This is a genomic window from Pseudoxanthomonas kaohsiungensis, assembly GCF_010211765.1.
GTDB classification, from domain to species: Bacteria; Pseudomonadota; Gammaproteobacteria; order Xanthomonadales; family Xanthomonadaceae; genus Pseudoxanthomonas; species Pseudoxanthomonas kaohsiungensis.
Genome location: NZ_PDWO01000020.1, coordinates 1 through 49,478 on the forward strand (window position 1 = coordinate 1; position 49,478 = coordinate 49,478).

General features: G+C 69.9%; 46 protein-coding genes and 2 tRNA genes. 24 read left to right on the forward strand and 24 right to left on the reverse strand.

Annotated elements, in window-relative coordinates; all coding sequences use genetic code 11:
- Window positions 1-185: 185 nt before the first annotated feature.
- Window positions 186-752 carry a hypothetical protein gene (locus CSC66_RS15890; RefSeq protein WP_162378398.1) on the reverse strand — a complete coding sequence of 189 codons (567 nt, stop codon included), beginning with the start codon at window positions 750-752 and terminating at the stop codon, window positions 186-188.
- A gap of 225 nt (window positions 753-977) precedes the next feature.
- Between CSC66_RS15890 and CSC66_RS15895 the strand changes: the two genes are divergently transcribed.
- Window positions 978-1,901: an IS110 family transposase gene (locus tag CSC66_RS15895; protein WP_162378399.1), complete on the forward strand. Its 924-nt coding sequence runs from the start codon at window positions 978-980 to the stop codon at window positions 1,899-1,901.
- Between the two features lie 592 nt (window positions 1,902-2,493).
- Here CSC66_RS15895 and CSC66_RS15900 read toward each other — a convergent pair.
- From CSC66_RS15900 to rsmD, 9 genes are all read right to left on the reverse strand, one after another.
- Window positions 2,494-2,808, reverse strand: a complete 315-nt coding sequence (locus CSC66_RS15900; protein WP_162378400.1) for a 3-deoxy-8-phosphooctulonate synthase — start codon at window positions 2,806-2,808, stop codon at window positions 2,494-2,496.
- Between the two features lie 1,216 nt (window positions 2,809-4,024).
- Window positions 4,025-5,761 carry a glycoside hydrolase family 9 protein gene (locus CSC66_RS15905; protein WP_162378401.1) on the reverse strand — a complete coding sequence of 579 codons (1,737 nt, stop codon included), beginning with the start codon at window positions 5,759-5,761 and terminating at the stop codon, window positions 4,025-4,027.
- A gap of 8 nt (window positions 5,762-5,769) precedes the next feature.
- Window positions 5,770-6,177 carry an MAPEG family protein gene (locus tag CSC66_RS15910; RefSeq protein ID WP_162378402.1) on the reverse strand — a complete coding sequence of 136 codons (408 nt, stop codon included), beginning with the start codon at window positions 6,175-6,177 and terminating at the stop codon, window positions 5,770-5,772.
- Between the two features lie 41 nt (window positions 6,178-6,218).
- Window positions 6,219-7,109 (reverse strand): MBL fold metallo-hydrolase, encoded by an 891-nt coding sequence (locus tag CSC66_RS15915; protein ID WP_162378403.1) that lies wholly within the window; start codon window positions 7,107-7,109, stop codon window positions 6,219-6,221.
- A gap of 49 nt (window positions 7,110-7,158) precedes the next feature.
- Entirely contained in the window at window positions 7,159-8,943 is a 1,785-nt protein-coding gene (gene ggt, locus CSC66_RS15920) for a gamma-glutamyltransferase (protein WP_162378404.1), read from the reverse strand.
- Window positions 8,940-9,218 (reverse strand): YfhL family 4Fe-4S dicluster ferredoxin, encoded by a 279-nt coding sequence (locus CSC66_RS15925; RefSeq protein WP_162378405.1) that lies wholly within the window; start codon window positions 9,216-9,218, stop codon window positions 8,940-8,942. Before CSC66_RS15925 ends, ggt begins: the two co-directional genes overlap by 4 nt.
- A gap of 54 nt (window positions 9,219-9,272) precedes the next feature.
- Complete coding sequence (locus tag CSC66_RS15930; protein ID WP_162378406.1) at window positions 9,273-9,776, reverse strand: hypothetical protein; 504 nt, start codon at window positions 9,774-9,776, stop codon at window positions 9,273-9,275.
- A 31-nt stretch (window positions 9,777-9,807) separates the two neighbouring features.
- Window positions 9,808-10,311 carry a pantetheine-phosphate adenylyltransferase gene (coaD, locus tag CSC66_RS15935; RefSeq protein WP_162378407.1) on the reverse strand — a complete coding sequence of 168 codons (504 nt, stop codon included), beginning with the start codon at window positions 10,309-10,311 and terminating at the stop codon, window positions 9,808-9,810.
- A gap of 15 nt (window positions 10,312-10,326) precedes the next feature.
- Window positions 10,327-11,013, reverse strand: coding sequence for a 16S rRNA (guanine(966)-N(2))-methyltransferase RsmD (gene rsmD / locus CSC66_RS15940; RefSeq protein WP_162378408.1), 687 nt, complete (start codon window positions 11,011-11,013; stop codon window positions 10,327-10,329).
- A gap of 57 nt (window positions 11,014-11,070) precedes the next feature.
- Here rsmD and ftsY point away from each other — a divergent pair, with 57 nt between their 5' ends.
- From ftsY to CSC66_RS15955, 3 genes are read left to right on the forward strand one after another with little or no spacing between them, the layout of a single operon-like run.
- Window positions 11,071-12,267 carry a signal recognition particle-docking protein FtsY gene (ftsY, locus tag CSC66_RS15945; protein ID WP_162378409.1) on the forward strand — a complete coding sequence of 399 codons (1,197 nt, stop codon included), beginning with the start codon at window positions 11,071-11,073 and terminating at the stop codon, window positions 12,265-12,267.
- Between the two features lie 44 nt (window positions 12,268-12,311).
- Window positions 12,312-13,397 (forward strand): A/G-specific adenine glycosylase, encoded by a 1,086-nt coding sequence (mutY, locus tag CSC66_RS15950; protein WP_379655824.1) that lies wholly within the window; start codon window positions 12,312-12,314, stop codon window positions 13,395-13,397.
- The gene (locus tag CSC66_RS15955; protein ID WP_162378411.1) at window positions 13,394-13,666 is read left to right on the forward strand and encodes an oxidative damage protection protein; all 273 of its coding nucleotides are present in this window, start codon (window positions 13,394-13,396) and stop codon (window positions 13,664-13,666) included. The genes mutY and CSC66_RS15955 overlap by 4 nt, the downstream gene beginning before the upstream one ends.
- 97 nt (window positions 13,667-13,763) lie before the next feature.
- On the opposite strand, the gene CSC66_RS15960 is transcribed toward CSC66_RS15955, so the two are convergent.
- The gene (locus CSC66_RS15960) at window positions 13,764-14,249 is read right to left on the reverse strand and encodes a DUF6491 family protein (RefSeq protein ID WP_338016032.1); all 486 of its coding nucleotides are present in this window, start codon (window positions 14,247-14,249) and stop codon (window positions 13,764-13,766) included.
- A gap of 152 nt (window positions 14,250-14,401) precedes the next feature.
- Between CSC66_RS15960 and CSC66_RS15965 the strand changes: the two genes are divergently transcribed.
- From CSC66_RS15965 to dxs, 6 genes are all read left to right on the forward strand, one after another.
- Window positions 14,402-14,477 (forward strand) — tRNA-Phe (locus tag CSC66_RS15965).
- 221 nt (window positions 14,478-14,698) lie between these two features.
- Complete coding sequence (locus tag CSC66_RS15970) at window positions 14,699-14,908, forward strand: hypothetical protein (RefSeq protein WP_162378412.1); 210 nt, start codon at window positions 14,699-14,701, stop codon at window positions 14,906-14,908.
- Window positions 14,909-15,007: 99 nt separating this feature from the next.
- Complete coding sequence (locus CSC66_RS15975) at window positions 15,008-15,553, forward strand: lipocalin family protein (protein ID WP_162378413.1); 546 nt, start codon at window positions 15,008-15,010, stop codon at window positions 15,551-15,553.
- 47 nt (window positions 15,554-15,600) lie between these two features.
- Window positions 15,601-16,077, forward strand: coding sequence for an LEA/WHy family protein (locus CSC66_RS15980; RefSeq protein ID WP_162378414.1), 477 nt, complete (start codon window positions 15,601-15,603; stop codon window positions 16,075-16,077).
- 55 nt (window positions 16,078-16,132) lie between these two features.
- Window positions 16,133-16,780: an HNH endonuclease gene (locus CSC66_RS15985; protein ID WP_162378415.1), complete on the forward strand. Its 648-nt coding sequence runs from the start codon at window positions 16,133-16,135 to the stop codon at window positions 16,778-16,780.
- A gap of 82 nt (window positions 16,781-16,862) precedes the next feature.
- Entirely contained in the window at window positions 16,863-18,782 is a 1,920-nt protein-coding gene (gene dxs / locus CSC66_RS15990; RefSeq protein ID WP_162378416.1) for a 1-deoxy-D-xylulose-5-phosphate synthase, read from the forward strand.
- A 119-nt stretch (window positions 18,783-18,901) separates the two neighbouring features.
- On the opposite strand, the gene CSC66_RS15995 is transcribed toward dxs, so the two are convergent.
- The 10 genes from CSC66_RS15995 to thrS all read right to left on the reverse strand — a co-directional run bounded on the left by CSC66_RS15995 (window position 18,902) and on the right by thrS (window position 28,152).
- Entirely contained in the window at window positions 18,902-19,993 is a 1,092-nt protein-coding gene (locus CSC66_RS15995) for a TraB/GumN family protein (RefSeq protein WP_162378438.1), read from the reverse strand.
- 173 nt (window positions 19,994-20,166) lie between these two features.
- A tRNA-Pro gene (locus CSC66_RS16000) sits at window positions 20,167-20,243 on the reverse strand.
- Between the two features lie 87 nt (window positions 20,244-20,330).
- Entirely contained in the window at window positions 20,331-20,687 is a 357-nt protein-coding gene (locus tag CSC66_RS16005) for a MerR family transcriptional regulator (protein ID WP_028916088.1), read from the reverse strand.
- Window positions 20,680-20,985: an integration host factor subunit alpha gene (locus tag CSC66_RS16010; protein ID WP_162378417.1), complete on the reverse strand. Its 306-nt coding sequence runs from the start codon at window positions 20,983-20,985 to the stop codon at window positions 20,680-20,682. Before CSC66_RS16010 ends, CSC66_RS16005 begins: the two co-directional genes overlap by 8 nt.
- 18 nt (window positions 20,986-21,003) lie before the next feature.
- Complete coding sequence (gene pheT / locus CSC66_RS16015; protein ID WP_162378418.1) at window positions 21,004-23,433, reverse strand: phenylalanine--tRNA ligase subunit beta; 2,430 nt, start codon at window positions 23,431-23,433, stop codon at window positions 21,004-21,006.
- Window positions 23,434-23,499: 66 nt separating this feature from the next.
- Complete coding sequence (gene pheS / locus CSC66_RS16020; protein ID WP_162378419.1) at window positions 23,500-24,510, reverse strand: phenylalanine--tRNA ligase subunit alpha; 1,011 nt, start codon at window positions 24,508-24,510, stop codon at window positions 23,500-23,502.
- A gap of 109 nt (window positions 24,511-24,619) precedes the next feature.
- Entirely contained in the window at window positions 24,620-24,979 is a 360-nt protein-coding gene (gene rplT, locus CSC66_RS16025) for a 50S ribosomal protein L20 (RefSeq protein ID WP_162378420.1), read from the reverse strand.
- A 13-nt stretch (window positions 24,980-24,992) separates the two neighbouring features.
- The gene (gene rpmI / locus CSC66_RS16030) at window positions 24,993-25,190 is read right to left on the reverse strand and encodes a 50S ribosomal protein L35 (RefSeq protein WP_024868243.1); all 198 of its coding nucleotides are present in this window, start codon (window positions 25,188-25,190) and stop codon (window positions 24,993-24,995) included.
- A gap of 472 nt (window positions 25,191-25,662) precedes the next feature.
- Window positions 25,663-26,184: a translation initiation factor IF-3 gene (gene infC, locus CSC66_RS16035; RefSeq protein ID WP_162378439.1), complete on the reverse strand. Its 522-nt coding sequence runs from the start codon at window positions 26,182-26,184 to the stop codon at window positions 25,663-25,665.
- Window positions 26,185-26,247: 63 nt separating this feature from the next.
- A complete protein-coding gene (thrS, locus tag CSC66_RS16040; RefSeq protein ID WP_162378421.1) occupies window positions 26,248-28,152 on the reverse strand; it encodes a threonine--tRNA ligase in 1,905 nt (634 codons plus the stop codon).
- Between the two features lie 352 nt (window positions 28,153-28,504).
- Between thrS and CSC66_RS16045 the strand changes: the two genes are divergently transcribed.
- Window positions 28,505-29,542, forward strand: a complete 1,038-nt coding sequence (locus CSC66_RS16045) for a LacI family DNA-binding transcriptional regulator (protein WP_162378422.1) — start codon at window positions 28,505-28,507, stop codon at window positions 29,540-29,542.
- A gap of 88 nt (window positions 29,543-29,630) precedes the next feature.
- Here the strand turns inward: CSC66_RS16045 and CSC66_RS16050 are convergent, their stop codons facing one another.
- Both CSC66_RS16050 and CSC66_RS16055 read right to left on the reverse strand, forming a co-directional pair.
- Window positions 29,631-31,280 (reverse strand): alpha-amylase family glycosyl hydrolase, encoded by a 1,650-nt coding sequence (locus tag CSC66_RS16050; RefSeq protein ID WP_162378423.1) that lies wholly within the window; start codon window positions 31,278-31,280, stop codon window positions 29,631-29,633.
- Window positions 31,277-32,764, reverse strand: coding sequence for an MFS transporter (locus tag CSC66_RS16055; RefSeq protein ID WP_162378424.1), 1,488 nt, complete (start codon window positions 32,762-32,764; stop codon window positions 31,277-31,279). The genes CSC66_RS16050 and CSC66_RS16055 overlap by 4 nt, the downstream gene beginning before the upstream one ends.
- Window positions 32,765-33,094: 330 nt before the next feature.
- Here CSC66_RS16055 and CSC66_RS16060 point away from each other — a divergent pair, with 330 nt between their 5' ends.
- The 11 genes from CSC66_RS16060 to CSC66_RS16110 all read left to right on the forward strand — a co-directional run bounded on the left by CSC66_RS16060 (window position 33,095) and on the right by CSC66_RS16110 (window position 47,695).
- Window positions 33,095-35,827 (forward strand): alpha-1,6-glucosidase domain-containing protein, encoded by a 2,733-nt coding sequence (locus CSC66_RS16060; RefSeq protein ID WP_238394429.1) that lies wholly within the window; start codon window positions 33,095-33,097, stop codon window positions 35,825-35,827.
- 8 nt (window positions 35,828-35,835) lie between these two features.
- Window positions 35,836-37,926 carry a glycoside hydrolase family 97 protein gene (locus CSC66_RS16065; protein WP_162378426.1) on the forward strand — a complete coding sequence of 697 codons (2,091 nt, stop codon included), beginning with the start codon at window positions 35,836-35,838 and terminating at the stop codon, window positions 37,924-37,926.
- A 275-nt stretch (window positions 37,927-38,201) separates the two neighbouring features.
- Window positions 38,202-40,940: a TonB-dependent receptor gene (locus tag CSC66_RS16070; protein ID WP_162378427.1), complete on the forward strand. Its 2,739-nt coding sequence runs from the start codon at window positions 38,202-38,204 to the stop codon at window positions 40,938-40,940.
- A 133-nt stretch (window positions 40,941-41,073) separates the two neighbouring features.
- Window positions 41,074-42,687 carry an alpha-glucosidase gene (locus CSC66_RS16075; RefSeq protein WP_162378428.1) on the forward strand — a complete coding sequence of 538 codons (1,614 nt, stop codon included), beginning with the start codon at window positions 41,074-41,076 and terminating at the stop codon, window positions 42,685-42,687.
- Between the two features lie 101 nt (window positions 42,688-42,788).
- Window positions 42,789-43,913, forward strand: a complete 1,125-nt coding sequence (locus tag CSC66_RS16080) for a DUF3182 family protein (protein ID WP_162378429.1) — start codon at window positions 42,789-42,791, stop codon at window positions 43,911-43,913.
- Entirely contained in the window at window positions 43,897-44,706 is an 810-nt protein-coding gene (locus tag CSC66_RS16085; protein ID WP_162378430.1) for an alpha/beta hydrolase family protein, read from the forward strand. Before CSC66_RS16080 ends, CSC66_RS16085 begins: the two co-directional genes overlap by 17 nt.
- A gap of 163 nt (window positions 44,707-44,869) precedes the next feature.
- On the forward strand, window positions 44,870-45,274 hold the full coding sequence (locus CSC66_RS16090; RefSeq protein ID WP_162378431.1) for an HU family DNA-binding protein: 405 nt from the start codon (window positions 44,870-44,872) through the stop codon (window positions 45,272-45,274).
- 174 nt (window positions 45,275-45,448) lie between these two features.
- A complete protein-coding gene (locus tag CSC66_RS16095) occupies window positions 45,449-46,024 on the forward strand; it encodes a M23 family metallopeptidase (protein ID WP_162378432.1) in 576 nt (191 codons plus the stop codon).
- A gap of 101 nt (window positions 46,025-46,125) precedes the next feature.
- On the forward strand, window positions 46,126-46,428 hold the full coding sequence (locus tag CSC66_RS16100; protein WP_162378433.1) for a DUF3861 family protein: 303 nt from the start codon (window positions 46,126-46,128) through the stop codon (window positions 46,426-46,428).
- 79 nt (window positions 46,429-46,507) lie between these two features.
- Entirely contained in the window at window positions 46,508-47,029 is a 522-nt protein-coding gene (locus CSC66_RS16105) for a hypothetical protein (RefSeq protein ID WP_238394430.1), read from the forward strand.
- A gap of 66 nt (window positions 47,030-47,095) precedes the next feature.
- On the forward strand, window positions 47,096-47,695 hold the full coding sequence (locus tag CSC66_RS16110) for a YceB family lipoprotein (protein WP_162378434.1): 600 nt from the start codon (window positions 47,096-47,098) through the stop codon (window positions 47,693-47,695).
- A 17-nt stretch (window positions 47,696-47,712) separates the two neighbouring features.
- Here the strand turns inward: CSC66_RS16110 and CSC66_RS16115 are convergent, their stop codons facing one another.
- Window positions 47,713-48,180, reverse strand: a complete 468-nt coding sequence (locus CSC66_RS16115; protein WP_162378435.1) for an SET domain-containing protein — start codon at window positions 48,178-48,180, stop codon at window positions 47,713-47,715.
- 212 nt (window positions 48,181-48,392) lie between these two features.
- On the opposite strand from CSC66_RS16115, the gene CSC66_RS16120 reads away from it, so the two are divergent.
- Window positions 48,393-48,980 (forward strand): hypothetical protein, encoded by a 588-nt coding sequence (locus CSC66_RS16120; protein WP_202935676.1) that lies wholly within the window; start codon window positions 48,393-48,395, stop codon window positions 48,978-48,980.
- A gap of 76 nt (window positions 48,981-49,056) precedes the next feature.
- Window positions 49,057-49,478: SUF system Fe-S cluster assembly regulator (locus CSC66_RS16125; protein ID WP_162378436.1), on the forward strand; the 422-nt coding region annotated here is incomplete at its 3' end.

Genomic DNA, 49,478 nt, shown 5'->3' on the forward strand with positions numbered 1-49,478 from the left:
CCGATAACAATTCAGGCCCACAGGCCGCTTGAACGATAGGCACCCGCGCCGCGGATTCCATGATGGCCCGAGCACATCGACCGCTCACCTCAAGGCCGAATACACGACTGCAACCGTTCCGCTTCCCGACGATCAAACATCAGCTGCGGCAAACCTGCTTGACGGAGGAGTCCATACACGAATTGTTAGGGCTCAGGATAGCGAAACACGGATGCCCCACCGCTTTCGCTAAGCATATCGCCAAGCAGGTGCCACTCCCGGCCCTGCCCGGTGTAACCCACGAACCAGAGCTGGGCCACCTTGACCTTGTCAAAGGCAAGCTGCTCCGGCACGACCGTGACGCCGCGATTTAGATGAAACACCACGACGAGATCCGAGGAGTCGCCGTACTTGGCCAGCTTGTTGAGCTCGTTCTGCAGCGACGTCGAGTCCCGCACGCGCTCGGGTACGAGCTCCTTCATTTGTATCGGTACGAAGTGAACGCATTGATCGCGCTCGAATCTGGCGACGAAGTCAATGTCTTGCTCTTCGACAAATGCAAACCGGACGTCCAAGCCGAAGCGTTGGCCAATGCCGTAACAGAAGAGAGCGCACTGCCGGCCTTCCCGGTAGGGCTTTAGCTCATTCGTACGAAGCGAAGTCAGGTTGTAGGGAAGGTTTGCCGCAGCCACTTCGTCGGACAGTTTGTCCAGCGCGATGAGAAGTCCCTTGGGGTCGTAGAAGGGCAGCTTCGACCAGCGACGCTCTCTCATCTGAGCCCTAACGCCTTATGTCTTTGGTTTCCCCTAGCCTAGGTGTCGAGAGCCCGGCATGCGCGCCCGCTAACGCCTCGGTGTAGCAGCACCGTAACTCAGCAGGGGCCGCATGCCGGCGCTCGCGCCCTGCGCCCGGACAGTTGGCCGAGGTCTCCCTCGAACTGATAAGCGTGGGCTTGGGCGCGATGCTCTCGACCCGCCAACTCTATCGGAGGATTGGGCATGACGGCAGTGGGCATCGACGTGGGCAAGGCCTCCCTGGACGTGGCCATCGAAGGACGGCCGGCAGTCATGCGAGTGGCCAACAGCACCGCGGCGATCCGCAAGCTGGTCCGGAAGCTGGCCGACCTGGACCAGGCCCGGATCGTGGTCGAGGCCACCGGTGGGTATGAGGAGCCGCTGCTGGAGGCCTGTTGCGATGCCGGGCTGTGGGTGGCCCGGGTCAATCCCCGCCAGGCCCGCAACTTCGCCCGCGCCGCCGGCGACATGGCCAAGACCGACGCTATCGACGCCCGGTTGCTGTGCCTGATGGCCGGGATGTTTGCCGACCGGCTGCAACGCTACCAGGCCCCTCTGCCTTGGCAACGCGAGCTGCGGGACTGGCTGCGTCGCCGCGGCCAGGTGGTCACCGCGCTACAAGCGCACCGGCAACAGATGGCGATGTGCCCGCCCTCGATCCGGACGCTGGCCGCCAAGACCGTCGCTGCCCTGCGTCGAGAACTGGCAGCCATCGACCGGCAGATGCAGGCCCTGCTGGATGCGCATGCCACACCGGCGCTGGGATCGTGCAAGGGACTGGGACCGATCTTCCAAGCCACCAGCCTGGCGCTGCTGCCGGAGCTGGGGGCGTTGAGCCGACGCCAGATCGCGCGCCTGGTCGGCGTGGCACCCATGAACCGGGACAGCGGCCAGAGCAGTGGTGTCCGTCGCATCCGCGGTGGTCGGGCGCCGGTACGCGTGGCCTTGTACATGGCCACGCTCTCGGCGGTGCGCTGGGACGAGACGATGAAAGCCCACTACAAGCAGCTTCGGGCACGCGGCAAGCTGGCCAAGGTCGCGCTGGTCGCTTGCATGCGAAAGCTGCTGACGATCGTCAATGCGCGTCGTCGCGATGAGCTACGGATGGAGGCCGCAGTGCCGATCTGACCGCTGGTCGGAAGACAGTTGCCGATCTGACCGCTGGTCGGAAGACAGTTGCTGAGTTAAGCCGAGCCGCGAAGCGGCTTCGGCTTGAACGATTGGTTAGGCATGTCTAGCAATCCCCGAAGCGATGCGCACTAGCCGTGCAGCTATGCGGGTCACTACAAGATTTGACCATGCCCCCAAAGATGATAAATCCCGCCAAGGCTAGAGCGCCTACGGCCCCAAGCCCACCCACGACCTCACCTACGCGCTTAACGAATTGCTCAAGTCTAGGGTGCTTATGGACTCTCGCTCTAGCCAGATCAAAGCCCCAAAGCGAAGCAACCCCAATGACCGCCAGGCCAAGTACTACCCCAAAGAAAACAGCAATTGGCAAGCCAACCTTTGTCAAAGGGTCTCGTGCAGCCTCGCCAAGCCATGAGACCAATTCTGGATAGATTGCCGACCCAACCAGGAAAAGTATCGCGACGGCCCCCACAAGAATTGCGCCGAGAAACACAAAGATTACGATGTCGGTGACCCTGTCCAGCAGGAACTCCTCCGATGCCTAACGATTGAGTTAAGCCGCGCCGAAGGCGTCGGCTTGAATGACTAGTTAGCCTTCAACACCGTGCGCCCGGTTGTATGCCGCTATCAGCTGCGGCAAGACTGATCGGAGGTTGCGTTGCAGCGCTTCAGTTGAGCTGTTGGGCTCCGGAAACCAGATAGCGTAAACACCCCAGCGAGTCGGCTCGGGGGGCAGTATCTCTTGAATCTCGCCATCGCCGATCTCCCAGACGATACCTGCACGTGTGCCGTCGGGCGCAACGACATATGCATCGCCTGCATCGTCGCCGAGAAACGCGGTGATCTCGCCGAACTGCCACCCTTCGATCGCTGGCAATTCCGGCTTTGCGAAGCCGTGATACATAGGCGCACCTTCTGGGCGCGCAATAAACGCGGGCTCCACCGCGTCTGCGCTGGAGGCTGTCGAATCTAACAGGAGCTTGCGACCAGTCGACATTGAAGGCTAACGCCGGAGTTAAGCCGCGCCGCGGAGCGGCGTCGGCTTGAACGAGTGGTTAGGCCGGCGAGCCATCAGGCAAGAAGCCTGGACAACCGACACGCCAGCCAAGTGATTGTGCGAGACGCGCTCCGACCGAACGCCTGCCCCGCGCCCGACCCGCTGCGATGCCGCACGCCAACTTCCCATTGCGATTCCCCTACCGAAGGCCGGCGACCCACCCCAACCACGAACGCCACAACCCGCCTAACTACCAGTAGACCCCCAACGGGGGTGTAGCACCGAGTCTGGCGGACCGTCGCGCGGGGCGTCAATCGGGAAACCCGATCGAAATCAGGGGTCTGGTCGTGGCCTTAGCTGCAGGACGGGGAGTCTCGCCTGCGAATAGGCGGCCTGGAGACCCCGATATCTCTTATGGCGGCGGGTGGACCCCGATATTTTCCGTCGTGTTTTCCGAACCAGATGCCGGGCGGATGCGGCTCAAGCTCTTGCGGCCTGTGCCTCTGGCGGCATGCGGGGCCGGATTCGCCGGCATATCCGGTACACCCGCCGCGGATTGCGCGAGGGGTTAACGGGGCGAGAACCCGGCGGACGCCTGCCTGGTCCCGGGCGCGGGCCCTGCATGGGAAAGAGCGGACACTCCGTCCAGCGCCGAACCTTCGAGTTCCGGTTACCGGCGCGCCGGCACCGCGCACCGGCGCGCGCGCGATTTCCATGCGCTCGCGGATCGGAATCACGGATGCACCGGTTCCAGTCACGCGCGCACGGGTGGTTTCCATGCGTTGGTGCATGGAAATCACTGGAACGCCAGTTCCGGCCACTGGCCGACGCGTGTCTTCCATACGCCCACGGATCGAAATCACTGGCACGCCACCGATTTCCATACGCCTGCGGATCGAAATCACTGGCGCGCGGGCGGTTTCCATTCGCTGATGCATGGAAATCGGTGGCGCGTCGCTGCCAGCCACGCACGCGCCAACGGGCAGGACACCGGGGCTTCGCCCGTGGCGCCGCCCCGGCGGCGGTGGGCGGGTCGGACGGCCGTTAGGTGCGGGGAATGGACGGGATCGGCGCGGGCAACGGCCTCGCGCCTGCGGCGCCCGCGTCGCCGATGAATCGGCTCCTACAGGGTGGGGGTCGAGGCCTGGATGGCGGCGGCCACGTACACCAGCGGCGCGTTCCAGTTGATCGCGGTTTCGTTGCTGGCGTAGCTGCACGCATGGTCGATCCACGACAGCGCCGGCAGCGTCGACGGATAGGCCACGCCCTTGCAGTCGGCCAGGTCCTGCTGGCGCGGATTGGGGCCGCCGGAGAGCAGGCCCGGCACCGGTTCGGCGATGCCATCGGCCTGCGAGGGCCGGTGGTGGACGTGCATCGGCGTGCGCAGGCCGTGGCCGGTGACGAAGGACACGCCCAGCGGGTTGCGCCCCAGTACGTAGTCGAGCTGCGACTGCGCCGCGTCCAGGTAGGCCCGCTCGCCGGTGAGGCGATGGCCCTGCAGCAGCACGATGCCCTGGTTCAGCGCCACCGCGCTGCTGCCCCAGACGAAGTCGGCCGGCTGCATCGCCAGCCGCCACGGCGACCGCCGCGACTGCGCGGCCAGGCGCGCGGCCAGGCCACCGACCTGCTTTTCCGCCGAAGCGCGCGTTGCCGCCGGCAACCGCTGGCCATGCGCGGCCAGCGAGATCCAGCCCAGCGCACCGACGTTCGACCAGTTGGGCACGTCGGCATCGCGCGCGTGCCGTTGGAACGCGTCGAGATAGGCCGCCTCGCCGGTCAGCAGGTACAGCTCGGCCGCGGCCCATGCGAATTCGTCGTCCAGCTTCGCATCGCCGTAGGCGCCGGTGTGGACGTCGGCCGGCTGCCGGTACACCGCGTCCGGGTTCGCCTGCGCCCAGCGCCACGCGGCTTCGGCCGCCGCGCGCATCCGCGCCGGCTGGCCGGGGAACTGTGCCTCGTAACCGGCGTAGATGCGGCTGGCGGCAGCCATCACCGCGGCGAAATCCAGCGCCGCGGCGGTGGAGCGGCCGACCAGGTAGCGGCGCTCGCGCGCCTGCTCCGGCATGACCATGCCGTCGAAGCGCAGGTTGGTCAGCTTGTGGTACACGCCGCCGTCGCCGGGGTCCTGCATCGCCAGCATCCAGCGCAGGTTCCACCAGGCCTCGTCGAGGATGTCCGGCACGCCGTTGCCGCTCTCCGGGATGCCCAGCTCGCGGCCGCGGAAGAACGCGGGGAAATGCTCGTACGCGGCCAGCAGCGTCCAGGTGGTGATGCCGGAATTGACCACATACTTGTTGTAGTCGCCGGCGTCGTACCAGCCGGCTGGGGCGGACACCACGGTGCCGGCCGGGCGTCCCGGCGAGGCGGCCGAGGCGTGGATCTCGACCGCATCGTCCGCATGGCCGGCCGCGCGCGCGAAGCGGCCGGCATGCGCCGGCTCGAGCGGCGTGCCGGCCCGGATCAGGTAGAACGACTTGAGCGAGGCGTCGGCCAGCGCGGCATAGGCCTGCGCATCCACCGGGAACGGATCGGACAGCGGCAAGCCCTGCACGCGGACGCGGTACTGGCCGGGCGCGGCGAGCGCGCCGAGGTCGGCGATGGCCGCATCGCGCGCGGCCGGTTCCCAGCGCGCCGGCGCGGTGGTGGTTCCGCGCAGGACCACCTCGCCCCGGGCGTCGAGCACCTCGAACGCGCGCGCTTCGTCGCTCTCCACCACCGCCAGCTTCTGCGCACCCGGCAGGAACCCGAGCTGGTTCAGGCGCACCTGGCCTGCCGCCGCGGCGGCGGAAGACGCCTCATGCGTACGGCCATCGGCAACGGCGCCGAGCGCGGCCAGCAGCAGGCACCACCGCATCGACATGCCGGCGCTCACAGCGCGGCCTGCGCGAGGAAGCGCCACAGCCCCAGCAGCGCCATCGCCAGCAGCACCGCCAGGGTCAGCAGCGTGCCGCCGAAGCGTCCGGCCGAATAGCCGGCCGATCCGCCCAGTCCGATCGCATGTGCCAGCCGCGCCAGCAGCAGCACCAGGCCACAGGTCCACACCACCGCCGCGGCGGTGCCGGCCAGTTCGAGCAGGGCCAGCATCAGCAGCGCCAGCGGCACGTACTCGGCGAAGTTGCCGTGGACCCGCACCCTGCGGGTCATCACCTCGTCACCGCCGGTGCCCACGCCGATGCGCTGCGCCTTGCGGTGCAGCATCACCCGCATCGACAGCAGCAGGTAGAACAGGACATGCAGCGAAGCGACCAGCAGGGTGATGCGCGGCGTCGGGGCCATGCGGGCATTCCTTGATGAGGACTGCCCGGATTGTGCCAGCGTCAGGCCGCCAGCGGCCGCGCCTGCAGTTCGGCGACCTCATGCGCGGTGCCGAAGCGGCCGTTGGCGTCGCGAACCACCTGTGCCAGCGCGCACGCCGGGTCGTGGGTGAAGAACAGGTGCACGTTGCGCGCGAGCTTGTCCTCGAGGAAGGCGCGCTTCTCGTCGATCAGCAGCTCGGCGTTGCGGTCGTAGCCCATGGTGATCGGCAGGTGCACCCAGGAGCGTCCCGGGATCAGGTCGGCGCAGAACACCACGCCGCCGTGCGGCTGGCCGTCCACTACTTCTGGTCCGGCGATCTCGGCCAGCATCAGTCCGGGCGTGTGGCCGTCGCTGAAGCTGAAACGCACCGACTCGCCCAGCGCGCGCGAGTGCGGCCCATCGACCAGCTCGAGCCGGCCGCTGGCCTCCAGCAGGCCGGGCAGTTCCGGGATGAAGCTGGCGCGGTCGCGCGGGTGCGGATGGCGGGCGCGCTCCCAGTGCGCGGCGCCGACCAGGTAGGTGGCGTTGGGGAACAGCAGCTCCGGGCCGCGCCCTTCCGACCACGGCGCCAGCAGGCCGCCGGCGTGGTCGAAATGCAGGTGGCTGAGCACCACCACGTCGATGTCCTCGTGCTCGAAGCCGGCCGCGCGCAGCGAATCGACCAGCACGTGCCGGTCTTCCTGCACGCCGTAGCGTTCGCGCAGCTTCGGTTCGAAGAACGCGCCGATGCCGGTCTCGAACAGCACCGTGCGGCCGTTGAGCGGGCTGGCCAGCAGCGCGCGGCAGGCCAGGTCGATGCGGTTGAGCGCGTCCGGGGCCGACCATTTTTCCCACACGGCCCGCGGCGCGTTGCCGAACATCGAGCCGCCGTCGAGCTTCTGCGAATTGCCGCGGATGGACCAGAGTTTCATGCGCGAATGCTAGCGGTGGGCCGGTTAAGAATCCGCAAGCCGGCCGCGCTCAGGGCGCGACCGTCGCCGTCGCGCGCACCTCGGCGCTGCCGACGCTGTTGCGCGGATCGCTGCCGCCGGTGAGCACGTTGCCGCGCCGGTCCCACAGCACCGTCTGCATGTTGCCCCAGGTATGGCTGGAGCCGCGCCCGCTGGCGCTGTCCTCCGGCAGCCGCAGGGTGTGGCCCATCGCGCGCAGCTTGGCCGCAAGATCGGGGTCGAACGCGCCGCTCTCGGCCTGGACCACGTCCGGCATCCACTGGTGGTGGTAGCGCGGCAGCGCGGCGACCTGCTGCGCGCCCAGGCCATCGGCGAAGCCCAGCGCGCCGAGCAGGACCATGGTGATGATGCGGCTGCCGCCCGGGGTGCCGAGCACGGCGACGTGGTCGGGCGAGACCATGAAGGTCGGGGTCATCGAGCTGAGCGGGCGCTTGCCCGGCGCCGGCGCGTTGGCTTCGTAGCCCATCACCCCGAAGGCATTGGGCTGGCCCGGCTGCAGCGCGAAGTCGTCCATCTCGTTGTTGAGCAGCACGCCGGTGCCCGGCGGCACCAGGCCCGAGCCGAACAGCAGGTTCACGGTCTGGGTGACCGCGGCGCGGTTGCCGTCGGCATCGACGATCGAGAAGTGGGTGGTCTCCTCGTCCTCCAGCGGCGTGGGCAGTCCGGAGAAGGAATCGCTGGGCGTGGCCTTCTCCGGGTTGATCGTCGCGCGCAGGCCGGCGGCGTAGTAAGGGCTGGTCAGCACGTCCACCGGCACGTGCACGAAATCGGGGTCGCCGAGATAGAAGGTGCGGTCGCGGAACGCGCGGCGCATCGCTTCGATGGTCAGGTGGGTGCGCTGCGCATCGTCCAGTTTCGCCAGGTCCCAGCCGGCCAGGATCTGCATCATCTGCGCCAGCGCCACGCCGCCGGAGGACGGCGGCGGTGCGGTGACCACTTCCCAGCCGCGGTAACCGAAGCGCAGCGGCTCGCGCTCGTGCACGCGGTAGGCGGCCAGGTCGCCCGCGGTCCATTGCCCGCCCTCGGCGCGGACGCCGTCCACCAGCTTCTTCGCCACCGGGCCGCGATAGAAACCGTCGAAGCCATTGGCGGCCAGCAGTTCGAGGGTCTTCGCCAGATCGGGCTGTTTCAGCAACTGGCCTTCCTTCGGCGGCTGGCCGTTGCTCAGGAACACGGCGCGCGTGCCGGGGAAGCGTTCCATCACCTCGCGGCGGGCGGCATAGCCGCGCTCGAGCTTGGCGTAAACCGGGAAGCCGTCGCGGGCCAGGCGGATCGCCGGGGCCAGGCTGGCCGACAGCGGCAGGCGGCCGTACTTGCCGGCCACGTGCACCAGTCCCGCCGGCAGGCCGGGGATCGCCGCGGCCCAGGGGCCGTTCTCGGCCAGGTCCGAATCGAGCTTGCCGTCGGCGGTGCGGTAGCGGTCGGCGGTGGCGGCGGCCGGGGCGGCTTCGCGCGCATCGATGAACACGTCGCGTCCGCCGGCGCCGCCCTGCCCGGCCTGGTGCAGGAGGAAGAATCCGCCGCCACCCAGCCCGGAGCTGATCGGCTCGACCACCGACAACGCCGCCGACACCGCCACGGCCGCATCGAACGCGTTGCCACCCTGGTCCAGGACCTCGAAGCCGGCGTCGGTGGCCAGCCGGTGCGCGCTGGCGATCGCCGCCTGACCGGGGCGCTGGGCCAGCGCGGAGCCGCCATCGGCGGCCCGGGCCGGAAGGATCGAACCGGGGAGGAAAAGTCCTGGTACGAACAGCGACAGCGCCAACAGCAGGCGTGGCAGTACGCGGCGGGTCATCGGGCCTCCGGCAGGTAGAGTTCGGGGTGTTCGCGCTGGAGCCGCAGCAGCTTGGCCAGCAGCGCATCGTGGCTTTCGGGGTGTCCCGGGTCGGGATCGATGCACTCGACCGGGCAGACGACCACGCATTGCGGCTCGTCGAAGTGGCCGACGCATTCGGTGCAGCGCGCCGGGTCGATCACATAGATCGTCTCGCCCATCGAGATGGCCTGGTTCGGGCAGGCCGGCTCGCAGACGTCGCAGTTGACGCAGAGTTCGTTGATCCGGAGCGACACGTCGTGCGCTTGCGGCGCCGGGTCCCGGCATCGGGACCCGGCGCCACCATCCTCTTACTTGGCTTCGACGAAGACGTACTCGGCACCGGTCGGCGCCAGCGCGGCCTGGACGCGCTCGTTGTCCACCGCGTCGCCGATGAACAGGATGCGCACGCCCTTGAGGGTATCCGGCGGCACGTCGGCGAAGGCGACCAGCATCAGGTCGGCCATCTTGGCCGAGGCCGGCGAACCGAAGGCCAGCAGGTTGCCCTTCTGCACGCCGCGCGCCATCGCGGTCTTGGCCGACTCGACCTGGCGCTCGTACTTGGCGGCGAACTCCGGGTCCGATTCCGGCGGCAGGTAGTACAGGAACGGGTTGTTGGTGACCGTGCCCATGTTCTCCTGGACCACGGCCGGCAGGTAGGCCTTCCAGCCCGCGTCGTCGTCCCTGGCCGGCGCGGTCAGCACCTTCTTCTCGGCCGCTTCGTTGGCCACCGGGGCCTCCTTCTTGCAGGCCGTCAGGACCAGCGGCGAAACCAGCATGCAGGCGAGCAGAAGCGCGCGCGTCGTCGTGTTCATCAGGAACCTCCCGTCGTTCGTAGGAAAAGAGTCACTCGGAAACCGCATTGCCACGCCTGGCCTCCCGCAAGGCCGTGGCCACCGCCGGCGGCACGAAGCCCGATACATCGCCTCCCAGTCGGGCGATCTCGCGCACCAGCGAAGATGAGATGAAGCTGTACTGCTCGGCCGGGGTCAGGAACAGGGTCTCGACCTCGGGGATGAGATGGCGGTTCATGCTCGCCATCTGGAATTCGTACTCGAAATCCGACACCGCGCGCAGGCCGCGCAGCAGCACGCCGGCGCCGACGTCGCGGACGAAGTGCGCCAGCAGCGAATCGAAGCCGCGCACCTCCACGTTCGGATGCCCGGCCAGTGCCTCGCGGGCCAGCCGGACCCGCAGCTCCAGCGACAGCGTCGGGCCCTTGGCCTGGCTGGTCGCCACGCCGACGATCACCTTCTCGAACAGCGGCGCGGCCCGGGCGACCAGGTCGATATGGCCGTTGGTGATCGGGTCGAAGGTGCCGGGATAGACGGCAGTACGGCGTTGGACCACGGGGCTGGCGTCGTTTCAAGGTGCCGGATTGGCGGCGGCCAGTGTATCAGCGCACTCCGCGCCCGGTGTATCGCCGGCGGCGCCCGGCGTTGCCGCCACCCGGTACAGCGCCGCGCGCGCCTGCGCGGTGCGCAGTTCGCGGTGCAGGCGCCAGCCGGATGGCGGCGACGGCGCCTGGTCCACCGGCGACTCCAGGTAGATCCAGCCGTCGACGGCCAGGTGCGGCGGCAGCGCCTGCAGGGTCCCGGCCCAGAGATCCGCCGCAAACGGCGGATCGACGAATGCGATGCGGCAGCCGCCCCCGCCTGCCGGCGCCTGCCCGGCCAGCCAGCGCACCGCGTCGTCCTGCACCACGCGGACCTGCGCCTCGGCATGCAGCCGCTGCACGGCTTCGCGCAGGCATCGGGCCTGTGCCGGATCGCGCTCGACCAGGATCGCCTGCGCCGCGCCACGCGACACCGCTTCCAGGCCCAGCGCGCCGCTGCCGGCGAACAGGTCCAGCACCGTCGCCCCCGGGAGCACCGGCTGCAGCCAGTTGAACAACGTCTCCCGGACCCGGTCGGAGGTCGGTCGCAGGCCGGCCAGGTCGGGCACGGCCAGGCGCGTGCCGCGCCAGCGTCCACCGATGATGCGCACGCTGCCGGGCGCCCGCGCCGATGCGGCCGGGGCGTGCGACGGATGCCTGGGAGGGCGGCGGTTCATAGGGGGGCAATGGGGTGCGGTGCTAGCATGGCGCGCATTCTCCGATATCCGCAGGCAATGGTCAGTTTCTTCCGCCGCAAGAAGCCGCAGGATGCCCCTGCCCCCACCACGTCCAACCGTTTCAGCGCCGAGGAACTGGCTGCCGCGTTCCCGACGGCGCCGGCCGCGGCCGACAACGGCGCGCTGGACGTGGATGCGGCTGCCGGCGCAGCCCTGGTCGAGCCGGCGGTGGTCGAGCAGCAGCCGCTGGAGGAAACCGCCGAGGCGGTGATCGACGCCGATGCCGGCACCGTGGCCGACGCCGGCCTGGTGGTGCCGGCGGCCGCGGCCCCGGGCAAGCCCGGCTGGCGCGAGCGGCTGCGCAACAGCACCTTCGCCCGCAGCTTCGGCGGCCTGTTCTCGCGCAACCCCAAGCTCGACGACGACCTGCTCGACGAGATCGAGACCGCGCTGCTGACCGCCGACGTCGGCGTGGGCGCGACCACCGCGCTGGTCGACGGCCTGCGCAGGCGGATGAAGGCACGCGAGTTCGCCGACGCCAACGCGCTGCTGGTCGCGCTGCGCGCCGACCTGGTGGCGCTCCTGCGCCCGGTCGCCCAGCCGCTGGTGATCGACCGCGGCGCCCGCCCCTTCGTGCTGCTGACCGTCGGCGTCAACGGCGTCGGCAAGACCACCACCATCGGCAAGCTGGCGCGCCGCTTCAAGGACGAAGGCCGCAGCCTGGTGCTGGCCGCCGGCGACACCTTCCGCGCCGCCGCCGTGGCCCAGCTGCAGGCCTGGGGCGAGCGCAACGGCGTGACCGTGATCGCCCAGGGCCAGAACGCCGACGCCGCCTCGGTCGCGTTCGACGCGCTGCAGGCGGCCAAGGCGCGTGGCATCGAGGTGCTGGTCGCCGACACCGCCGGCCGCCTGCATACCCAGACCGGGCTGATGAACGAGCTGGGCAAGATCAAGCGCGTGCTGCAGAAGATCGATCCGGCCGCGCCACACGAAGTGCTGATGGTGATCGACGGCACCACCGGCCAGAACGCGCTCAACCAGCTGCGCCAGTTCCATGCGGCCGTGGGCGTCACCGGCCTGGTGGTGACCAAGCTCGACGGCACCGCCAAGGGCGGCGTCGTGTTCGCGCTGGCACGCGAATTCGGCATCCCGATCCGCTTCGCCGGCATCGGCGAGCGGCCGGAGGACCTGCGCGTGTTCGACGCCGAGGCCTTCGTCGACGCGTTGCTGCCGGAAGCGCTGGGCGGCAGCTGAGCATGCCGGCCGCAACGCGTGGCAGGCGCCGCGCCGGGCCCGCAGTGGCCGAGCCACAGCCCGCCCAACCGGTGCCGGAAGGCAGCGGACCCGGCGACGGCTTCGCGCCCCGGCTGCTGGCCTGGTTCGACCGCCATGGCCGCCATGACCTGCCCTGGCAGCATCCGCGCACGCCGTACCGCGTGTGGCTGTCGGAAGTGATGCTGCAGCAGACCCAGGTCGCCACGGTCATTCCGTATTTCGAGCGCTTCCTGCGCGCCTTCCCCGACCTGCCGACGCTGGCCGACGCACCATCCGACGCGGTCATGGCGCAGTGGGCCGGGCTGGGCTACTACAGCCGCGCGCGCAACCTGCATGCCACCGCCCGGCTGTGCGTCCAGCGCCATGGCGGCGACCTGCCGCGCGATCTCGAGGCACTGATGGCGCTGCCGGGCATCGGTCGCAGCACCGCCGGGGCGATCCTCACCCAGGCCTGGGGCGACCGTTTCCCGATCCTGGACGGCAACGTCAAGCGCGTACTCGCCCGCTACCACGGCATCGAAGGCTGGCCCGGGCTGCCGGCGGTGGAGAAATCGATGTGGACGCTGGCCCAGTCGCACCTGCCGCAGGCGCGCCTGGCCGACTACACCCAGGCGCAGATGGATTTCGGCGCCACCCTGTGCACGCGCGCCAACCCGGCCTGCGTGCTGTGCCCGCTGCAGGAGGGCTGCGCCGCACTGGCCAGCGGCCGCACCGGCTCGCTGCCCACCGCCCGCCCGGGCAAGGCCCTGCCCGAGCGCAGCGCGGTGGTGCTGTGGGCCGAGGACGCGCAGGGCCGGATCCTGCTGGCCCGGCGTCCGCCGACGGGGGTGTGGGCGACGCTGTGGTCGCTGCCGCAGGCCGACGACGAGACCCAGGCGCAGGCCTGGTCGGCACGGCACCTCGCCGGCGCCTGGGATGCCGAGACCCTGCCCGAGGTGCCGCACGCCTTCAGCCATTACCGGCTGCGGCTGCAGCCGCGGCGCCTGCGCGAAGTCGCGCCGAGGGCCACGGTCGGCGACAATCCCGACCTGCGCTGGGTCGCACGCGATGAACTGCACGCGTTCGCCCTGCCCGCCCCCATCCGCAAGCTGATCGACTCCCGGACATGAGCCGCACCGTCTTCTGCCAATACCAGCAACGCGATGCCGAGGGGCTGGATTTCGTCCCCTGGCCGGGCGACCTGGGCCAGCGCATCCACGCCCACATCGGCAAGCCCGCGTGGGCCGCCTGGCTCGCGCACCAGACCATGCTGATCAACGAGAACCGGCTTTCGCCGCGCGATCCGAAGCATCGCGCCTTCCTGGAAGGCGAAATGGAGAAGTTCCTGTTCGGCGGCGGCGCCGACAAACCGGCCGGCTACGTGCCGCCGGAAACCTGATCCCGGGCCACGCCGGGACAGCGCGGCCCGCGCCGTCAGCGGGATCGGGATGCCGGCGCGGCGCTGGGCCGCACCGGCATTCGTGTACCCCACTCCTTCAGTTCGACGGTGGCGTTTCGCCCGGCGGAGCGTCCTGGCGCGCCTCGGCGTTGGCCTGGCGGATTTCTTCGCGGCTCTGGTTGAGCGCCGGCACGTCGATCGGGCGGATGGTGTCGATCCGGCACGGGATCCGCGCCACCTGGCTCACGCCGGGACCGCGCGGGGTCACCGTGTCGAAGCGCGCGGTGACCTGGTTGGAGAAGTGCGAGATGGTGATCGAGGTGGCGAACTGCAGGTCCTGGCAGGGACCGGCGAAGTTCAGCAGGAAGGCCTCTTTCGGCCGCGTCCACACCACCATCGCGCTGTTGCCCAGCGGGGTCCAGCCATTGAGCCGGCCGAACATGCGGAAGCTGCGCACCGGCTCCCCGGCATGGGCCTCGTAGAACGCCAGCCGCTCGGCGTCCGTGGCCCTGGGCATCCCCGAGTTGCTGCAGGCCGCGGCCCCCAGCGAAAGGGCAATCGCAAGCACCCCCATCGAAAGCATCTTTTTCACCAGCTTCTCCGTGCGTGGGTGGACCGGGAGCGATCATGCGCCCAACGTTTCCCGCGGCCAACCGGAACCGCGAACGCGCCCGGCTTGTCTGCCATCCCGCGCCCCGGTATGATTCCGCCCCTCGCCGCGGTCATGCCGCGCATGGCCGGGTAGCTCAGTTGGTAGAGCAGGGGATTGAAAATCCCCGTGTCGGGGGTTCGATTCCCTCCCCGGCCACCACTTCTGGTGGATGGAACAGCGAGAAGCCGCGAAGGCCTGCAGGACTGCAGGCCTTTTCGCTTTCCGGGGCTTGTACAGCCGCACCGCGGCAGCCCGGCGCTGCGAATGGCCGGCTCGGAAATTTCCTACCCGCCAGGCCGGCTCTTGCCGATTCCCTCGCGCTGCAGCGCTTCGCACACTCGCGCGACGCCTGCTCCCGGCGGCCGGAACCCGGACCTTGCATGGACCAGAGACTCCTCGTCGTCCGTCGCGAACACGGCGGCGGCACCCTCCTCGATTGCGGCAGGCCGCTGGCCTGGTATCCGTCGGTGGCCGCAGCCCTGGCGGTGGCGGCGACCCTGGCCGACGCCAGTGCCCTGCGCGGCGGCCAACCGGCACGGGTCGAGTTGCGCGCCCGCCACAGCTCCTGGCTGCAGACCGCAGGCTGCTGAGCGCCGGGCCGGCCCCGCGGGCCCGGCCGGCGTGATTCCAGCCGAGGCGGCGGCCGCGGCCCGGATGCTAGGATCGGCGCGCCCTCTCGCGGAGGCACCATGCGCGCCCTGCCGATCCTGCTCCTGGCCTGTCTTGTGCCGGCGGTTCCCGCCCGCCACTCCCTGGCGGCGGCACCGGTGACCTCGGTCCCGGCGATGGACCTGTCCCGGTACGCCGGCAACTGGTACGAGATCGCGCACCTGCCGGTCTCGTTCCAGCGAAAGTGCGTGGCCGACATCACCGCCAGCTACGCCTTGCGCGCGGACGGCACGATCAGCGTGCGCAACGCCTGCCTGGCGCGCGATGGCAGCCAGGCGGTCGCCGAAGGGGTGGCGAGGACGGTCGAAGGCCATCCGGGCCGGCTCGAAGTGCGCTTCGTGCCCGGCTGGCTGTCCTGGGTGCCTCTGGTATGGGCCGACTACTGGGTGATCGCCCTCGATCCCGACTACCAGTGGGCGGTGGTCGGCGACCCCGACCGCAAGTACCTGTGGATCCTCTCGCGCGAGCCGACCATGGATCGGGAACTCTTCGCACGACTCAAGGCCAAGGCGGAGGGCGTGGGCTACCAGCTGGAGCCGCTGGTGGTCGCCGCCCCGCTGCGCTGAGCGGCGGCGACGGCTTACTATCGGGTCATCGCCCGCCCGGAGATCGCATGAAGCCCGTCCTGAAGCTGTTGTTGGCCACCGCCGTCCTCGTCCTGCTCGCCTCATGCGGAGGCAACGCCCGGCGCGTGTCGCCGCCTTCGGCCGCGATCCAGCAACTGGCGGTGCAGCCCAATGGCGACTGGATGGTGGACCTGCGGCTGCACAACTTCAGCAGCGTTTCCATGCGCTTCGACAAGGTCCGGCTGGAGGTAAGCGTGGACGAACACGCGGCCGGGGTCCTGCAGGCCACGCCGGGCATTTCGATCGGGCCGGGATCGGCCGACGTGGTGAAGGTGTCGATGAGGCCCGATGGCATGTCGCGCATCGCGGTGGCCGATGCCCTGGCCACCCGCAGGTCGCTGTCCTACCACCTGGTCGGCACGGTGGACGCCACGCCGGACGAGGCCAGCAAACCGCGCCAGTTCGACGTCGACGACCGCAGCGCGCTCAATCCCGCGCCGGGCCTGGACGGCGTGCTGCGCTGACCCCGCGCGACGGCATACCCAAACCGTCACCATTCGGGTATAAGCTGTTTTCCCGATGGAGACGGACACAGCAACGCTAGGTCTGGTCTGCACCGGAGCGCAGGCCCCGGTCGCCGCCCCTCCCCCGCGGGAGCACGCACCCGCGGTACGGGTGCTGTCGCTGGATGCGCATGGTCGCGCAATGGACTGGATCGGCTGGCAGGACGCGACCTGCCTCTACGCACGCGACGCGGTCGCCTGGACTCTGGGCGACCCCTGCCTGCGCGTGCATGGCGGCATCTGCCGCATGACCGGCGAGCGCAGCATGATCGAGCTGCACCCGATCGTCGCCACCCGCGGCCATGCCCATGCCCGCGCCCTGGATCCCACGCCGACCCTGTCCAATACCGCGCTGTTCGCCCGCGATGCGCACCTGTGCCTGTACTGCGGCGGCCAGTTCAACCGCCCGCACCTGACCCGCGACCACGTCATGCCCCTGTCCAAGGGCGGCCGCGACGTCTGGGAGAACGTGGTCAGCGCCTGCTTCCACTGCAACTCGCGCAAGGGCGACCGCACCCCGCAGCAGGCGCACATGCCGTTGCTGGCCGTCCCCTACCGGCCCAGCTGGATCGAGCACCTGATCCTGTCCAACCGCAACATCCTGGCCGACCAGATGGCCTTCCTGAAGGCGCAGCTGCCCAAGCGGTCGAAGCTGTCGGCCTGAACCTCCCCGGCCCCTGAACGGGCTTGCTTGCCCCGTCACGCCCCCGGGGAGGAAAATGGCGGCCCGTACCGTGCCGCACCCGATGAGCATCGATTCCGCCCGCTACCCACGCCTGTCGCGCATCGACACGCCTGCCGACCTGCGCCAGTTCGACGAGGCCGAGCTGCCCGCGATCGCCGAGGAGCTGCGCGCGTACCTGATCGAATCGGTCGGCCGCAGCGGCGGCCACTTCGGCGCCGGACTGGGCGTGGTCGAACTGACCGTGGCCTTGCACTGGCTCTACGACACCCCGGTCGACCAGCTGGTCTGGGACGTGGGCCACCAGACCTACCCGCACAAGATCCTCACCGGCCGCCGCGACCGCATCCACACGGTCAAGCAGAAGGACGGCGTGGCGCCGTTCCCCAAACGCGAGGAAAGCGAGTACGACACCTTCGGCGTCGGCCATTCCTCGACCTCGATCTCGGCCGCCCTTGGCATGGCGATCGCGCTGCAGCGCGCCGGCGACCCGCGCAGGGTCGTGGCCGTGATCGGCGACGGCGCGATGACCGCGGGCATGGCCTACGAGGCGCTCAACCACGCCGGTGGCATGGACGACGAGCCGAACCTGCTGGTGATCCTCAACGACAACCGGATGTCGATCTCCGAGGCGGTCGGCGGGGTCACCAAGATGCTCGGCCGGCTCACCGGCAGCGCCACGCTCAACAAGCTGCGCGAAGGCGGCAAGAAGCTGCTGGGCGACAAGAACAAGCCGCCGGCGCGCTTCGTGCGCCGCTGGGAAGAGCACTGGAAGGGCATGTTCGTGCCGTCCACGCTGTTCGAGGAAATGGGCTTCCACTACACCGGCCCGATCGACGGCCACGACCTGCCGGCGCTGGTCAACGCGCTGAAGACGCTCAAGACCCTCAAGGGCCCGCAGCTGCTGCACGTGATCACCACCAAGGGCAAGGGCTACGAGCTGGCCGAGGGCGACCAGATCGGCTACCACGCCGTCGGTCCGTTCGACCCGGCCAAGGGCCTGGTTGCCAAGGCCGGCGCGAAGAAGCCGACCTATACCGACGTGTTCGGCGACTGGCTGTGCGACATGGCCGCGGTCGAGCCCCGCCTGATGGGCATCACCCCGGCCATGCGCGAAGGCTCCGGGCTGGTGCGCTTCAGCAGGGAATACCCGGAACGCTACTTCGACGTGGCCATCGCCGAGCAGCACGCGGTGACCCTGGCCGCCGGCATGGCCACCCAGGGCGCCAAGCCCGTCGTGGCGATCTACTCCACCTTCCTGCAGCGCGGTTACGACCAGCTGGTCCACGACGTGGCCACGCAGAAGCTGGACGTGCTGTTCGCCATCGACCGCGGCGGCGTGGTCGGCCCGGACGGTGCCACCCATGCCGGCAACCTGGACCTGAGCTTCCTGCGCTGCGTGCCGCACATGCTGGTGATGGCCCCGGCCGACGAGAACGAGTGCCGGCAGATGCTCAGCACCGGTTTCCACCACGAAGGTCCGGCCGCGGTGCGTTATCCCCGCGGCACCGGTCCGGGCGTGGCGGTCGACCCCGGCCTGGAGACCTTGCCCATCGGCAAGGCGCAGCTGCGCCGCAGCGGTTCGCGCATCGCCCTGCTCGCCTTCGGCGCGACCGTGCCGGCGGCCGAACAGGTCGGCGCCGAGCTCGGGCTGACCGTGGTCAACATGCGCTTCATCAAACCGCTGGACCGCGCGCTGGTCCTGGAGCTGGCGGCCAGCCACCAGGGTTTCGTCACCGTCGAGGACAACGTCGTCGCCGGTGGCGCCGGTTCGGCGGTGTCGGAACTGCTCAACGCCGAGCGCGTGCTGTTGCCGGTGCTGCACCTGGGCCTGCCCGACGCCTTCCAGCACCACGCCAGCCGCGAGGACCTGCTGGCCGAGGCCGGCATCGATGCGGCCGGCATCCGCGCCGCGGTGCTCAGGCGCTGGCCGCAGCTGGCAACGACGGAAAGCGACCTGCCTCGCGCCGCCGGCGCCCTGTAGAGCCGGGCTCGCCCGGCGGCTGCGCCGAGCCGTCGAGTGCCTTGGCTGCCCGGGAAGGGCAGCGGGGCAAGCCTCGCTCTACGAAGAGCGCTCCGCGCTTGGTGCCGGGTTGGATCGCCCTACAGGGATGACGGCGCGATCGCATCCGCCGCCTCTTCGATCCCATCCTCGTAGCCGTACTCGTCCGGCGCCTGGACGCGGTAGCCGCGTTGCCGCAGCTCGGCAAGGTACCCGCCATCGCCACGGAGCAGTTCATCGATCGACAGCGTGGCGAAGGACACCGGATGGGCGGCCACCGCCTTGTCGACGGCGCTCATCCAGCTGTCGCGCACGCGAACATCGATGTCGACCAGCCCGCGCTTGCGTGCGGTCTCGGTCTGGGTCCACGCCGACAGGCAGGCCAGCAGCTGGTTGCGTCCGCTGGGCATGGTCCGCAGCGCGTCCAGGTCGCCCACCGCCCAGGCGTTGGCGCGCGCCATGATCTGCGGCAGGTCGCGCTCGATGATGTCCAGGGTGCCGTTGAAGCAGGCCAGGTCTTGGGGCTTGAGCTCTTCCTTGCGGAAATCCGCGATCGCCTGGCGCGGGTCGTCGATCTTCAGCGCGAGCAAGGTGGAGGTGCGCTCCAGGTCGCGCTCCTTGAGCGCCTTGTCGATCACCGGCCCGACCACCCCGCCCTCGCGCAAACCATTGCGCTCCAGCGCCGCCTTGTAGAGCTCGTAGACGGCGATCAGCGGGCGCTTCTTTTCCACGCCGCGATCGCGGCCAAGGTAACGCTGCTTGAGCACGCTCCAGCGCGCATAGATCTCCGGCGGCAGCACCTGGTCCAGGGTCCGGCCGTCCGGGTTCTTCATCGCCTTCAAGGCCGATGGCGCCAGGGTCAGGACGCGGAAGAAGCCCATGTCCGCATTGATGGTCACCCCCGGTGAACCCAGTACCGCCCCGGCCTGCCCCAGCACATCGCGCGCCTCGTCCGCGTCCCAGCTCATCCCGCGCGGAAGCGGCGATTGGGTACCGAGGATGTACAGGGTGTGGCCGCCGCGCGTGGCCCGCCACATGCCTGGCCCAGGCTGTACGCCGGTGACGACCACCGCTTCCATGTCCACGACCGGTGCCGCGTCCGTGCTCGCGGCGGGCGGCGACGGCTCCTGCGCCGGCGTGGCGCCCGTCGCGAACGCACCCCCCAGGACCAGAAGCACCACACCTGCCGCCATCCGTGCCGCCATGCCCGCGCTCCCAGACGCCAATGCCGGGCCGAGCATACGCGGGGCCGGCCAGCCACCGGCGGCCGGCGCAACGGTCGCGGCGGGCCTGTTCATGATTGGTTCCGCGGCCGGCGGCGCACACGAAAAAGCCCGCGCAAGGCGGGCCTGTTCGCAACACGTATTGGTCGGGGTAGCCGGATTCGAACCGACGACCACCAGTCCCCCAGACTGGTGCGCTACCAGGCTGCGCTATACCCCGAAGCAGCTTTCCGCCAGAGGCGGGCCGGCGATTATACCGGTTCGGCCGCGTCCGCGGCGAGGCCTCCGCGAACCCGCCGGCGATGGATCAACGCCGCAGCAGCTGCAGCACTTCCTCCAGCTCCATGCGCACCTGGCGCACGATCTGGCTGCTCAATGCCGACTCCTGCTTCGCGCCCTCGCCCTCCAGGCGCAGCCGCGCGCCGCCGATGGTGTAGCCCTGTTCGTACAGCAGGCCGCGGATCTGGCGCACCATCAGCACGTCGTGGCGCTGGTAGTAGCGGCGGTTGCCGCGGCGCTTGACCGGACTGAGGCTCGGGAACTCCGTCTCCCAGTAGCGCAGCACGTGCGGCTTGACGTCGCACAGCTCGCTGACCTCGCCGATGGTGAAGTAGCGCTTGGCCGGGATCGGCGGAAGCTCGCGGTTGCTGCCCGGATCAAGCATGCGGCTCGGCTCCCGCGTAGGCTTCCACCCGCTCCTTCAGCTTCTGGCCCGGGCGGAACGTGACCACGGTGCGGGCCGAGATCGGGATCTCCTCGCCGGTCTTCGGGTTGCGTCCCGGGCGCTGGTTCTTGCGGCGCAGGTCGAAATTGCCGAAACCCGACAGCTTCACCTGCCGGCCGCCCTGCAACGCCTCGCGCAGCACGTCGAAGAACGCGTCGACGAACTCCTTCGCCTCGCGCTTGTTCAGGCCGACTTCGTCGAACAGACGCTCGGCCATCTCCGCCTTGGTCAATGCCATTCCGGTCCTTCCCCTGTATCAGCCGCGGATCCGCGCGCCGTGCGCGCTGCCCAGTTCGGCGACCACGCGAGCCACGACCGCATCCGCGTCCTGGTCGGTCAGAGTGCGCGTGTTGTCCTGCAAAATCAAGCCCATAGCCAGACTCTTGCAACCGGATTCAACGCCCGGCCCCTGGTAGCGGTCGAACAGCAGCAGGTCGCGCAGGACCGGCCCCGCGGCGCGGCGGACGCCTGCGGCCAGGTCGGACCAGGCCACGTCCAGGCCGACCACGAAGGCCAGGTCGCGGCGCACGGCCGGGAAGCGCGACAGCGCCTCGGCATGCGGCAAGGCCCGCGCCTCCAGGGGCTCGAGGTCCAGCTCGAAGGCGACCACGTCGACGTCCAGGCCCAGGGCCAGCTGCAGGCGCGGGTGCAGCTGGCCGATCCAGCCGAGGCGCACCGGTTCGCCTTCCGCGGCGCTGCGGTACACGTCCGCGCTGCGGCCGGGATGGCCGAACGGTTCGGCCGACGGACGGAACTCCAGGACCGCACCCGAGGCGGCCGCCAGCGATTCGAGATCGCCCTTGAGGTCGTGGAAGTCGACCCGGCGCGACGCCTCGCCCCACTGTTCGGCGCGGGCGTCGCCACAGGCAACCGCCGCGAGCCGGCGGGTTTCCCGCGGCGCCGGATCGGGACCGCCCGGCGCACGCGACGACGGGTCGGCCGCAGCGAAGGTGCGACCGAGTTCGAACAGGCGCACGCGCCCGGCCTGCCGCGACACGTTGCGCGCCAGCGCGTCGACCAGGCCGGGCAGCAGCCGCGGACGCATCACCGCCAGCTCGGCGCTGAGCGGATTGGCCAGCGCCACGGTGCCGTCGGCACAGCCCCAGGTCCGCAGCAGGTCGGCCTCGACGAAGGCGAAGCTGATCGCCTCCAGGTAGTCGCGGGCGACCAGCTGGCGGCGGATATCGGCCTCGGCCAGGCGGGTTTCGCTCGGCACGACGATGCGCGCCGGCCCGCCGGGGAGGGTCGTCGGCAGCCGGTCGTAGCCGTGGATGCGCGCCAGTTCCTCGACCAGGTCCTCCTCGATCGCGATGTCGAAGCGGCGGCTGGGCGGGGTCACCTGCCAGCCATCGCCGCTCGCGGCGACCTGCATGCCCAGCGCACGCAGGATGCGTTCGATCTCGGCATCGGCGATCTCGATGCCGAGCACGCGCGCCACGCGCGCGCGGCGCAGGCCGATCGCGGCCGGCGCCGACAGGTGGCCAGGCAGGGTCGCCTCGGTCAGCGGACCGGGCACGCCGCCGGCGATGTCCAGGATCAGCCGCGTCGCATACTCCACCGCAATGCGCGGCAGCTCCGGATCCACGCCACGCTCGAAGCGGTGGCCGGCGTCGGTATGCAGGCCGAGGCGGCGGCTGCGGCCGATGATCGCCGACGGGACCCAGTGCGCGGCCTCGAGGAACACGTTGCGGGTGGCCTCGGTGACCTTGGTCGCCTCGCCGCCCATGATCCCGCCCAGCGCGACCGCACGCGCGGCGCGGCCGCCGTGGCTGTCGGCGACGACCAGGAAGTCGTCGTCCAGGGCCGCCTCGCGCCCGTCCAGCAGCCTGAGCTGCTCGCCCGCGCGCGCCGGGCGCACCACGACCGGGCCGGTCAGCGCGTCGCGGTCGAAGGCATGCATCGGCTGGCCCAGCTCCAGCATCACGTACTGGGTGACGTCGACCAGGAAACTGATCGGGCGCACGCCGGCACGGCGCAGGCGCTCGGCCATCCACACCGGGGTCGGCGCGGTGGCGTCCACGTTCTCGACCACGCGGCCGGCGAAGCGCGGCACGCGCCCGCCCGCTTCGAGCACGACGTCCATGGCGGCATCGCCCTGCGCCGGCACCGGCGCCATGTCCAGCGGTGCGACCTCGCTGGCCAGCGCGGCGGCCACGTCATAGGCGATGCCACGCACGCTGAAGCAGTCGGCGCGGTTGGGGGTCAGCTTGATCTCGATGCTGGCGTCGGGCAGGCCGAGGTAGTCGGCCAGCGGCGCGCCCACCGGCGCATCGGACGGCAGCTCGAGCAGGCCGGAGGCGTCGGCGTCCAGGCCCAGCTCCCTGGCCGAGCAGAGCATGCCGTTGGATTCCACCCCGCGCAGCCTGGCCGCCTTGATCGCGATGCCGCCCACGTTCGCACCGACGGTGGCCAGCGGCGCGACCAGGCCCGCCCGCGCGTTCGGCGCGCCGCAGACGACCTGCAATGGCGCGTCGCCGCCGATGTCGACCTGGCAGACCAGCAGGCGGTCGGCTTCCGGGTGCTTCACCGCCTCGACGATGCGCGCCACCACCACGCCGGCCAGCCCATCGCCCAGCGCGGTCACTTCCTCGACCTCGAGCCCGATCGCGGTGAGCGTGGCGGCCAGCCCGTCGCGGTTGGCCGAGGTGGGCACGTGGCTGCGCAGCCAGTTCTCGGAGAATTTCATCTTGATCGCGTTCCGTGGGGCGGGCCTGGCCCGCCGTGAATGTCGAAGGGTCCGTCGTCGTAGCGGTCAGGCGAACTGCCGCAGGAACCGCACGTCGTTCTCGAAGAACGCGCGCAGGTCGTTGACCCCGTAGCGCAGCATCGCGAAACGCTCCACGCCCAGGCCGAAGGCGAAACCGGTGTAGCGCTCCGGGTCGATGCCGCAGTTGCGCAGCACGTTGGGGTGGACCATGCCGCAGCCGAGCACTTCCAGCCAGCGCACGCTGCCGTCCGGCTGCTGCCAGGCGATGTCGACTTCGGCGCCCGGCTCCACGAACGGGAAATAGCTCGGGCGGAAGCGCATCTGGAAGTCGCGCTCGAAGAAGGCGCGCACGAACTCGGCCAGGGTGCCCTTGAGGTCGGCGAAGGTCGCGTGCTCGTCGACCAGCAGGCCCTCGACCTGGTGGAACATCGGCGAGTGGGTCTGGTCGCTGTCGCTGCGGTAGACCTTGCCGGCGGCGATCATCCGCAGCGGCGGCCCGCTCCCATCGGCCACGGCCTCGCCCATGTAGCGCACCTGCACGCCGGAGGTGTGCGTGCGCAGCAGGCGGCCGTCACCGAAATAGAAGGTGTCGTGCATGGCGCGCGCCGGATGGTGCGGCGGGAAGTTCAATGCCTCGAAGTTGTGCCAGTCGTCCTCGATCTCCGGACCGTCGGCCAGCTCGTAGCCGAGCCTGCCGAAGATTTCGGCGATCCGCTCCAGCGTGCGCGACACCGGGTGGATGCCGCCGCGTTGCCCGTCGCGGCCCGGCAGGGTCACGTCGATGGCCTCACCGGCCAGGCGCGCGTCGAGCGCGGCTTCCTCCAGCACCGCCCTGCGCGCGGACAGCGCCTGCCCGACCTCGTCGCGGATCCGGTTGATGGCTTCGCCGGCGGCCTTGCGCTGGTCGGCAGGCAGGGTGCCCAGCTGCTTGAGCTGGGCGGTGATGCTGCCCTGCTTGCCCAGCAGTCCCACGCGCAGGGCTTCCAGTGCGTCGGGCGACTGCGCGGCGGCGATGTCGGCCAGCGCGCGCGCGGCCAGGGATTCGAATTCGCTCATGGGGTTCCGGGTTCCGGCGTTCGGAAAAACAAATGGGGAAGGACTCGCGCCCTTCCCCACGTGTCGGACGGCGAGCCGTCCAGTGCCACTTTTACGGTGGAGAGGCGGCTCAGGCCGCCAGGGCGCTCTTCGCCTTCTCGGCCAGCGCCGTAAACCCGGAAGCGTCGTGCACGGCGATGTCCGCCAGCACCTTGCGGTCCAGGGTGATGCCGGCCTTGAGCAGGCCGTTCATGAAACGGCTGTAGCTCAGGCCGTTGCTGCGGGCAGCCGCGTTGATGCGGGTGATCCACAGCGAGCGGAAGTTGCGCTTCTTCTGCTTGCGGCCGATGTAGGCGTACTGCTGCGCCTTGATGACCGCCTGCTTGGCGACGCGGAAGACCTTGCGGCGGGCGTTGTAGTAGCCCTTGGCGAGGTCGAGGACCTTCTTGTGACGGCGGCGTGCCTGGACGCCACGCTTGACTCGTGCCATTGGTCAGTCCTCCTCAGAGATACGGCAGCATGCGGGTCAGGCGGCCGGCATCCTCGGCGCGGACGTGGTTCGTCTGCCGCAGGTTGCGCTTCCGCTTGGTCGCTTTCTTGGTGAGGATGTGGCTACGGTTGGCGTGGCCGGCCTTGAACTTGCCGGACGCGGTCTTGCGGAAACGCTTGGCCGCCGCCCGGTTGGTCTTGATCTTGGGCATTGCTGTGTCCTTGATGGGAACTGTCACTGGCGCGGGCGGTGGCGTGCCGAGGCACTGACCACGCTTTCCATCCATGCCCACACCGGTCGGTAAGTCGTTGATTCCCAAGGGGAACACGACGGGTCCTAGGGTCGTTGCCAACCCTCTCCGGCGAACCGGAGCCGCGCATTATGCCGGCCGCCGGATTTCTTTGCAAATCAGGAGGTTCCGCGAGGAGCCGCCGGCGCAGGACGTCCCCGGAGCGCCAGGGGAAAGCGCGAGCGCCGGGCTCCCGTTTGCGCAAGCGCAGGCCTCAACGCCCTGACCGCCTCTGCCGGGTGCGGCGCGGACCAGGGCGACACGCCATCCCTGCTTGCACAGCCCGGGAACGCGCACCGTGGCGCGCCGGCCCCTGGCGACCTTGCAGGCGAACTCCGAAACGGGAAGGGGCGCCCTCGGCGCCCCTTCTTCCACTGCCATGGCGCCGGCGCGGTTACTTCTTCTTGGGCGCGATCATCATGACCATCTGCCGCCCTTCCAGGCGCGGGCGGGATTCGATGACGATATCGTCGCCCAGGTCGGCTTCGATCCGCGCGGCCATCTGCCGGCCCAGCTCCTGGTGGCTCATCTCGCGGCCACGGAAGCGGATGTTGACCTTGACCTTGTCGCCCTCCTCCAGGAAGCGGCGCATGTTGCGCAGCTTGATCTGGTAGTCGCCCTCGTCCGTGACCGGACGGAACTTGAGCTCCTTGATCTCGACCTGCTTGGTCTTCTTCTTGGCCTCGTTGGCCTTCTTCTGCAGTTCGAACTTGAACTTGCCGAAGTCCATGATCTTGCAGACCGGCGGATCGGCGTTGGGCTGGATCTCGACGAGGTCGAGCTCCTCGTCTTCGGCCATGCGCAGCGCTTCGTCGCGCGACAGCACGCCTATCATTTCGCCGTCGGACCCGATCACGCGCACGCGCGGGACGCGGATTTCGCCGTTCTTCCGGTTTTGTTTCTCTGGGGTACTGATGTTTCGGTCTCCAGGGGTGGAATGTGGGGAGGCCGGCGGCGGCCGGCCACTCCCTGTCTGGTATTACGCCAACTCTTGCGAACGCAGCGTCTCGGCGAACGCGGACACCGACATTGTGCCCAAATCTTCCCCGGAACGCGTACGCACCGCCACGGCGCCGTTCTCCTTCTCGCGGTCCCCGACCACCAGCAGGTACGGCACCCGCTGCAGCGTGTGCTCGCGGATCTTAAAGCCGATCTTCTCGTTGCGCAAATCGGCCTCGACCCGGAAGCCTTGATTCGCAAGGGTTTTCTGGACTTCTGCCACGTATTCAGCCTGGGCGTCGGTGATGTTGGCCACGACCGCCTGGACCGGGGCCAGCCAGGCCGGGAAGGAACCGGCGTGGTGCTCGATCAGGATCCCGATGAAGCGCTCCATCGAACCGACGATGGCCCGGTGCAGCATGACCGGGTGCCGGCGCTGGCTGTTCTCGTCCACGTATTCGGCGCCGAGCCGGCCGGGCATCATGAAATCCACCTGCATGGTGCCCAGCTGCCAGGTCCGGCCGATGGCGTCCTTGAGGTGGTACTCGATCTTGGGCCCGTAGAAGGCGCCCTCGCCCGGCAGCTCCTGCCACTCCACGCCCGAGGCGCGCAGGGCCGAGCGCAGCGAATCCTCGGCCTTGTCCCAGGTCGCGTCGTCGCCCAGGCGCGAATCCGGGCGCAGGGCGATCTTGATCTGGATCTCCTGGAAGCCGAAATCGGCGTAGACCTTCAGCGCCTGCTCGTGGAAGGCGCGGACCTCGGCCTCGACCTGGTCCGGGGTGCAGAAGATGTGGCCGTCGTCCTGGGTGAAGCCGCGCACGCGCAGGATGCCGTGCAGCGCGCCCGAGGGCTCGTTGCGGTGGCAGGCGCCGAACTCGCCGTAGCGGATCGGCAGGTCGCGGTAGCTGTGCAGGCCCTGGTTGAACACCTGGACGTGGCCCGGGCAGTTCATCGGCTTGATCGCGTAGGTGCGCTTCTCCGATTCGGTGAAGAACATGTTGTCCTTGTAGTTGTCCCAGTGGCCGGACTTCTGCCACAGCGACACGTCCAGGATCTGCGGGCAACGCACCTCGCCGTAGCCGGTCTGGCGGTACACGCGGCGCATGTACTGCTCCACCACCTGCCACACCGACCATCCCTTGGGATGCCAGAACACCAGGCCCGGCGCCTCCTCCTGCAGGTGGAACAGGTTCTGCTGCTTGCCGATGCGCCGGTGGTCGCGCTTCTCGGCCTCCTCGATCCGCTGGATGTAGGCCTTGAGCTGCTTCTCGTCGGCCCAGGCGGTGCCGTAGATGCGCTGCAGCTGCTCGTTCTTCGCATCGCCGCGCCAGTAGGCGCCGGAGATGCGGGTCAGCTTGAACGCCTTGAGGAAGCGTGTGTTGGGCACGTGCGGGCCGCGGCACATGTCCACGTACTCCTGGTGGTAGTACAGGCCCATCGCGGTCACGTCCTCCGGCATGTCCTCGATCAGGCGCAGCTTGTAGTCTTCGCCGCGCGCCTTGAAGACGTCCACGACCTCGGCGCGCGGGGTCATCTTCTTGATGACGTCGTAATCCTGCGCGATCAGCTCGCGCATGCGCGCTTCGATGGCGGCCATGTCGTCGGGGGTGAACGGCCGCTCGGAATAGATGTCGTAATAGAAGCCCTCGGCGATCACCGGGCCGATGACCATCTTGACGTCCGGGTACAGCTGCTTGACCGCGTGGCCGACCAGATGGGCGCAGGAGTGGCGGATGATCTCCACGCCCTCCTCGTCCTTGGGCGTGATGATGCGCAGGGTGGCGTCGCGGTCGATGAGGTCGCTGGCATCGACCAGGCGGCCGTCGACCTGCCCGGCGACGGTGGCCTTGGCCAGGCCGGCGCCGATCGACTGGGCGACCTGCATGACGGAGACGGGGGCTTCGAACTCGCGGCGGCTGCCGTCGGGAAGGGTGATCGTGATCATGGGAGCGGGGAAAGTCTCTGTCGCGCCCGGCCGGAGCCGGCGCTGTTGCACTGGAAAGTCCGTCCATGGATGGCCGGGCTCTTGCCCATGGACGGGCATAAAAAAACGCCCACGAGGGCGCCGGCTGTAATCGCGGGGCCTCGGCGGCGAGCTAGTGGTGGGCGGTGGTAGTGCTCATGTCGCACGCTCGGCCGGCGTTTCCGCGGGCCACCCTGCAGTCCTGGCCTCCGGCACCGTGCCGGAGGCGATGCGGGGATTCTAGCCCAGCGACCGGCCGCCGGGGCAAACCCGGTCCGCGCGCATGGCATCATGGCCGCCTGCACCTCGCATTCCGGCCCGGAGGGGGCCCGGCATGACCATCAAGGGCAAGGCGACCTCACTGGACATCGCCCACCTGGCCGGGGTTTCCCAGCCGACCGTATCGCGTGCGCTGCGCGGCAGCCCCTCCGTCAACCCGGAGACGCGCGAGCGGATCCTGGCCATCGCCCGCGAGCTGAACTACAAGGTCGACAAGAACGCCTCCAACCTGCGCGCCCAGCAGTCCGGCACCCTGGCGCTGCTGTTCTTCGAGGACCCGACTCCGGACGACTCGCTGATCAACCCGTTCTTCCACTCGATGCTCGGCTCGATCACCCGCGCCTGCGCGCTGCGCGGATACGACCTGCTGGTGTCCTTCCAGCAGCTGTCGAACAACTGGCATGCCGATTTCGAGGACAGCCACAAGGCCGACGGCCTGATCCTGCTCGGCTACGGCGACTACCTGGAGGCCGAGTCCAAGCTGCAGCGGCTGGTCGCCCAGGGCACGCACTTCGTCCGCTGGGGCGCGGCCCTGCCCGGCGAGCCCGGGATCTCGATCGGCTGCGACAACTTCCAGGGCGGGCATGACATCACCGCGCACCTGGTGGCCGGTGGCCGGCGCAGGATCGCCTTCCTGGGCCATGCCTCGGACCACTACCCGGAGTTCTTCGAACGCTGGCGCGGCTATGCGGCGGCATTGGCCGCGGCGGGCCTGGCCCCCGACCCCGCCCTGCAGGTCGACGCGATCACGACCGAGCAGTCCGGCCACGAGGCCGTGCGCGCGCTGCTGGCCTCGGGCGCACGCTTCGACGCGCTGTTCGCGGCCAGCGACCTGATCGCGCTCGGTGCGATGAACGGCCTGCGCGAACAGGGCCTGCGCATGCCACAGGACGTGGCCGTGGCCGGCTTCGACGACATCGCCATGGCCAGCTTCGTGCAGCCGGGCCTGTCGACGGTGCAACAGGACACCAAGCAGGCCGGCGAAGTGCTGGTGGACAGCCTGATCCGGCTGATCCAGGGCGAGGTGGTCGAAAGCCGGACCTTGCCGGTGAAGCTGGTCCTGCGCGGCTCCAGTTCCACCACCGCAGGCTGACGCCGCTCCGTAGAGCGGGGCTTGCCCCGCTGCTCTTTCCTTCGCGGCGCAGAGCAGCGGGGCAAGCCCCGCTCTACGCCACGGCGCGTCAGTCCGTCGCCATCCGTTTCGCCAGCTCGGCGCGCAGGTCCTTGCGGGTCAGCGGCTGGTCCAGGAAGAACACCCGCACGCCATGCGCCGGCACGTCGGCGCGCAGCTTGCGCCCGACGGTCACCGTCTCGCCGCTGAACCCATCGCGCCAGGTGCCCGGCTGCAGGTAGCGGGATACGGTGAACGCCTGCGGCGCGTCGCCCTTGTTGAGCAGCACCAGCGCGGTCTGCGCCGTGCCGTCGTGCTGGTAGACGCGATAGAATGCGGCCCGGTCGCCGGACAGCTCCACCGGCAGCTGCAGGCCGCGCTGCAATGCCGGCGATTCCCGGCGCAGCGTGGCGATCCGCTTCAGGTCGCGGTGGATCGGGCTCTGCGGCGCCGCGTCGATGCGTTCCTGGCCGAAGTAGGCGCGATTGCCGCCGTGCTCCAGCTGGCCGCGCATGAAGCCGGTTTCCGAGCCGTAGTACACCACCGGGATGCCGCGCGCGGTGAACAGCCAGTTGTGAGCGTCGATGAAGCCCGCGTCGGTGGCGTCGATCCGCGGCATGTCGTGGTTGTCGTAGAACGTGGCCAGGTCGTACGGGTTGGCGTAGGGACCGTCCTCCAGATGCAGCGCGTCGACCAGCCGCTCGAAGCCGGCCTGGCCGCTGCCGAACACCTCGACCATCGCCGTCTTCATCGGGAAATCGAGCACCGCGATGCCGCCGTTCTCCGGCAGGGTGAACGGCGCGATGTTCTCGGCGACGTCGTCGAAGGCTTCGCCGAACATGTACATGCCCGGGTGCTCGGCGCGGATGCGGTCGGAGAATGTCTTCCAGAACGACAGCGGCTGGTGGCGGATGGTGTCGATCCGCAGCGCATCCACGCCCTGCCCGATCCAGTGCAGGTAGGCGTCGACGAGGTAGTCCATCACCTCGGGATTGTCGGCATTCAGATCGCTGAGCTGCACCAGGTCCGGCTGGGTGTTGTAGAAACGGTGCAGCGGGTTGTTCTCCGGGTCGAGCTTCTCCGGCGGCAGGTTCTGGTGGTCGGCGACCAGCCGTCCGTCCGCATCGAAGAGCTGGCCGAACTGCGGCTGCGCCACCGGCATGGTGAAGGCCGGCGAGCCGTGGTTGCCGACCACGTCGAGGATGGTCTTGAGGCCAGCCTCGCGCAGGCCGCGGGTCAGCCCGGCGAAATCGAGGTCGGCGCTGGGCAGGTGCTCGTCCAGCCGGTGGAAGTTCACGCCCCAGTAGCCGTGGTAGCCGGTCTTGCCGCGGTCGGTGCCGAAGCCGGTGCAGGTGATCTCGTCGCCGCCGGTGAAGGCCTGGTCCGGGTTGTCGATGATCGGCGTGGTCCACACCGCGGTGAAGCCCAGGTCGCGGATGTAGCCCGCATTGTCGAGCAGGCCGCGGAAATCGCCGCCCAGGTAGCCGACGTTGCCGGTGACGCCGTCGCAGGGCTGCAGCGGGACGTCGAAGGTCGGGTGCTCGCCGCCCTGGTCGCGGTGATCGTTGGACGGGTCGCCGTTGACGAAGCGGTCGGTCAGCACGAAATAGATCGCCTCGGACGCGAACGGCTCCAGCGTGCCGTAGACCTCTTCCGCCGACGCAGGGCCGGCCAGCGCCAGCCCCAGGGTGACCGATGCCAGTACGGACGGACGGATCATGCGCGGGCCTCCTGTGCGGCCAATCGGGGGACGGCCAGCACGCACAGGCCGGCCAGGGCCAGGCTGGCCCCGCCCAGCACCAGCGCCCACAGCGGTTGCCCGCCGAACAGCGACTTGAGCAGGAAGCCGAGCAGGCTGGCGGCGACCAGCTGCGGGATGACGATGAAGAAATTGAAGATGCCCATGTACACGCCCATCTTGGTCGCCGGCACGCTGTCGGAGAGCATCGCGTAGGGCAGCGACAGGATCGAAGCCCAGGCGAAACCCACGCCGACCATCGACAGCAGCAGCCACTGCGGGTCGCGCACCAGCAGGAACGAGAGCAGGCCGGCGGCGCCCAGCCACAGGTTGACCAGGTGGGTCAGGCGCAGGCCCAGCGCGCGCACCATCCACGGGATCGCGATGGCCGCCAGGGCAGCGAACCCGTTGTAGGCGGCGAACAGGACGCCGACCCAGTTGGCGCCTTCGTTGTAGGCGGCAGAAGTCGGGTCGCTGCTGCCGAAGTGCGTGCCGGCCACCGCCGCGGTGGTGTAGATCCACATCGCGAACAACGCGAACCAGGAGAAGAACTGCACGATCGCCAGCCGGCGCATGGTCCGCGGCATCGTCCGCAGGTCGCCGATGATCGCCGGCACCATGCTGCCCGGTCGCAGCACCCGCGAAACGAACAGCAGCACGCCGTAGGCGGCCGCCATGCCCGCCAGCACGTACAACATCCGGTCCCAGCCGCGGTGGGCGATCAGCGCGGTCAGCGCCAGCCCGGCCAGCAGCCAGGCGCTCGCCACGGCGGTCGGCACCCTGGCCGCGGCATTGGCGGCAATGGGATCGGTCGCCGGCGTGTCGTCGAACGAGGCCAACACCTCCGGCGGGTACTCGCGCGTGCGCAGCACGGTCCAGCCGATCGCGGCGAACAGCACCACGCCGCCGAAGTAGAAGGCGTAGCGAACGGTGTCGGGCACCTCGCCGGGACCGGCGGTGTTGGCGACGCCGGCCTTGGCCAGCAGCCACGGCAGCAGGCTGGCCACGATCGCGCCCACTCCGATGAAGAAGCTCTGCATCGCGTAGCCACTGGCGCGCTGCGACGGCGGCAACTGGTCGCCGACGAAGGCGCGGAAAGGCTCCATCGAGATGTTGATCGACGCGTCCAGGATCCACAGGGTGCCGGCGGCGATCCACAGCGCCGGCGAGTTGGGCATCACGAAGAGCGCCAGCGTGGCCAGGATGGCACCGGCGAGGAAGTACGGGCGGCGCCGGCCCAGGCGGGTCCAGGTGCGGTCGGAGAAGTAGCCCACTACCGGCTGCACGAGGAGGCCGGTCAGCGGCGCGGCGATCCACAGGCCGGGCACCTGCTCCATGTCCGCGCCCAGGGTCTGGAAGATGCGGCTGACGTTGGCGTTCTGCAGGGCGAATCCGAACTGGATGCCGAGGAAGCCGAAACACATGTTCCAGATCTGCCAGAACGACAGGCGCGGTCTGCTTTCCATCAAGCGGTTCCCCCCTCCGGGAATCACGGATGCGATGTCATGCCACGCGCGGGATCACGCAACGGCGCGGCCATGGTAGAGGCGCGGCGGCGACGGCGCCCAGCCGGTGCATACGTATTCATGCCTTGGAGGGTGGCCGTGGCGCGGGCTCTGCGTGAATAGTGGACGACCGCGCGACGCGCGGCCCGCGCTGGCCGTGGGAAGAAACATGATGCCTGGGAGGGCAGGATGCGGCATCGGACACGCAACGGCGCAGGCCGTCGCGTTTCAGATCACGTCGGGCAGTTCGCACGACGCTGGCTGGTGGCCTTGTGGCTGCCGGCGTGCGGCGTGGCCGCCGCCCCCGCCGCCCTGCCCCTGGCCGATTGCGATGCCGGCTTCCAGTCCATCCTGGTCGCCGACCGCGATGCGCCGGTCGAAGCGCGGGGCATCTGGCTCGACCGGCGCACCCTGCGCTGGCCCGGCCCCGCTCCGGCCGGAACGGCAGTGGACAGGCCGGCCGGCGCCGGCGCTTCCACGCCGCGTTACGCGCTGTACTACGCCGACGGTGGCGGCATCCGTGCCGTCGGCGGACGCGAAGTCGAAGGTGCCGACGGTGCGATTCCGCTGCACATCCTTGCCGACGACCGGTCGCTGCCGGACGGCGTCCGCCGGCGTTTCGCCCACCTCGCCCCCGGCCCGACGCTCACCCTGGACCTGGACGACGTCCGCCTGCGCGGCCTGCTTCGCCAGTCGCTGGTGCTCGTGCAACACGACCAGGCCGGTCGCGTGCTGCGCGCCACCGGGCTGCAGCTGCCCGGTGCGCTCGATGACCTGTACGCGGCGGCGGCCGACGAACCGGGGCTGGGCGCCCATCCCACCGCGACGGCGACGAGCTTCGCCCTGTGGGCCCCGACCGCCACGGCGGCCTCGGTATGCGTGTACGCGGACGACTCGCGGCAGGCGTGGAAGCGGGAACCGCTGCGCCTGGATCCTGCGACCGGGGTGTGGGCGGCGACGGTTCCGGCCGACCTGCGCGGCCGCTACTACGACTATCTGGTCGACGTGCACGTCCGCGGGACCGGCCTGGTCCGCAACCGGGTCACCGATCCATACGCGGTGAGCCTGGGCACCGACTCGTGGCGAGGCTTCATCGCCGACCTGGACGATCCGGCGCTCAAGCCCGCCGGCTGGGATGCGGCCCCGCGCCCCGCGCCGCTGCGCGCGCAGACGGACATGTCGATCTACGAGCTGCACGTGCGCGACTTCTCCATCGCCGATGCCACCGTGGAACCCGCGCACCGCGGCAAGTACCTGGCCTTCGCCGACGGCGGCAGCGCCGGGATGGCGCACCTGCGCGCACTGGCGAAGGCCGGACTGACCGACCTGCACCTGCTGCCGGTGTACGACTTCGGCAGCGTGCCCGAAGCCGGCTGCGTCACCCCACAGGTACCGCAGGCCGCGGCAGACAGCCCCTCGCAGCAGGCGACAGTGATGGCGCATGCGGCACAGGACTGCTTCAACTGGGGCTACGACCCGTTCCACTTCAACGCGCCGGAAGGCAGCTATGCGACCGACCCGGCCGACGGCGCCGCGCGCGTGCGCGAGTTCCGTGCGATGGTGATGGCGCTGCATGCGCTGGGCCTGCGCGTGGGCATGGACGTGGTCTACAACCACACCTTCGCCGCCGGGCAGGACGAGCGCTCGGTGCTGGACCGGATCGTGCCCGGCTACTACCACCGCCTCGATGCGGACGGCCGGATCGAACGCAGCACGTGCTGCGAGAACACCGCCACCGAACACCGGATGATGGCGCGGCTGATGGTCGATTCGGCCGAGCTTTGGGTGCGCCACTACCGGATCGATTCGTTCCGCTTCGACCTGATGGGCCACCAGCCGCGGGCGGCGATGGAAGCGCTGCAGCGCCGCGTCGACGCCGCGGCCGGGCGCCACGTGCAGCTGATCGGCGAAGGCTGGAACTTCGGCGAGGTCGCCGACGGCGCGCGCTTCGTCCAGGCCTCGCAGCTGTCGCTGGGCGGCAGCGGCATCGGCACGTTCTCCGACCGCGCCCGCGACGCGCTGCGCGGCGGCGGCCCGGGCGACAGCGGCGCCGACAAGGTCGCCCGCCAAGGCTACCTCAACGGCCTGGTCTACGCGCCCAACGAGCTGGCCGATCCCGCGCTCGGCCGCGCCGAGCTGCTGCGCAGCGCCGACCTGGTGCGCGTCGGCCTGGCCGGCACCCTGCGCGACTACGTGCTCACCACCGCCGATGGCAGCGCGCGCGCGCTCCACGAGATCGACTACAACGGCCAGCCGGCCGGCTATGCCCATGCGCCCGGCGAAGTCGTCAACTACGTCGAGAACCACGACAACGAGACCCTGTTCGACCTCAACGCGTTCCGCCTGCCGCGCGACACCGCCGCGCACGATCGCGCGCGGGTGCAGGCGCTGGGAATGGCGTTCACCGCGTTCAGCCAGGGCGTCGCCTACTTCCACGCGGGCATCGACACGCTGCGCTCCAAGTCGATGGACCGCAACAGTTTCGACTCCGGCGACTGGTTCAACCGCCTGGAATGGACCTATGGCGACAACCATTTCGGCACCGGCCTGCCGCCGGCCAGCGGCAACGAACCGAGCTGGCCCTGGATCGCACCCCGCCTGGCCGATGCGTCGATCCGACCGTCGCCCACGGACATCGCCTTTGCGCGCGACGCGCTGCGCGACCTGCTGCGGATCCGGGCTAGCTCGTCGCTGTTCCGCCTCGACGAGGCGGCCGAGGTTTCCCGGCGCCTGACCTTCCCCAATACGGGACCGGCGCAGAATCCGCTGGTGATCGCGGGGCACCTCGAGGGCCGGGGCCTGGCCGGCGCGGGCTTCGAAGAGATCCTGTACCTGATCAACGTCTCGCCGCAGGCGCAGGTGCTCGACCTGCCCACCGAGCGCGGCAAGCGCTACACGCTGCATCCGGTGCATCTATCCGCAGGCGCGGCCGACACGCGCCCGCGCGAAAAGGCCCGCTTCGATCCCGCGCGCGGCCGCTTCACCGTGCCGCCACGCACCGCCGTCGTCTACGTCCTGGAGTGATGACCGCCATGAATTCCCTTCCCTCTGCCCTGCCCCTCCGCCGCTGGCGCGCGCTGCTGCCGGCCGTCGCGCTTGTGCTGTGCGCGCACGCCTCGGCCAAGGACCTGGCCCGCGTGGCATCGCCCGACGGTGCGCTGGTGGTAACCCTGGAGTCGCAGCACGAAGACCGCCTGGCCTACCGCGTCGAGCGCGGCGGCAAGCCGGTGATCGCGCCGTCGCGGCTGGGCTTCCTGCTTGGCGACGGCCGTCTGGAGCGCAACCTGCAACTGACCGGCCAGTCCAGCCGCAGTTTCGACGAGACCTGGGAACAGCCCTGGGGCGAACGGCGCCTGACCCGCAACCACTACAACGAGCTGCGTGCGAGCTTCGCCGAGAAGGCCTCCGGGGGCCGCAAGCAAGGCCGCCGCTTCGACGTGGTGTTCCGCGTCTATGACGACGGCCTCGGCTTCCGCTACGAATTCCCGAAGCAGGATGGCGGGAACGGCGAAGTACGGATCCGCCAGGAACTGACCGAGTTCGCCATCGCCCGCCCGGCCACTGCCTGGTGGATCCCCGCGTTCGAGTGGAACCGCGAGGAATACCTGTACTCGCGCACGCCGCTGGCCGAAATCGGCGTGGCGCAGACCCCGCTCACCCTGCGCACCGACGACGGCCTGCACCTGTCGATCCATGAAGCGGCACTGGTCGACTACGCCGGCATGAACCTGGCCAAGGGCGACGGCGGCGTGCTGCGCGCCGCGTTGACTCCCGGCGGCGGCGCGCGCGGCACGGCGGTCGTGCGCGCCATGCCCTTCGCCACGCCGTGGCGCACGATCCAGGTCGGCGCGCGCGCCGGCGACCTGGCCGAATCCAGCCTCATCCTCAACCTCAACGAGCCCAACCGCCTGGGCGACGTCAGCTGGTTCACCCCCGCCAAGTACGTGGGGGTGTGGTGGTCGCTGCACCTGGAGCAGGAAACCTGGGGCACCGGCCCGAAGCACGGTGCGACCACCGCCAACACGAAGCGATACATCGACTTCGCCGCCGCCAACGGCTTCCGCGGCGTGCTGGTGGAGGGCTGGAACCCTGGATGGGACGGCGACTGGTTCGCCAACGGCTGGGGCTTCGACTTCACCCGCCCCACCGCGGACTTCGACCTGGAGGGCCTGGCGGATTACGCCGCCGGCAAGGGCGTGCACCTGATCGGCCATCACGAAACCGCTTGCGCGGTGAGCCATTACGAGCGCCAGTTGCCCGCCGCGCTCGACCTGTACGCACGCAACAGCGTGGACGTGGTCAAGACCGGCTATGTCTGCGATGCCGGCGACATCCAGCGCCAGGACCAGGCCGGCGGACCGGTCTCGCGCGAATGGCACGAAGGCCAATGGATGAGCAACCACCACCTGCGCGTGGTCGAGCAGGCGGCGCAGCGCCACATCGCGATCAATGCGCACGAACCGATCAAGGACACCGGCCTGCGCCGGACCTATCCGAACTGGGTGTCGCGCGAAGGCGCCCGCGGGATGGAGTTCAACGCCTGGGGCAACCCGCCCAACCCGCCGGAGCACGAGGCGACCCTGGCCTTTACCCGCATGCTGGCCGGGCCGATGGACTACACGCCCGGCATCGTCAGCCTCAAGGGCCGTGGCGGGCAGCAGATCCCGAGCACGCTGGCCAAGCAGCTGGCGCTGTATGTCGTGCTCTACAGCCCGATCCAGATGGCCGCCGACCTGCCCGAGCATTACGCCGAGCATCCGGACGCGCTGCAGTTCATCCGCGACGTCGCGGTGGACTGGGAGGAGAGCCACGTGCTCAACGGCGAGGTCGGCGAGTACGTGACCTTCGCCCGCAAGGCGCGCGGCACCGAGGAGTGGTTCCTCGGCAGCGCCGGTGGCGAGCAGGCGCACGACCTCCGGGTCGAGCTCACCTTCCTCGATCCGGCGCGCCGCTATCGCGCCGAGATCTACCGCGACGGCGAGCGCGCGCACTGGAAGACCGCGCCGTTCGACTTCGTCCGCGAAACCCGCGAGGTGACAAGCACCGACACCTTGCCCCTGCACCTGGCCGCTGGTGGAGGCCAGGCGATCCGCTTCGTCCCGATGGACTCGCCGGTTCGTTGAACCAGGATGCCGGCGCGCGACGCGCGCCGGCATCGCAATGACGCAAAGCAACATGCGCTACGCATGCCGCGCGGCGCTTCTTCGTGCACGCGACACTGGCCTCGTCCGGCGAATAACGCAATGAATACGTATGCAGGCATCTTCCCGGCGCACCACGCGCCACTACCATAGCCTCGCACCGTAACGCCGCCATCCGCGCGCTTCGCGACAACAACAAACGGCACCGGCCGCACACCAACAACCCGAGATTTTCCGACATTACCTGGGAGGGGAAAATGTTGAACCTGCAGCGCAACCTGCTGAGCGTCGCGCTCGCGTCGGCGATCACGCTGACCGTCAGCGGCGTCCATGCACAGACCGTCGACAGCGACGAACAGAACACGCAAGCCGAGGCGACCGAGCTCGACACGATCGTCGTCACCGGCATCCGCGCCGGCATCGAGGGCGCGATCTCGACCAAGCGCGACGCCACCTCGATCGTCGAGGCGATCTCGGCCGAAGACATCGGCAAGCTGCCCGACGTCAGCATCGCCGAATCCATCGCGCGCCTGCCCGGCCTGGCCGCCCAGCGCGTGGCCGGCCGCGCCCAGGTGATCAGCGTCCGCGGCCTGTCGCCGGACTTCTCCACCACGCTGCTCAACGGCCGCGAGATGGTCAGCACCGGCGACAACCGCAGCGTCGAGTTCGACCAGTACCCGTCCGAGCTGGTCAACGGCGTCACCGTCTACAAGACCCCCGACGCGGCGCTGATCGGCCAGGGCCTGTCGGGCACCATCGACATGCAGACCATCCGCCCGCTGGCCTACGACGGCTCGGCGGTGATGGTCGGCGGCCGCTACAGCCGCAACTCGCTGGACTCCGCAGCCAACTCGGATGCCGACGGCCATCGCCTCAATGCCACCTACATCGGCAAGTTCGCCGACGACACCTTCGGCATCGCGATCGGCTACTCGCACATCAACGGCGCGATCCAGGAAAACCAGGTCGGCTGGTACGAGCCGTGGCAGGCGGTGGGCGACGGCTGGCGTCCGGGCGTGGATGCCGGCACTTACTACTCCGATGGCGTCAAGGCGCTGCGCCGTACCGGCTACGCAGAGCGCGACGGCCTGATGGCCACCCTGCAGTTCCGTCCCTCCAACGCCTGGACCAGCACGCTGGACCTGTTCTATACCAAGGCCGAGCAGGAAGACACCGCCAACCAGTTCGAGGTCAACCTCAGCGGCTGGAACGGCGGCTACAGCCCGGGCCTGCAGCTGACCGGCGTGACCACCAACGGCAACGATACGTTCACCGGCGGCACGGCGAACAACGTCTATCCGCTGGTGCGCGGCATGTACAACAAGCGCGAGGACGAGATCAACGCGTTCGGCTGGCTCAACGAGTTCAACGTCGGCCAGGTCGCGGTCGTGGCCGACGTCGGCTACTCCAAGGCCACCCGTGACGAGCTCAACCTGGAGAACAACCTACAGCTGTACCCGATGCCGCAACTGGACTCGGTGGACCTGCTGGTCAGGGGTTCGGGCTTCTCGCAGCTGACCCCCGGCCGCGACTACTCCGATCCCTCGGCGCTTTACCTCAACAACACCATCTACGGCTCCGGCTACGGCAAGGTGCCCAGCGTCGAGGACGAGCTGAAGACCTTCAGGCTGGTCGGCACGATCCCGGCCGGCGGCTGGCTCTCGGGCGTCGACGTCGGCCTGAACTACGCCGACCGCCAGAAGGACAAGACCCAGCCGGAAGGCAACATCAACCTCGGCGCACAGGGCCCGATCGCGATCGGCGAGGACCTGCAGTACGGCCTGGTCAACCTCGGCTTCGCCGGCGTCGGCTACATCCCGTCTTGGAACGTGCCGGCCGCCGTTGCGCGCTACATGGACTTCCAGCCGGTCGACAACCTGTCGTACCTGATCCCCAAGGCGTGGACGGTCAACGAGGAGATCACCACCGGCTTCGTCCAGGCCGACATCGACACCGAGTGGGGCGGCGTGCCCGTCACCGGCAACGTCGGCGTGCAGGTCCAGCGCGTGGACCAGTCCTCCGACGCCAACTTCTGGGACGCCACCCAGCCGGCCGGCCAGGAGATCAGCCCGATCACCCTGGGCAAGACCTACACCGACGTGCTGCCGAGCATGAACCTGGCCTTCGCCTTCGAGCACGAGCAGATGCTGCGCGTGGCCCTGGCCAAGCAGACCGCGCGCCCGCGCGTGGACCAGATGCGCGCCTCGCTGGAGTTCGGCGTCAACACCGCCACCGGCCGCCCGGGCGGTTCCGGCGGCAACCCCGAGCTGGAGCCGTGGCGCGCCAATGCGTTCGACATCTCCTACGAGAAGTACTTCGGCACCAAGGCCTACGTGGCCGCCGCGTACTTCTACAAGGACCTGGAGAACTACATCTACACCCAGACCCGCGACGACTACGACTTCTCCGAGCTGCTGGCCGACTACGTGCCGCCGCCGGGCACGATGCCGCCGGACAGCATCGGCGACTTCACCCAGCCGATGAACGGCGAGGGCGGCTCGCTGCAGGGCCTGGAGCTGACCGCGTCGATCCCGTTCGAGCTTTTCAGCACCGCGCTGACCGGTTTCGGCGTGGTCGCAAGCGCCAGCTTCTTCGACAGCAGCATCGAGATCCTGGATCCGGAAAGCGCGTCCAGCGTGGGCAGCGATCCGATCGCCCTGCCGGGCCTGTCGGACCGCGTCTACAACTGGACCCTGTACTACGAGCGCAACGGCTTCGAGGCCCGCATCAACCAGCGCCGCCGCTCGGACTTCATCGGCGAGATCGGCAACTTCAACGGCAACCGTTCGCTGCGCTACGTGGTCGGCGAGAACATCACCGACGCGCAGGTCAGCTACTCGTTCGGCAGCGGCAGCCTGGCCGGCATGACCCTGCTGCTGCAGGCCAGCAACCTGACCAACGAGGCCTACCAGACCTACGCCGGCAGCAAGGACCGTCCGCTCGAGTACATCGAGTGGGGCCGCACCATCACCTTCGGCGTGAACTACCGCTTCTGATGTCCCTCCCGCCCCGCCACGCCCGTGGCGGGGTTTCCGCCGCGCCACCACCCCGGTGGTGGCGCGGTGGCACTTTTCCGCATGCTCGGCCCGCCTGGAGCGCGGCCCGCTGGCCAGACCGGAACCGAACCCCATGAGTCATTCCCCCTGGTGGCGCGGCGCCGTCATCTACCAGATCTACCCGCGCAGCTTCCTGGACACCGACGGCGACGGCGTGGGCGACCTGCCCGGGATCGTCGAGCGGCTGGATTACGTGGCCTCGCTGGGCGTCGACGCGATCTGGATCTCGCCGTTCTTCAAGTCGCCGATGGCCGACTTCGGCTACGACATCGCCGACCAGCGCGCGGTCGACCCGATGTTCGGCACCCTGGACGACTTCGACCGCCTGCTGGCCAAGGCGCACTCGCTGGGCCTGAAGGTGATGATCGACCAGGTCTTCAGCCATACCTCGGACCAGCACGAATGGTTCCGGGAGAGCCGCCAGGACCGCGACAACCCCAAGGCCGACTGGTACGTGTGGGCCGACGCCCGCGAGGACGGAACCCCGCCGAACAACTGGATGTCGCTGTTCGGGGGCGTGGCCTGGCGCTGGGAGCCGCGGCGCTGCCAGTACTACCTGCACAACTTCCTGTCCTCGCAGCCGGACCTGAACTTCCACAACCCGCAGGTGCAGCAGGCCACCCTGGACTACGTCCAGTTCTGGCTCGACCGCGGCGTGGACGGGTTCCGCCTGGACTCGATCAACTTCTGCTTCCACGACGCGCAGCTGCGCGACAACCCGCCCAAGCCGGCGGACAAGCGCGTGGGCCGCGGCTTCAGCGCCGACAACCCGTACGCGTTCCAGTACCACTGGTACAACAACACCCAGCCGGAGAACATCGCCTTCCTCGAGCGCGTGCGCGCGCTGCTGGACCGTTACCCGGGTGCGGTGACCCTGGGCGAGATCTCCTCGGAGGACTCGCTGGCCACCACCGCCGAATACACTTCCGGCAACCGCCTGCACATGGGCTACAGCTTCGAGCTGCTGGTCGACGACTTCAGCGCCGGCTACATCCGCGACACGGTCTCGCGCCTGGAAGCGGCGATGACCGAAGGCTGGCCGTGCTGGGCGGTGTCCAACCACGACGTGCGCCGCGCGGTCACGCGCTGGGGCGGCGACGCCCCCTCGCCGCAACTGGCGCGGATGCTGGTGGCGATGGTCTGCTCGCTGCGCGGTTCGGTCTGCCTCTACCAGGGCGAGGAACTGGGCCTGCCGGAAGCGGACGTGCCGTTCGAAGCGCTGCAGGACCCCTACGGCATCACCTTCTGGCCCAACTTCAAGGGACGCGACGGCTGCCGCACGCCGATGCCCTGGAGCGGCGGCGCCGATGCAGGCTTCAGCACGGGCCGCCCCTGGCTGCCGGTGCCCGATGCCCACCGCGCGCTGTCGGTGGCCGCGCAGGAGTCGGACCCCAACTCCGTGCTCAACGCGTTCCGCGCCTTCATGGCCTGGCGCAAGCAGCAGCCGGCACTGGTGGCCGGCAGCATCGCGTTCCTGGACGCGCCCGAGCCCGTGCTCGCCTTCGTCCGCGAAGTGGACGGGCAGCGGCTGCTCGCCGCGTTCAACCTGTCGCCGGGCCAGGCCGGCTTCACCCTGCCGCCCGGCGGTTGGCGCCAGCAGCTGGGCCATGGCCTGCCCGCCGCGGAAGTGGACGGCGACGGCGTCGTCCTGCCAGCGCACGGCACCTTCTTCGCCACCGACGGCTGACGGCGCTGGCGTAACGGGGGCATGGGCCGCCACGCAGCGGCCTTCGCGGTCGTTTCACCACGACCGCGGCAGCGTGGGCGCCTCCCCCGCGATCCGCATGCATGCCGCCACCCCACGCGCCACGCACCGTCTACACCCTGCGCGCCTGCACGCAGCCGCGCAGCAGGCATGAGCGCGCCAGCCAGGACTGGGTGGCACGCAGGCTCGCCTCGCTGTGCGGCTGGGCGTACGGCGGTGCCCACGAAGCCCGCAGCGCCCCCGCCTGGCATCCCTACTTCGTGCCCGACGAGACCCTGGACCTGGAGCAGGCGACGCGACTGGGCATCCAGGGCGAGGACGACCTGTTCGGCGGCGTGGTACCCCATGCGTTCGTCGCCAGCAAGGTGATCACGCATGGCGTGCCCGATACCGCCTCGCCGGTCCCCCGTGGCTGGAGCCACGCGCTGGCCAAGCGGCTCGACGGGGCGGTCCTGCCCGGGTTCACCGCGTTCGACGCCGGGGCGATCGCCACCGCCGGCCAGCAGCTGCTCGCGCACGGCGGCAGGGTGCGGGTGAAGGAAGCCCAGGCGCGTGGCGGCCACGGCCAGCACCTCGCCGCCGACGCCGGCTCCCTGCGACGGATCGCGGCCGAGCTGGATCCGGAGGCGCTGCACCGCCACGGGGTGGTCATCGAGCAGCACCTGGACGAGGCCACCACCTGCAGTGTCGGCGAGATCCGGGTTGCCGGAAGGCGCCTGGCCTACCTTGGCATCCAGCACGAGGTCACCGACCGCCATGGCCGCGCGGTCTACGGCGGGTCGTCGTTGCGCGTGCTCGAGGGCGGGATGGACACGCTGGGCGCGCTGGCGCGCAACGACGGCGAGCGGGCCGCGATCGCGCTGGCGCGTCGGTACGACGCGGCGGTCGAGGCCGCCTACCCCGGCTTCTTCGCCTCGCGGCGCAACTACGACGTGGTCGCCGGGTTGGATGCACGGGGCCAGCAGCGCTGTGGCGTGCTGGAGCAGTCGTGGCGGGTGGGTGGCGCGTCGCCTGCCGAGCTGGTTGCGCTGGCGGCGTTCCTGCAGCCGCACCGGCCGGCGGCGGTCGAGGCCACCTGCCGCGAATCGCACGATCCCGCCCATGCGCCGCCGCCGGGCGCCGACACACTTTTCCACGATCCGGAGGCCGCCCACGGCCCGGTGATCAAATACGCACGCGTGGAGGGCATCGATGGACATCCGGCTTGACGCGGTCGAGATCGGCATCGGCGGCGACCGGATCGGCGGGACCCTGCTGTCGCCGGCGCCGGTGCTGCCCGGGGTGCTGTTCGTGCACGGCTGGGGCGGCAGCCAGGAACACGACCTGGGCCGCGCCCGCCAGGCCGCCGGCATCGGTTGCCATTGCCTGACCTTCGACCTGCGCGGCCATGAACGCACCGCCGAACAGTGGGAGACCGTCAGCCGCCGGCAGAACCTGGACGACCTGCTGGCAGCGTACGACTGGTTCGTCGCCCGGCCCGACGTGGACCCGGCCGCGATCGCCGTGGTCGGGATCAGCTACGGCGGCTACCTGGCCAGCCTGCTCACCGCGCTCAGGCCGGTGCACTGGCTCGCGCTGCGCTCGCCGGCGATCTACAAGGACGAAGGCTGGGAGCTGCCCAAGCGCAAGCTGCACGAAGATCCCGACCTGCCCGCGTTCCGCCGGCGCCCGCTGGCCTGGGGCGACAACCGCGCGCTCGCCGCCTGCCACGCGTTCGGCGGCGATGCGCTGCTGGTCGAGGCCGAGCACGACGAGATCGTCCCGCACCGGGTCATCGAGAACTACGCCACGGCGTCCGCCCCCGCCAGTTCGCTCACCCGCCGGCGGATCGCCGGGGCCGACCACGCCTTTTCCGGCAAGGCCGAGCAGAAGGCCTACACCGACGTGCTGGTCGGCTGGCTCACCGAAATGGTGCGCTCGGCGCGCGAGAGGCAGGCCCACGACAAGGTGGCCGAACGCAAGCGGCTGCGTCGCGCGGGGGAAATCCAGGCGCGCGGGTGAGGGCCCGAACCGGGTGCCGGGGAGCGCCGCCGGCAACCGGCAGATCGCGTTTCCCGCGATTTTTACTGCATTTCCCCCTTGGCGCCGGGCCGCGCATGGCCTACATTCGCCTTGCCGACGCCGTCGGTGACCAAAACCACCCTATTTACGGAACAGGAAAGTTATGGCGAAGACCACCAAGAAGCCGGCCGCCAAGAAGGCCGCGCCGAAAGCGGCGAAGGCCGCCCCGAAGAAGGCGGCTCCGGCTGCCGCCAAGCCGCTCAAGGAAGTCCTGGGCAAGTCCGCGCTGGTGAAGCACCTGGCCGAGACCAGCGGCGTGGCCGCCAAGGACGTCAAGGCCGTGCTCGCTGCGGTCGAAGACGCCGTCTCCGGCGCGATCAGCAAGAAGGGCGCGGGCAGCTTCACCCTGCCGGGCCTGTTCAAGGTCACCTCGGTCAAGGTTCCGGCCAAGCCGAAGCGCAAGGGCATCAACCCGTTCACCAAGGAAGAGCAGTGGTTCGCCGCCAAGCCGGCTTCGGTGAAGGTGAAGGTGCGTCCGCTGAAGAAGCTCAAGGACGCCGCGGCCTGATTGGCGCGAGTTCCAAGATTTCCCGACGGGGCGGCAGCGATGCCGCCCCGTCCTGTTTTGCGGTCCGCTGATTCGACGGTTGCCCCAGGGTCCAACAGCATCCTGCCGCCCGGCACGAGCGTGCCCGGTACTGATCACCCGCCCTTGCCGCGCGACCGCGGAGACTGCGGGCGCATGCCTGCCACCGCGCCCAACCTGCCCCGCCGTTTCGCCCGTGCCCTGGCGCGCACGCTGCTCGGCCTGCTGTGGCTGGCCCTGCTCGCACTGGGCGCGCTGTGGGCCTGGCGACAGCCTTTCATGGAGCGGGCGCGCACGCTGTGGGAACTTTCGCGGATGCCGCCGCCGGCGACCTTGCCGGTTCCCGTCCAGAGCGTGGCGCCGCGGCAGGTCGCCGACACGTTCGGCGCGCCACGCGGTGCCGACCGGCGCCACGAAGGGGTAGACATCTTCGCCCCCCGCGGCACGCCGGTGACCAGCACCACCCGTGGAGTCGTGGTGGCGATCAACGACCGCGGGCTTGGCGGCCGCCAGGTCTGGGTGCTGGGCCCGGCCGGGGAGCGCCACTACTACGCGCATCTGGACGACTGGGCCCCGGGGCTGGCCGAAGGCGATGTGGTCGAAGCCGGTGCAGCGCTGGGCACGGTGGGCAACAGCGGCAACGCGCGCGGGACGCCACCGCACCTGCACTACGGCGTGTATGGAAGCGACGGCGCACTGGACCCGCTGCCGCGGATGCGCGCCGTGCGCTGAACGCCGGGCTCGCCGCCATGGAACGGACCATCGTGGCCGCAGCCCTCGTTCGCGGCGCCGCGGGCGCCTACCTTGGCATGGCCCCACGCACGAGGTCTTCCATGGCTCCCACCCCCCACCGCTACCGCGTCACCGTTACTCCGGTCGAGCGCGATGGCCTGCCCTGCCGCGGCCGCTGCAGCATCGAATTCGACCAGGCCTGCGGAGAGGACTGGATGCGCATGCTCGAGAACAGCCAGCGCCTGCCGGGCTTCAGCGGCGACGAACGCACCGCGCTGGTGGTCGGCCTGCGCCTCCTCGACAGCCTGGCACGCGAGCCGCGCCAGCGCGGCGAGGATCCGCTTGCCGGCCTGCGCGCACCGCTCGACGCCTTGCTGCGGAAGCTGGCCGCCGCGCCGCACTGACCGTCCGTAGCCCGACGCGCCCGCGCGACGGCGTCCGCCTGCAGGCTATCCTGCCGCCAGTCCCCACCGGCGGAAGTCCATGCGCTACCGGCTGCCCCTGCTCGCCCTGCTCGTCCTTCCACTGGCACAGTGTTCCTGCCAGCGCGACGCCGACACCCCGCCGACCGCGCAGGTGCCGGTCGACGCGACGCTGGCGGGCGCATCCCGGGACGAGCCCAACGCGCGCAACCGGGCGATCGCCGACGCATCCTCGACTGCCGCCCAGGCGGCAGCCGCCACCCTGCATGCGTACCTGGGCGCCCTTCCGGCTGCCGACCGGACCCGCGCCGATGCCTACTGGGCTGGAGGCGACCCCGGCCGGACGCCGGGGGACGCCGCGTTGCGCGCCATCCCAGGCCTGCGCAGCATGCGCATCCAGAACGCCCCACCGGTGGCGCTGGACCGCGAATCGCCGCCGCGCGCCTACGAGATCCCGGTCGACCTGCGCCTGGATACCGCGTCCGGCCCGGCGCGGATGCGCGGCGCCTACCGGATGCGCACGCGCATCGACGGCCAGGGCTGGGAGATCACTTCCGCGTCGCTGCAACCCGAGCTGGATTGATCGCTAATCCGCGATTCACTCCAACGCGGGAAGATGCAGGCATCGCCCTACCGCGGAAGCCCTACGATGCGACGATTCCACCTGCTGCAGGCATGGGCCGTGCTAGCCCTCGGCGCATGCGCCGGCGCCTCGCTCGCCGCGCCGCAGATCGACGGACGGCAGGTACGGGTACCGGCCGCCGACGCACAGCATTTCCTGGCAGGCCAGCTCCCGCACCGGCAGGACATGCTGGGCGGGCTGGCCGAGGTGACCGTGAGCCGGCCGGAACTGGCCATCCCCCCGGGCACGCGCATGCAGCTGGGGCTGGACGTGGCCGTGGCCATGGCCGGCGGCGCGCCGGTGCCGATGGGCCGGCTGGAGTTGACCAGCGCCCTGCGCTACGACCCGGCGCAGCGGGCGCTGTTCCTGGAGCAGCCGCGGATCGAGGACTTCCGTCCGTCCGGCGGCGGCCAGGGCCTGGACGAGGCCAGCCGCGGCCTGCTCAATGCCTGGCTGGTCGACTACGCGCGCAAGGAACCGGTCTATCGCATCGATCCGGCGCTGGCGGCGATGGTCGGCGGACTCGACGTGGCATCGGCCGGCGTCGAGAACGGCCAGCTGGTGCTGACCTTCAACCAGGATATCGGCGCGATGGCCGGCGCAATGGCGCCGGCGCAGGCCGACTGAACCCCGCCGGTGCTGCCTCAGCGCTTGGGCTGCAGCATCGTTCCGGTGCACTTGGGCGAGCCGCACAGGCACGCCCAGATCTTCTTCAGCCGCGGCGTGTGCCGTTCGGCCAGGGTGATGCCGTAGTTGTAGGACAGCTCTTCGCCGGGGCGGATGTCGCGGATCGCCTCGATGAAGACGCGGTCCTTGCGCGAATCGCCGCCCTCGTCCTCCTCGATCAACGCCTCGCAGTTCGGATCGCAGCTGTGGTTGATCCAGCGCGCGTCGTTGCCCTCGTAGCTGGCGTCGATGACCCAGTCGTCGTTGAGGGTGAACAGGAAGGTGTGGCCGCTGTCGACGTCGCCGCCGACGTCGTTGTCCACTTCCTCGTGGGTGCGCCGCCGGCCCTTGTACTCGATCACCCGTTCGCCCTTGCGGATCGGCGCCGCGGCGAACACGCCGTTGCCGTGGATGGGCGATTTCCTGGCGACGATCTTGCGGGGCATGCGGAGTCCGGTGGCGTGGGGTAGACGGGGATTCTCGCCGATGCGGCCCCTCAGCCCAAGCCCGCGCGTCGCGTGGCGGCCCTCGCGCCGCCGATCGCCGCACCTGCCGGTCGTCATTGCCCCCTTTGTCACGGGATGCCGGCAGGTTGGCCGCGGCCACGTGCGACCGTCGTTCTCACCCGGTCATCCACTCCACCACCGGACTTGCCTCCATGCGATCACCGCGCACCCGCCTTGCCGTTCCCGCCACGCTGCTGCCCGCCCTCTCCCTGCTGCTGGTCGCCTGCCAGCCGCAGGCCACCCAGGCACCGACCACTTCGCCAGCGGCTGCCGCTACGGCCGCCCCGGCGGCGGCGCCGGTCGACCTCGTCGCCCGCGGCGAATACCTGGTGCGCATCGCCGGGTGCAACGACTGCCATACCGCGGCCTACGCGGAAAACCAGGGCAAGGTGCCGAAGGAACAGTGGCTGACGGGTTCGCCGCTGGGCTTCCACGGCCCCTGGGGCACGACCTATGCGTCGAACCTGCGCCTGCGCATGCAGGACTTCAGCGAGGACGAGTGGCTGGCCTACAGCGCCAACCTGCGGACGCGGCCGATCATGCCGGACTTCGCCGTCCGCGACATGACCGAGGAAGACCGCCGTGCCCTGTACCGCTTCATCCGTGGGCTTGGCCCGGCCGGTTCGCCGGCGCCGGCGGCGCTGCCCCCGGGCCAGACCCCTCCCTTGCCGCACATGGCCCTGGTGCTGCCACCTCCCCCGGCCGACGCGGCGGGCGCGCACGCACCCAACGCCCACTGAAGCCGGTCCCCGGCCGGGTTGGCCGGGCGGCGTCAAAAGCGTACAATTTCGGTACGCTTTAACGAACCCGCCCGCCATGCTCCGCGTCACCAAGCTGACCGACTACGCCACCGTGGTCCTGACCGTGCTCGCCGCACGCCAGGGCCAGGTACTGAGCGCGGCCGAACTGGCCGAGCACTCCGGGCTCGAGCAGCCCACCGTCAGCAAGCTGCTCAAGCCGCTGGCGCAGGCGGGCCTGGTCGCCAGCCAGCGCGGCGTGCACGGCGGTTACCGCCTCAGCCGCGACGCCGCCCAGATCAGCCTGATCGAGATCGTCGAGGCGATGGAAGGCCCGCTGGCGATGACCGAGTGCAGCCAGCACGAGAGCCATTGCGGCATCGCCCACCAGTGCGGCGTGCGCGCCAACTGGCGCCTGATCAACGACGTGGTCGCCGACGCCCTGCGCGGCGTCACCCTGGCGCAGATGCTGCGCCAGGGTGACGCCGCGCAGGGCGTCGG

Excerpts from the sequence above, each read along its gene's own strand:
- CSC66_RS15955 (WP_162378411.1), top strand. The coding sequence starts at position 13,394 with ATGAGCCGCACCGTCTTCTGCCAATACCAGCAACGCGATGCCGAGGGG.
- CSC66_RS15995 (WP_162378438.1), bottom strand. The coding sequence starts at position 19,993 with ATGGCGGCAGGTGTGGTGCTTCTGGTCCTGGGGGGTGCGTTCGCGACG.
- CSC66_RS15970 (WP_162378412.1), top strand. The coding sequence starts at position 14,699 with ATGGACCAGAGACTCCTCGTCGTCCGTCGCGAACACGGCGGCGGCACC.
- CSC66_RS15980 (WP_162378414.1), top strand. The coding sequence starts at position 15,601 with ATGAAGCCCGTCCTGAAGCTGTTGTTGGCCACCGCCGTCCTCGTCCTG.
- pheS (WP_162378419.1), bottom strand. The coding sequence starts at position 24,510 with ATGAGCGAATTCGAATCCCTGGCCGCGCGCGCGCTGGCCGACATCGCC.
- CSC66_RS16045 (WP_162378422.1), top strand. The coding sequence starts at position 28,505 with ATGACCATCAAGGGCAAGGCGACCTCACTGGACATCGCCCACCTGGCC.
- CSC66_RS16055 (WP_162378424.1), bottom strand. The coding sequence starts at position 32,764 with ATGGAAAGCAGACCGCGCCTGTCGTTCTGGCAGATCTGGAACATGTGT.
- CSC66_RS16070 (WP_162378427.1), top strand. The coding sequence starts at position 38,202 with ATGTTGAACCTGCAGCGCAACCTGCTGAGCGTCGCGCTCGCGTCGGCG.
- CSC66_RS15910 (WP_162378402.1), bottom strand. The coding sequence starts at position 6,177 with ATGGCCCCGACGCCGCGCATCACCCTGCTGGTCGCTTCGCTGCATGTC.
- CSC66_RS16100 (WP_162378433.1), top strand. The coding sequence starts at position 46,126 with ATGGCTCCCACCCCCCACCGCTACCGCGTCACCGTTACTCCGGTCGAG.
- CSC66_RS16095 (WP_162378432.1), top strand. The coding sequence starts at position 45,449 with ATGCCTGCCACCGCGCCCAACCTGCCCCGCCGTTTCGCCCGTGCCCTG.
- CSC66_RS16075 (WP_162378428.1), top strand. The coding sequence starts at position 41,074 with ATGAGTCATTCCCCCTGGTGGCGCGGCGCCGTCATCTACCAGATCTAC.
- CSC66_RS15890 (WP_162378398.1), bottom strand. The coding sequence starts at position 752 with ATGAGAGAGCGTCGCTGGTCGAAGCTGCCCTTCTACGACCCCAAGGGA.
- CSC66_RS15895 (WP_162378399.1), top strand. The coding sequence starts at position 978 with ATGACGGCAGTGGGCATCGACGTGGGCAAGGCCTCCCTGGACGTGGCC.
- CSC66_RS15900 (WP_162378400.1), bottom strand. The coding sequence starts at position 2,808 with ATGTATCACGGCTTCGCAAAGCCGGAATTGCCAGCGATCGAAGGGTGG.
- ftsY (WP_162378409.1), top strand. The coding sequence starts at position 11,071 with ATGGTCAGTTTCTTCCGCCGCAAGAAGCCGCAGGATGCCCCTGCCCCC.
- CSC66_RS16085 (WP_162378430.1), top strand. The coding sequence starts at position 43,897 with ATGGACATCCGGCTTGACGCGGTCGAGATCGGCATCGGCGGCGACCGG.
- CSC66_RS15905 (WP_162378401.1), bottom strand. The coding sequence starts at position 5,761 with ATGTCGATGCGGTGGTGCCTGCTGCTGGCCGCGCTCGGCGCCGTTGCC.
- CSC66_RS15930 (WP_162378406.1), bottom strand. The coding sequence starts at position 9,776 with ATGAACACGACGACGCGCGCGCTTCTGCTCGCCTGCATGCTGGTTTCG.
- CSC66_RS16080 (WP_162378429.1), top strand. The coding sequence starts at position 42,789 with ATGCCGCCACCCCACGCGCCACGCACCGTCTACACCCTGCGCGCCTGC.
- CSC66_RS15915 (WP_162378403.1), bottom strand. The coding sequence starts at position 7,109 with ATGAAACTCTGGTCCATCCGCGGCAATTCGCAGAAGCTCGACGGCGGC.
- CSC66_RS16090 (WP_162378431.1), top strand. The coding sequence starts at position 44,870 with ATGGCGAAGACCACCAAGAAGCCGGCCGCCAAGAAGGCCGCGCCGAAA.
- CSC66_RS16110 (WP_162378434.1), top strand. The coding sequence starts at position 47,096 with ATGCGACGATTCCACCTGCTGCAGGCATGGGCCGTGCTAGCCCTCGGC.
- CSC66_RS16005 (WP_028916088.1), bottom strand. The coding sequence starts at position 20,687 with ATGCTTGATCCGGGCAGCAACCGCGAGCTTCCGCCGATCCCGGCCAAG.
- CSC66_RS16010 (WP_162378417.1), bottom strand. The coding sequence starts at position 20,985 with ATGGCATTGACCAAGGCGGAGATGGCCGAGCGTCTGTTCGACGAAGTC.
- dxs (WP_162378416.1), top strand. The coding sequence starts at position 16,863 with ATGAGCATCGATTCCGCCCGCTACCCACGCCTGTCGCGCATCGACACG.
- CSC66_RS15985 (WP_162378415.1), top strand. The coding sequence starts at position 16,133 with ATGGAGACGGACACAGCAACGCTAGGTCTGGTCTGCACCGGAGCGCAG.
- CSC66_RS16050 (WP_162378423.1), bottom strand. The coding sequence starts at position 31,280 with ATGATCCGTCCGTCCGTACTGGCATCGGTCACCCTGGGGCTGGCGCTG.
- ggt (WP_162378404.1), bottom strand. The coding sequence starts at position 8,943 with ATGACCCGCCGCGTACTGCCACGCCTGCTGTTGGCGCTGTCGCTGTTC.
- rpmI (WP_024868243.1), bottom strand. The coding sequence starts at position 25,190 with ATGCCCAAGATCAAGACCAACCGGGCGGCGGCCAAGCGTTTCCGCAAG.
- CSC66_RS15975 (WP_162378413.1), top strand. The coding sequence starts at position 15,008 with ATGCGCGCCCTGCCGATCCTGCTCCTGGCCTGTCTTGTGCCGGCGGTT.
- CSC66_RS16120 (WP_202935676.1), top strand. The coding sequence starts at position 48,393 with ATGCGATCACCGCGCACCCGCCTTGCCGTTCCCGCCACGCTGCTGCCC.
- CSC66_RS16065 (WP_162378426.1), top strand. The coding sequence starts at position 35,836 with ATGAATTCCCTTCCCTCTGCCCTGCCCCTCCGCCGCTGGCGCGCGCTG.
- CSC66_RS16105 (WP_238394430.1), top strand. The coding sequence starts at position 46,508 with ATGCGCTACCGGCTGCCCCTGCTCGCCCTGCTCGTCCTTCCACTGGCA.
- CSC66_RS15960 (WP_338016032.1), bottom strand. The coding sequence starts at position 14,249 with ATGCTTTCGATGGGGGTGCTTGCGATTGCCCTTTCGCTGGGGGCCGCG.
- CSC66_RS16115 (WP_162378435.1), bottom strand. The coding sequence starts at position 48,180 with ATGCCCCGCAAGATCGTCGCCAGGAAATCGCCCATCCACGGCAACGGC.
- rsmD (WP_162378408.1), bottom strand. The coding sequence starts at position 11,013 with ATGAACCGCCGCCCTCCCAGGCATCCGTCGCACGCCCCGGCCGCATCG.
- pheT (WP_162378418.1), bottom strand. The coding sequence starts at position 23,433 with ATGAAATTCTCCGAGAACTGGCTGCGCAGCCACGTGCCCACCTCGGCC.
- rplT (WP_162378420.1), bottom strand. The coding sequence starts at position 24,979 with ATGGCACGAGTCAAGCGTGGCGTCCAGGCACGCCGCCGTCACAAGAAG.
- thrS (WP_162378421.1), bottom strand. The coding sequence starts at position 28,152 with ATGATCACGATCACCCTTCCCGACGGCAGCCGCCGCGAGTTCGAAGCC.